The organism is Pseudoalteromonas sp. SCQQ13 (genome assembly GCF_015864415.1).
Lineage (GTDB): Bacteria > Pseudomonadota > Gammaproteobacteria > Enterobacterales > Alteromonadaceae > Pseudoalteromonas > Pseudoalteromonas nigrifaciens.
This window is the reverse complement of record NZ_JADYXG010000004.1, coordinates 105,944-163,614: the sequence shown is the minus strand read 5'-3', so window position 1 is coordinate 163,614 and position 57,671 is coordinate 105,944. Positions and strand designations below refer to the sequence as shown.

The 57,671-nt window shown below is 39.8% G+C and carries 53 protein-coding genes and 1 pseudogene (2 of these 54 running past the window's edge); 25 read left to right on the top strand and 29 right to left on the bottom strand.

Translation table 11 applies throughout. From position 1 onward, the window contains the following. The 4 genes from I6F41_RS05120 to I6F41_RS05105 all read left to right on the top strand — a co-directional run. Window positions 1–1,147, top strand: the 3' portion of a protein-coding gene (locus I6F41_RS05120; RefSeq protein WP_197107855.1) for a glycosyltransferase. Its footprint begins 83 nt before the window's first position; only the last 1,147 of its 1,230 coding nucleotides appear in the window; the start codon falls outside the window, past its left edge; it ends in the stop codon at window positions 1,145–1,147. Window positions 1,148–1,262: 115 nt separating this feature from the next. Continuing rightward, entirely contained in the window at window positions 1,263–2,489 is a 1,227-nt protein-coding gene (locus tag I6F41_RS05115; protein WP_182683698.1) for a threonine/serine ThrE exporter family protein, read from the top strand. Window positions 2,490–2,673: 184 nt separating this feature from the next. Next, on the top strand, window positions 2,674–4,722 hold the full coding sequence (locus I6F41_RS05110; RefSeq protein WP_197107854.1) for a S9 family peptidase: 2,049 nt from the start codon (window positions 2,674–2,676) through the stop codon (window positions 4,720–4,722). A gap of 220 nt (window positions 4,723–4,942) precedes the next feature. Next, entirely contained in the window at window positions 4,943–5,368 is a 426-nt protein-coding gene (locus tag I6F41_RS05105; protein WP_011329866.1) for a hemerythrin domain-containing protein, read from the top strand. A gap of 104 nt (window positions 5,369–5,472) precedes the next feature. Here the strand turns inward: I6F41_RS05105 and I6F41_RS05100 are convergent, their stop codons facing one another. Continuing rightward, window positions 5,473–5,886 (bottom strand): hypothetical protein, encoded by a 414-nt coding sequence (locus I6F41_RS05100; protein WP_197107853.1) that lies wholly within the window; start codon window positions 5,884–5,886, stop codon window positions 5,473–5,475. Window positions 5,887–6,316: 430 nt separating this feature from the next. Here I6F41_RS05100 and I6F41_RS05095 point away from each other — a divergent pair, with 430 nt between their 5' ends. From I6F41_RS05095 to I6F41_RS18155, 9 genes and pseudogenes are all read left to right on the top strand, one after another. Continuing rightward, entirely contained in the window at window positions 6,317–8,677 is a 2,361-nt protein-coding gene (locus I6F41_RS05095; RefSeq protein WP_197107852.1) for a TonB-dependent receptor, read from the top strand. 24 nt (window positions 8,678–8,701) lie between these two features. Next, window positions 8,702–10,867, top strand: coding sequence for an FAD-dependent oxidoreductase (locus I6F41_RS05090; protein WP_011329863.1), 2,166 nt, complete (start codon window positions 8,702–8,704; stop codon window positions 10,865–10,867). Between the two features lies 1 nt (window position 10,868). Continuing rightward, window positions 10,869–11,687, top strand: a complete 819-nt coding sequence (locus I6F41_RS05085) for a DUF547 domain-containing protein (RefSeq protein ID WP_197107851.1) — start codon at window positions 10,869–10,871, stop codon at window positions 11,685–11,687. After that, on the top strand, window positions 11,674–12,972 hold the full coding sequence (locus I6F41_RS05080; RefSeq protein ID WP_086994651.1) for an ABC transporter substrate-binding protein: 1,299 nt from the start codon (window positions 11,674–11,676) through the stop codon (window positions 12,970–12,972). Before I6F41_RS05085 ends, I6F41_RS05080 begins: the two co-directional genes overlap by 14 nt. Next, window positions 12,969–14,723: an ABC transporter permease gene (locus I6F41_RS05075; protein ID WP_197107849.1), complete on the top strand. Its 1,755-nt coding sequence runs from the start codon at window positions 12,969–12,971 to the stop codon at window positions 14,721–14,723. The genes I6F41_RS05080 and I6F41_RS05075 overlap by 4 nt, the downstream gene beginning before the upstream one ends. A gap of 39 nt (window positions 14,724–14,762) precedes the next feature. After that, window positions 14,763–15,401, top strand: a complete 639-nt coding sequence (locus I6F41_RS05070; RefSeq protein WP_197107846.1) for an ATP-binding cassette domain-containing protein — start codon at window positions 14,763–14,765, stop codon at window positions 15,399–15,401. Between the two features lie 16 nt (window positions 15,402–15,417). Beyond that, window positions 15,418–16,062, top strand: a complete 645-nt coding sequence (locus I6F41_RS05065; protein WP_089369151.1) for a CDP-alcohol phosphatidyltransferase family protein — start codon at window positions 15,418–15,420, stop codon at window positions 16,060–16,062. Continuing rightward, a complete protein-coding gene (locus I6F41_RS05060; RefSeq protein WP_197107844.1) occupies window positions 16,055–16,846 on the top strand; it encodes a sterol desaturase family protein in 792 nt (263 codons plus the stop codon). Before I6F41_RS05065 ends, I6F41_RS05060 begins: the two co-directional genes overlap by 8 nt. Before the next feature lie 126 nt (window positions 16,847–16,972). Then, a pseudogene (locus I6F41_RS18155) lies at window positions 16,973–17,226 on the top strand (IS110 family transposase); the annotation flags it as partial. Window positions 17,227–17,260: 34 nt separating this feature from the next. On the opposite strand, the gene I6F41_RS05055 reads toward I6F41_RS18155, so the two are convergent. From I6F41_RS05055 to exaC, 4 genes are all read right to left on the bottom strand, one after another. Further along, window positions 17,261–17,818, bottom strand: a complete 558-nt coding sequence (locus I6F41_RS05055; protein WP_197107843.1) for a hypothetical protein — start codon at window positions 17,816–17,818, stop codon at window positions 17,261–17,263. Between the two features lie 28 nt (window positions 17,819–17,846). After that, window positions 17,847–18,341, bottom strand: a complete 495-nt coding sequence (locus I6F41_RS05050; protein WP_197107842.1) for a Panacea domain-containing protein — start codon at window positions 18,339–18,341, stop codon at window positions 17,847–17,849. Then, a complete protein-coding gene (locus I6F41_RS05045; RefSeq protein WP_197107841.1) occupies window positions 18,322–19,317 on the bottom strand; it encodes a hypothetical protein in 996 nt (331 codons plus the stop codon). The genes I6F41_RS05050 and I6F41_RS05045 overlap by 20 nt, the downstream gene beginning before the upstream one ends. A gap of 507 nt (window positions 19,318–19,824) precedes the next feature. Beyond that, on the bottom strand, window positions 19,825–21,345 hold the full coding sequence (exaC, locus tag I6F41_RS05040) for an acetaldehyde dehydrogenase ExaC (RefSeq protein WP_011329851.1): 1,521 nt from the start codon (window positions 21,343–21,345) through the stop codon (window positions 19,825–19,827). A 185-nt stretch (window positions 21,346–21,530) separates the two neighbouring features. On the opposite strand from exaC, the gene I6F41_RS05035 reads away from it, so the two are divergent. Further along, window positions 21,531–22,433 carry an AraC family transcriptional regulator gene (locus I6F41_RS05035; protein ID WP_197107899.1) on the top strand — a complete coding sequence of 301 codons (903 nt, stop codon included), beginning with the start codon at window positions 21,531–21,533 and terminating at the stop codon, window positions 22,431–22,433. A 110-nt stretch (window positions 22,434–22,543) separates the two neighbouring features. Here the strand turns inward: I6F41_RS05035 and I6F41_RS05030 are convergent, their stop codons facing one another. Both I6F41_RS05030 and I6F41_RS05025 read right to left on the bottom strand, forming a co-directional pair. Continuing rightward, a complete protein-coding gene (locus tag I6F41_RS05030; RefSeq protein ID WP_041454899.1) occupies window positions 22,544–23,866 on the bottom strand; it encodes a carbohydrate porin in 1,323 nt (440 codons plus the stop codon). A 688-nt stretch (window positions 23,867–24,554) separates the two neighbouring features. After that, on the bottom strand, window positions 24,555–24,950 hold the full coding sequence (locus I6F41_RS05025) for a hypothetical protein (protein ID WP_033012968.1): 396 nt from the start codon (window positions 24,948–24,950) through the stop codon (window positions 24,555–24,557). A gap of 189 nt (window positions 24,951–25,139) precedes the next feature. Here I6F41_RS05025 and I6F41_RS05020 point away from each other — a divergent pair, with 189 nt between their 5' ends. After that, the gene (locus I6F41_RS05020; RefSeq protein ID WP_197107840.1) at window positions 25,140–26,360 is read left to right on the top strand and encodes a M24 family metallopeptidase; all 1,221 of its coding nucleotides are present in this window, start codon (window positions 25,140–25,142) and stop codon (window positions 26,358–26,360) included. 81 nt (window positions 26,361–26,441) lie between these two features. Here I6F41_RS05020 and I6F41_RS05015 read toward each other — a convergent pair whose 3' ends face one another. Then, complete coding sequence (locus I6F41_RS05015) at window positions 26,442–27,317, bottom strand: DMT family transporter (RefSeq protein ID WP_010553617.1); 876 nt, start codon at window positions 27,315–27,317, stop codon at window positions 26,442–26,444. A 97-nt stretch (window positions 27,318–27,414) separates the two neighbouring features. On the opposite strand from I6F41_RS05015, the gene I6F41_RS05010 reads away from it, so the two are divergent. Continuing rightward, window positions 27,415–28,314, top strand: coding sequence for a LysR family transcriptional regulator (locus tag I6F41_RS05010; RefSeq protein ID WP_197107839.1), 900 nt, complete (start codon window positions 27,415–27,417; stop codon window positions 28,312–28,314). A gap of 49 nt (window positions 28,315–28,363) precedes the next feature. On the opposite strand, the gene I6F41_RS05005 is transcribed toward I6F41_RS05010, so the two are convergent. From I6F41_RS05005 to I6F41_RS04975, 7 genes are all read right to left on the bottom strand, one after another. Beyond that, window positions 28,364–28,744 (bottom strand): STAS/SEC14 domain-containing protein, encoded by a 381-nt coding sequence (locus I6F41_RS05005; protein ID WP_197107838.1) that lies wholly within the window; start codon window positions 28,742–28,744, stop codon window positions 28,364–28,366. Between the two features lie 117 nt (window positions 28,745–28,861). Beyond that, entirely contained in the window at window positions 28,862–29,554 is a 693-nt protein-coding gene (locus tag I6F41_RS05000; RefSeq protein ID WP_011329844.1) for a cupin domain-containing protein, read from the bottom strand. A gap of 175 nt (window positions 29,555–29,729) precedes the next feature. Next, entirely contained in the window at window positions 29,730–31,202 is a 1,473-nt protein-coding gene (locus I6F41_RS04995) for a carbon starvation CstA family protein (RefSeq protein WP_011329843.1), read from the bottom strand. 302 nt (window positions 31,203–31,504) lie between these two features. Then, complete coding sequence (locus I6F41_RS04990) at window positions 31,505–32,419, bottom strand: carbohydrate kinase family protein (protein ID WP_011329842.1); 915 nt, start codon at window positions 32,417–32,419, stop codon at window positions 31,505–31,507. Between the two features lie 2 nt (window positions 32,420–32,421). Continuing rightward, window positions 32,422–33,945, bottom strand: a complete 1,524-nt coding sequence (locus tag I6F41_RS04985; RefSeq protein WP_197107837.1) for a mannitol dehydrogenase family protein — start codon at window positions 33,943–33,945, stop codon at window positions 32,422–32,424. A gap of 60 nt (window positions 33,946–34,005) precedes the next feature. Next, window positions 34,006–35,727, bottom strand: a complete 1,722-nt coding sequence (locus I6F41_RS04980) for a purine-cytosine permease family protein (RefSeq protein ID WP_010553603.1) — start codon at window positions 35,725–35,727, stop codon at window positions 34,006–34,008. A gap of 179 nt (window positions 35,728–35,906) precedes the next feature. Continuing rightward, window positions 35,907–36,587 carry an HAD family hydrolase gene (locus tag I6F41_RS04975; protein WP_197107835.1) on the bottom strand — a complete coding sequence of 227 codons (681 nt, stop codon included), beginning with the start codon at window positions 36,585–36,587 and terminating at the stop codon, window positions 35,907–35,909. A gap of 353 nt (window positions 36,588–36,940) precedes the next feature. Here I6F41_RS04975 and I6F41_RS04970 point away from each other — a divergent pair, with 353 nt between their 5' ends. Continuing rightward, window positions 36,941–38,476, top strand: a complete 1,536-nt coding sequence (locus I6F41_RS04970; protein WP_197107833.1) for a catalase — start codon at window positions 36,941–36,943, stop codon at window positions 38,474–38,476. 111 nt (window positions 38,477–38,587) lie between these two features. After that, on the top strand, window positions 38,588–39,121 hold the full coding sequence (locus I6F41_RS04965) for an ankyrin repeat domain-containing protein (protein WP_089369141.1): 534 nt from the start codon (window positions 38,588–38,590) through the stop codon (window positions 39,119–39,121). A gap of 40 nt (window positions 39,122–39,161) precedes the next feature. Here the strand turns inward: I6F41_RS04965 and yddG are convergent, their stop codons facing one another. Further along, the gene (gene yddG, locus I6F41_RS04960) at window positions 39,162–40,082 is read right to left on the bottom strand and encodes an aromatic amino acid DMT transporter YddG (protein WP_197107831.1); all 921 of its coding nucleotides are present in this window, start codon (window positions 40,080–40,082) and stop codon (window positions 39,162–39,164) included. A gap of 277 nt (window positions 40,083–40,359) precedes the next feature. Between yddG and I6F41_RS04955 the strand changes: the two genes are divergently transcribed. Continuing rightward, on the top strand, window positions 40,360–40,842 hold the full coding sequence (locus I6F41_RS04955; protein WP_197107829.1) for a putative 4-hydroxy-4-methyl-2-oxoglutarate aldolase: 483 nt from the start codon (window positions 40,360–40,362) through the stop codon (window positions 40,840–40,842). Window positions 40,843–40,953: 111 nt separating this feature from the next. Here the strand turns inward: I6F41_RS04955 and I6F41_RS04950 are convergent, their stop codons facing one another. The 6 genes from I6F41_RS04950 to I6F41_RS04925 all read right to left on the bottom strand — a co-directional run bounded on the left by I6F41_RS04950 (window position 40,954) and on the right by I6F41_RS04925 (window position 45,219). Continuing rightward, complete coding sequence (locus tag I6F41_RS04950; protein WP_231613396.1) at window positions 40,954–41,118, bottom strand: hypothetical protein; 165 nt, start codon at window positions 41,116–41,118, stop codon at window positions 40,954–40,956. 282 nt (window positions 41,119–41,400) lie between these two features. Next, window positions 41,401–41,922 (bottom strand): hypothetical protein, encoded by a 522-nt coding sequence (locus tag I6F41_RS04945; RefSeq protein ID WP_197107827.1) that lies wholly within the window; start codon window positions 41,920–41,922, stop codon window positions 41,401–41,403. A 62-nt stretch (window positions 41,923–41,984) separates the two neighbouring features. Continuing rightward, entirely contained in the window at window positions 41,985–43,547 is a 1,563-nt protein-coding gene (locus I6F41_RS04940) for an EAL domain-containing protein (RefSeq protein WP_231613394.1), read from the bottom strand. Between the two features lie 81 nt (window positions 43,548–43,628). Continuing rightward, entirely contained in the window at window positions 43,629–44,252 is a 624-nt protein-coding gene (locus I6F41_RS04935; RefSeq protein WP_179807730.1) for an SGNH/GDSL hydrolase family protein, read from the bottom strand. Further along, window positions 44,252–44,746 carry a DsrE family protein gene (locus I6F41_RS04930; protein ID WP_372811411.1) on the bottom strand — a complete coding sequence of 165 codons (495 nt, stop codon included), beginning with the start codon at window positions 44,744–44,746 and terminating at the stop codon, window positions 44,252–44,254. Before I6F41_RS04930 ends, I6F41_RS04935 begins: the two co-directional genes overlap by 1 nt. A 110-nt stretch (window positions 44,747–44,856) precedes the next feature. After that, complete coding sequence (locus I6F41_RS04925) at window positions 44,857–45,219, bottom strand: DUF1294 domain-containing protein (RefSeq protein ID WP_011329824.1); 363 nt, start codon at window positions 45,217–45,219, stop codon at window positions 44,857–44,859. A 61-nt stretch (window positions 45,220–45,280) separates the two neighbouring features. On the opposite strand from I6F41_RS04925, the gene I6F41_RS04920 reads away from it, so the two are divergent. Further along, a complete protein-coding gene (locus tag I6F41_RS04920) occupies window positions 45,281–45,808 on the top strand; it encodes a hypothetical protein (protein ID WP_197107825.1) in 528 nt (175 codons plus the stop codon). A gap of 73 nt (window positions 45,809–45,881) precedes the next feature. Here I6F41_RS04920 and I6F41_RS04915 read toward each other — a convergent pair whose 3' ends face one another. Continuing rightward, on the bottom strand, window positions 45,882–46,424 hold the full coding sequence (locus tag I6F41_RS04915; protein WP_011329822.1) for a carboxymuconolactone decarboxylase family protein: 543 nt from the start codon (window positions 46,422–46,424) through the stop codon (window positions 45,882–45,884). Between the two features lie 110 nt (window positions 46,425–46,534). On the opposite strand from I6F41_RS04915, the gene I6F41_RS04910 reads away from it, so the two are divergent. Next, window positions 46,535–47,119, top strand: coding sequence for a TetR/AcrR family transcriptional regulator (locus I6F41_RS04910; protein ID WP_011329821.1), 585 nt, complete (start codon window positions 46,535–46,537; stop codon window positions 47,117–47,119). Window positions 47,120–47,202: 83 nt separating this feature from the next. Here the strand turns inward: I6F41_RS04910 and I6F41_RS04905 are convergent, their stop codons facing one another. From I6F41_RS04905 to I6F41_RS04885, 5 genes are all read right to left on the bottom strand, one after another. Continuing rightward, on the bottom strand, window positions 47,203–49,323 hold the full coding sequence (locus tag I6F41_RS04905; protein ID WP_197107823.1) for a methyl-accepting chemotaxis protein: 2,121 nt from the start codon (window positions 49,321–49,323) through the stop codon (window positions 47,203–47,205). Between the two features lie 96 nt (window positions 49,324–49,419). After that, entirely contained in the window at window positions 49,420–50,646 is a 1,227-nt protein-coding gene (gene arsJ / locus I6F41_RS04900; protein ID WP_197107821.1) for an organoarsenical effux MFS transporter ArsJ, read from the bottom strand. Window positions 50,647–50,658: 12 nt separating this feature from the next. After that, window positions 50,659–51,672: an ArsJ-associated glyceraldehyde-3-phosphate dehydrogenase gene (locus tag I6F41_RS04895; protein ID WP_197107819.1), complete on the bottom strand. Its 1,014-nt coding sequence runs from the start codon at window positions 51,670–51,672 to the stop codon at window positions 50,659–50,661. 156 nt (window positions 51,673–51,828) lie between these two features. After that, window positions 51,829–52,173, bottom strand: a complete 345-nt coding sequence (locus I6F41_RS04890; protein WP_197107817.1) for a metalloregulator ArsR/SmtB family transcription factor — start codon at window positions 52,171–52,173, stop codon at window positions 51,829–51,831. Between the two features lie 156 nt (window positions 52,174–52,329). Next, entirely contained in the window at window positions 52,330–52,758 is a 429-nt protein-coding gene (locus tag I6F41_RS04885) for an organic hydroperoxide resistance protein (RefSeq protein WP_011329816.1), read from the bottom strand. Between the two features lie 128 nt (window positions 52,759–52,886). Here I6F41_RS04885 and I6F41_RS04880 point away from each other — a divergent pair, with 128 nt between their 5' ends. Both I6F41_RS04880 and astB read left to right on the top strand, forming a co-directional pair. Beyond that, entirely contained in the window at window positions 52,887–53,321 is a 435-nt protein-coding gene (locus I6F41_RS04880; protein WP_011329815.1) for a MarR family winged helix-turn-helix transcriptional regulator, read from the top strand. A 402-nt stretch (window positions 53,322–53,723) separates the two neighbouring features. Further along, window positions 53,724–55,070: an N-succinylarginine dihydrolase gene (gene astB / locus I6F41_RS04875; protein ID WP_086996791.1), complete on the top strand. Its 1,347-nt coding sequence runs from the start codon at window positions 53,724–53,726 to the stop codon at window positions 55,068–55,070. A gap of 289 nt (window positions 55,071–55,359) precedes the next feature. On the opposite strand, the gene I6F41_RS04870 is transcribed toward astB, so the two are convergent. Next, complete coding sequence (locus I6F41_RS04870) at window positions 55,360–56,226, bottom strand: mechanosensitive ion channel family protein (protein ID WP_011329813.1); 867 nt, start codon at window positions 56,224–56,226, stop codon at window positions 55,360–55,362. 226 nt (window positions 56,227–56,452) lie between these two features. Between I6F41_RS04870 and I6F41_RS04865 the strand changes: the two genes are divergently transcribed. Both I6F41_RS04865 and I6F41_RS04860 read left to right on the top strand, forming a co-directional pair. Next, entirely contained in the window at window positions 56,453–57,451 is a 999-nt protein-coding gene (locus I6F41_RS04865; RefSeq protein ID WP_197107815.1) for a DUF4382 domain-containing protein, read from the top strand. A 55-nt stretch (window positions 57,452–57,506) separates the two neighbouring features. Next, a protein-coding gene (locus I6F41_RS04860; RefSeq protein WP_197107813.1) for an SDR family oxidoreductase crosses the window boundary here: on the top strand, window positions 57,507–57,671 show its 5' portion. 516 nt of this gene lie beyond the right edge of the window; only the first 165 of its 681 coding nucleotides appear in the window; its start codon is at window positions 57,507–57,509; its stop codon lies off the right edge, out of view.

The following is a 57,671-nucleotide window of genomic DNA, read 5'->3' as shown; positions in this document are numbered from 1 at the left end:
TGCCTTTAGAGCCCAAAACTGGCAAGTAGAGTTTGCAACGCCGGCACTGCGCACCGAGCACATGGTCAACCTTGACGACTTTGGTATTAGTAGCCAGAGCATTGCGCTTAACTGCGAAAGTTTTGACGATTACGTTAAAGCATATGCTCCCGATATCGTTATGTTTGATCGCTTTATGATGGAAGAACAGTTTGGTTGGCGCGTTGATAAGCATTGCCCGAATGCGCTGAAAATTTTAGATACTGAAGATCTACAATGTTTGCGTAATGCCCGCCACGAAGCCCATAAAGGCGAGCGAGAATTTACCACTAACGACTTGCATTCAGACATAGCAAAACGCGAAATTGCAGCCATCTTACGTTGCGATTTAAGCCTTATTATTTCTAGCTATGAAATGAGTTTACTTAATGATGTATTTAAAATAGAGCCTAGCTTATTACACCATTTACCTTTTATGGTCGATTTAAACACATTGCCCACCAGCACTAAAACCTTTGAGCAGCGCCAACACTTTATGACCATAGGTAATTTTAGGCACGCGCCAAACTGGGATGCAGTGCTTTATTTACAACAAATTTGGCCTCTTATTCGCAAGCAACTGCCTAAAGCTGAGCTGCATATTTATGGATCGTACCCGCCGCCAAAAGCAACTGCACTTAACAACCCTAAATCGGGGTTTTTAATTAAAGGCTGGGCCGATAATGCGTTTGAGGTAATGCAAAGCGCACGAGTATGTTTAGCACCACTGCGTTTTGGCGCAGGTATTAAAGGTAAATTACTTGAAGCCATGATTATGCAAACCCCAAGTGTTACCACTAATATTGGCAGTGAAGGTATGCATAATGAGTTACCTTGGCCTGGAAAAATAGCAAACACCGCCGAAGATTTTGCAAATGCAGCCGTTGAAATGTACAACAATCAAAGTGAATTTGAACAAGCACAACAAGATGGCAATACACTACTTAATACGCTGTATGACAAAGCCCAGTTAAGCGCTGCGTTAATTCAAAAAGTCGATTCAATAAGTAGCGATTTAAATACCCATCGCGAAAAAAACTTTACAGGCCAAATGCTCAAACATCATACAATGCGCAGCACACAATACATGTCGCAATGGATAGCTGAAAAAAATAAAAAATTAGATTAAAAATGACTAGACACACACCAATTAGTGTTTAAAATCGCGCCCATTAAACGTGGGCAAATTTCGCAATTTTGTCTATATTTTTAGCTTAGTTATTTAACCGTTGGCTTAAAAGCATTTGAAAAACGCAACCTTTACAGAAAAACGCAAATTTATCGTTAAATTAGGTAAAATGCTGCACAAATATGGTACGCCCGCATACCGCTTAGAAGCGCATTTAATGGAAGTTGCGACCTACTTAGACCTTAAATCGTCGTTTGTTATGTCGCCTACCTCTGTTACCTTTGTTATTTGGACCGACGGCCACGAAGACGAGTATACCCATGTTGCACGGGTAGATCCTGGCGATCACGACCTAGGCTCACTTGCCGACACCGACGACTTAGTTAATCAAATGCTTGATGGCAAGTTAACCTTGCACGAAGTGGACGAACAGCTAGACATTATTTTTGTTGCTCCTAACTCTTACAATAAACTCACTACGGGCATTGCGTTTGCCACATCTGGTGGTGCGTTTGCTATGTTAATGGGCACCAGTTGGTTTGATGTAGCTTGGTCTGCGTTACTCTCATCTCTTGTATACTTGTTTGTGCTGTGGTCGGGGCGCTCAAAACGTGTCGCCCACATGCTTGAGCCTTTGGTAGCAATTGTATCGTCAATCATTGCTTGTGCTATTAGTGTTTATTTTGCCCCAGAGATCAATATACGTTTAGTGGTACTGTCGTCCATCATTGTATTTATTCCAGGTTTAGCATTAGCCCTAGGATTAGCAGAACTTGCAGCAAGGCACTTAGTGTCGGGTACAGCACGGGTGATGGACTCATTCATGTTGCTGTTTAAACTCTACTTTGGTGGTTTTATTGGCATAGGTATTGGTTTTGCATTATTTGGACAGGCCGACTTTGTGCAACCTGCGCCACTGCCAGCGTGGACGCCTTGGCTGGCTATATTTTTACTGTGTAGCAGCCTAATAGTCATATTTAGAACCAAGCTTAAACATGCCGTGTGGTCTATCGCATCTGGCTTTATTGCTTATGGCACCAGTATTGGCTCGGCTATGTATCTCGATTACACCTTAGGGACCTTTGTTGGCGCATTAGCCGTTGGCATATTTAGCAACTTATTTAATCGCGTGGCCAACGCCCCCGCTTCTATTGTTGCTATGCAAGGCTTAATTGTATTAGTACCGGGTAGCAAAACCTATATTGGCTTAAATTCGCTTATTGAAGGTCAAGACTTTGTTTATGCAGAACATATAGGCCAGCAAACGTTTTTAATTTTTATGTCGCTAGTAGCTGGGTTAATTTTTGCCAACGTAGCACTGCCACCTAAAAAGAGTTTGTAACGCGCTTTTCTCACCTATCCATTAATTAAAATATACGCCAACATTTGTGATAAAAGTTGGCGTCATTACTTTTATCACCGCTTTATCCATTAACCTTTATAAACAGTGTGTTAATCGCATTTTTTAGCCTATTACATCAGCCTTGCTATACTGCCAAGTTAACGTGTATATAAAGGAAAGTTTAATGTTAAAACTTAGCTTAGTGCTTGCAATGGGATTATCTAGCTCATTGGTAAGTGCTTCAACAGTATTAACGGTTGAAGATATCCCAAAAATTCAATCAGTTATTCAAACCAGTATTAGTCCAGATGGCGATAATGTCGCTTTTACTCGTTCGGTGCCGCGTGAGCTGTATGTTGATGAAAATGGCACTAACTACCGTGAGCTGTATGTGGTTAACGACAAAGGTGTAGAGCGCCCTTTTATTACCGGTTCGGTTAGTATTAGCAGCATTCAATGGTCTAACAACAGTAAAACCATCTACTTTTTAGCAAAATTAAAAGATGACAAATTTACCGCGCTTTATCAAATTCCGGTTGATGGCGGCCAAGCACATAAAGTACTGTCATTAAAAGATACCTCTATTTCAAGCTACGCACTAAGCCCTGACAATAAACACCTCGCTATTTTGGCAATGCCAGCAGCTGATAAATCTGATAAAGAGCTTAAAAAATTAGGCTTTATGGCAGAGGTATACGAACAAGGTTTAAAAAACAAACAGCTGTTTATTGCTGATTTAAAAAAAACCGATAAGCCACTTTCACCTGCCGCGCTCAATGTAGCTAACTATGTTAGTGATGTTAACTGGGCTGCCGATGGCAAAAAGCTACTGGTTAAAACTCAGCCTACTGCGTTAATTGATGATAAGTACACAAAATCACAATGGCACTTGTTTGATATAGCAAGTAATCAAGTAACTATGTCGTTTGCCACAGAGGGTAAACTTGGTACAGCAGAGCTTTCTCATGATGGTCGTTATATCGCAATTTTAGGCGCACAAGATAAACACGATCCTGCTACTGGTCGCTTATTTTTAGCCGATACAAAAAGCGGTAAAGTAGATGAGTGGTTACCCAACTTTAGCGGCCACGTAGCCGATATTGAATGGCAGAATAAACGCAATACCTTAAACTTTATTGCCAATGTAGGCACCCAAAGCTTTGTCGGCAGCATTAAAACCGGCAGCAATAAATACAAAAAAATAGTTAAAGAAGGTCAATTTATTGCCTCAAGCCTAAGTATCTCTGCTTCAGATAAAACCTTAGCGCTGCGCGCCAATACCGCAAAACATCCTAACGAAGTGTTTATTGTTCGTAGCAAAAAAGCAGAGCGTTTAACCGATTCAAACACGTGGCTAAACGACAAGCACTTTGCCAAGCAACAAACAATTAATTTAAAAGCCCGTGACGGCGTAGAAATTGATGGTGTACTTGTGTATCCGCTTGATTATAAAAAAGGGACACGTTACCCATTAATCATGTCGGTACATGGCGGCCCTGAAAGCCATGACAAAGACGGTTGGTTAACTAACTACTCACGTCCTGGTCAAATGGGAGCAGCTCGTGGTTACGCTGTATTTTATCCAAATTATCGTGGCTCAACGGGTAAAGGGGTTGATTACTCTAAACTTGGCCAAAATGACTACGCAGGCAAAGAGTTTGATGACTTAGTAGATTTTAAAAACCACCTTGTTGATATGGGTTTAGTAGACACTAAACGTGTTGGTATTACTGGTGGCTCATACGGCGGTTATGCTTCTGCGTGGGGCGCAACAAAATTAACTGAGCACTTTGCTGCCAGCGTAATGTTTGTTGGCGTATCTAATCAACTATCTAAGTTTGGTACTACCGATATATCTAACGAAATGAACCTAGTACATGCTCGTTCATACCCTTGGGATAAATGGCAATGGTACTTAGAGCGCAGCCCTATTTATTGGGCTGGACAATCTAAAACACCGTTATTAATTATGCACGGTAAAGACGATCCTCGTGTACACCCAGCGCAATCAATGGAGCTATACCGCTACATGAAAGTGCAAGGTAAAGACGTGCGTTTAGTTTACTACCCTGGCGAAGGCCACGGTAACCGTAAAGTAGCAGCCCAGTACGACTACAGCTTACGTTTAATGCGTTGGATGGATAACTACCTGATCGATGGCAATAAAGACATGCCTGCGTTTGAAATTGACCACGCAGCTAAACTTAAAGCAATAAAAGACGCAAATAAATAGCTAGCTAAATACGGTTATGAATAAGTAAGTTATTTTATTACAGGGCTAGTAGCAATATTAGCCCTTTTTGTTGTTAGTTTTATACTGTGCATAGTAATTTTTACACACCTCTCAAATAATCTCTTTGTAATAAAAACAAAACCCCTTGTATTACAGTGTATTAAAAATGGCCTTATATTTGCTTCATATTATTTAAACAATAAGTAAAGTAGGAAATAAAATGAATATTTTTGAAGCACTACGCGCCGATCATGACATACAGCGTAAGTTAGTAGATGCGCTTATTCAAACTCATGGTGATACAGATGAGCGTCAAAAATTAATGCTTGAACTAAAAACACAGCTAAAACAACACGCAAAGTTTGAAGAGCGATATTTTTATAACCCACTGATGTTTGAAGATCTAACCCATGAAAAAGCCCGCCATAGTGTGGCAGAACATCATGATATTGATGAATTAATTGAACAACTTGAAGAAACCGATAGGAGTTCACCAGCGTGGTTGGTTGCTGCTAAAAAACTCCATCATTTAGTGCATCATCACTTAGATGAGGAAGAGCACGAAGTATTTCAACTAGCCGGCAAAGCACTAACCGAAGGGCAAAAAGAAAGCTTAGCTGAGCACTACAACGATGCAATGCACTAACTGCATGCAGTAACTACTTTATACACTATAACTTTAACTTTGATACACTCCCTTGTGTACTATTTGGTTATAAGCCAAGCGGCTTATAACCAATTTTTTATGTATTACTTTATAGTAAATTTTACGTCTTGGTCGCGCAGTAAATACAACGCAAAACACGCTGCCCACATTGGCCATGCAGTAAAGAATAATAAGTGATTAAAGCCATCTATGTACTGGTTGTACGATGAAAGTGTAGACAAGCCATGCATTACAAAAATGATTCCGTAAGTAAGTCGCTTTTTAATACCCGCCAAAAATGCTAATACTAAAACTAACTGCAGCGCACCTAACACATACGCCACTATATCTGTTGACCCACTAATGCCATAAAACTTTTCAAAAATACCGGCGCTATGTGCCGGGTTCACAAATTTATCCAGCGTCCACATTATCATTACAATAAAAACACCCACACGCAGAGAGAATAAAGACCACTGCAAACGGTTTTGTAGATCGGCACTGATTGGGTTTGTCATAAAACTTCCTTTAATAAAAAATATTAATAAACTATTAAATTACCAAGACCGTATAACTTGGTTTTTATTTCAAAAAAGTATAATTATTTTTAATTACCCTTACCTACTTAGCTTATTAACAGTTAAAGCACGGCTTATTTTAAGTATTTAAACGCTGTACATAAAAGCTAATAAATATAATAGGTTAACTGCTGGCAAGTAGACTACAATTTAAAAATATGTTTAAAAGCAATTATTTATAATCTGTGTAATATCGCCACCCTATTACTATTTTATTTACAAATGAAACAGCAATGTTTTATTGGCACGCTTTAAACGCAGCTGTTTTGTTATGCCCTAAAAAATAAAAAAAATCGAAACTTTACTGAAAGTTATTTTTACACCTTTCGGTCTTTATCATCATCAACTATTAACAAAAAAGAGAAAGCCCTTGAAATACCAATACTTAGCCCTATCGTTAGCAAGCGTATTAAATACCCCACTGCTGGCGCAAGCTGCCCAAAGCTCAACAGTAACAACCAATAACACCATAGAGCACATTGAAGTAGCTGGCCAAGTTATTAAATCTCAAGGCCTTTCAGTTAAAGATGCCAGCATAGATGGTCCATTTGGCGACAACTTAGCACTAAAAGACATAGCACGTTCGGTAACGCCTATTTCGAGCGAGCTAATAGAGCAGCTTAACATTACCACGTTACAAGATGTGCTTGCAGTAAGCCCTAATACCTATTCAGCAAGTGGTTTTGGCGCGCCAAGTTTACCCACTATACGCGGCCAATTAGGTGAGCTTTTTCAAGATGGTACACGTCGTCAAGCGGGCAACAATGGCTTTGGTGTACCGTTATCGTTCAACGCTATAGAACAAATAGATGTAGTAAAAGGTGCGCCACCGGTATTATTTGGCTCAAGCCAACGCAATGGCGGGTTTGTAAACTTACACTCTAAAAAAGCCGCTACAGACGAAAGTAAAGGTAAAGCAAGTTTATCGGCAGGACGATGGGATCAATATCGTGTACTGGTTGACTACAGCGCCCCCATAGTAAAAGACAAAGTAGGTTTTAGAGTTAGTGCAGAGCATATTGATAACGGCAGTTATTACGACTACTCAGGCACAAAAAGCGACAGCTTATTTGCAGCCCTGCGTGTATTTCCTGATGATAAAAGCAGCTGGGATCTTAATTTTGAATTATACCAAGTTGAATTTACCGATAACGCCGGTATTAACCGCCCTACTCAGGCGTTAATAGATGACGGACTGTATATTACCGGCCAAGGTGTGCAAGCAAATGGTAGCACTGTACCTTTAGCGGGTTCGATTATTTCGCCAACCGGGCAAGTTAAAATAGATCGCAGTACCGTACTGACCGATCCTGATAATCAAAACGAAGCCACTACTTACTTACTACACAGTATTTATAAACGTGAGCTTTCTAGTAATGCGTCAATTAAAAACATTTCCTACTTTCAGCATTTACAACGTGATGAAATTGCACAAAACAGCTTTGTTGAAATTATAGAGGGTGCCGATACCGCGCAAAACCGTACCGAGCTTACCTACCTTTGGAATAGTAACCAGCAAACTATTTTTGCCTTTGATGTACGTTATAACCGCGTATTAGGTTACAGCCAATTTACCACCGAAGCCGACTTACCCATAGATTTAACTGGCCCACTTTCAAATAGACGCATACCGCTAAGTGCAGAGCAACAAGCACGCTTTATTGAACTTCGCCCAGGTGTATATGTATCGCCGGGTGGTCAGTACGATATTAATAACGACGGCAGTGGCGACTTTAACTTATCAGACACCACAGACTCACGCTCATGGCAAACAGGGGTGGCTATTCAGCAAGATTCAGATTGGACAGATAAGTTTCATACCAGTGTTGGCTACCGCGTTGACTTTTATGACGTAGAAGCAAACGACCCAATAGCACCTGTAGGGAAAATTGCCGCCAGCGACAGCATTAACGACACTTTGCATTCAGGGCAAGTAAGTTTTAATTACCGACTCAGCGATGATTACACCACTTATGGCGCAGCAAGTTACAACGAAGCCACATCAAATAGCATGGCTGGCGGCACTACACTTGGTGGCGACAATACCATTAGTGCACAAAATTTTGCCACCGAAAATACCCTAGTTGAGTTTGGTTTAAAATATGCACCAACCAATAGCGATTGGTACGCCGATGGCGCAATATTTAGCCAACGCCGTAGTTTACGTAACCGCGATGGCAGTAATACTGGTATTCGCACCACAGGTTTTGAAAGCCAAGTATTTTACGATGCCTACCCGTACTGGTTAAGCGCAGGTTATAGCTACATTGACGCCCGCTACGATAATTCTGCAAGTAGTCAAGATTCTGCCCAAGTAGCCGATGCATTTGACAATTCTCGTCCTGATATTATTGCAGGCACCAGTGTGGGCGCTCCTAGTTTTACCGCATTTGCGCCTTCAAGTAGCCAAGTTCAAGGCATTCCAGAGCAATCTTTTAGCTTTAACGGAAATTATTCAATTAATTCGAAATGGCAAACGGGTTTTTCAGGTCTATATACAAAGAGTTACCCATTAGACTTTTTGGCAACCGTACATATTCGCGATCAGTACACATTAAACGTAAATACTAGCTATGCTTTTACGCCTAGCACCAAGTTACGCTTAGATGTAAACAACGTTACCAATCAAAAAAATTGGCGCCCTGTATTTGAAGGCGGTTATTTTGGTGCAACCTTGGCTTTTCCTGAATTACCAATAAACGCCAAGCTGACGCTTACGCATAATTTTTAAAGACAAGTTTGAAAGAGAGAGAACATGATTAAAAAAATACTTTTGTTATTGATTGCAGCGGTCGCCATCGGCCTGTTCTTTCATTTTGATTTGCACCAACTACTTACGCTTGAGGGCTTAAAAGGCTCGATGGATCAGTTTAGCCAATATAAAGCGCAATCTCCGCTATTAATAATTGGCGGATTCTTTTTATTGTATGTGGTGGTTACTGCATTGTCTTTACCGGGCGCGGCTATTTTAACACTGGCAGCGGGTGCTTTATTTGGCTTAGTTGAAGGCTTATTGGTTGCATCGTTTGCATCAACCATAGGTGCTACATTGGCCTTTTTAGTATCACGTTACTTATTGCGCGACACCATTAAAAAGCGCTTTCCTGAGCGTTTAGCAGCCATTGATGCAGGCGTTGAAAAAGAAGGCGGCTTTTACTTATTTACGTTGCGTTTAGTGCCGGTGTTTCCGTTCTTTTTAATCAACTTGTTAATGGGCGTAACAGCCATCAAGTCATGGACTTTTTACTGGGTAAGCCAAGTGGGTATGCTAGCCGGTACATTTGTATTTGTTAATGCAGGTACGCAGCTTGCTCAAATAGAGAGTTTATCGGGCATTTTATCGTTGGACTTAATTTTATCATTCGCTTTATTGGGCGTATTCCCATTTATTGCTAAAGGAATCTTAAACGTGTTTAAAAAACGTCGTGTATACAAAAACTATACTAAACCTAAAAGCTTCGACCGTAACATGATTGTTATTGGCGCGGGTGCTGGTGGTTTGGTAACAAGCTATATTGCCGCTGCTGTTAAAGCAAAAGTAACCCTTATTGAAGCGGGTGAAATGGGCGGCGACTGTTTAAACTACGGTTGCGTTCCAAGTAAAGCGATAATTAAAAGCGCTAAAATTGCAGAGCAAATTCGCCACGGTGAACACTACGGCCTAGAAAACATGACACCGCAGTTTTCGTTTAAAAAAGTAATGGCGCGTGTTCATAAAGTAATTGCCGATATAGCACCGCACGACAGCATAGAGCGCTACACTAATTTAGGCGTAGACGTAGTAAAAGGCTACGGCAAATTAATCGACCCGTGGACGGTAGAAATTAAACTTAACGATGGCGGCACGCAAACATTAACTGCGCGTACTATTGTTATTGCCACTGGCGCACGCCCATTTGTACCGCCACTGCCCGGTATAGAAGAAACCGGTTATGTAACAAGCGATACTTTATGGGATAAATTTGCAGCGCTAGATGAGGCACCTAAAAAGCTTGTAGTACTTGGTGGTGGCCCAATTGGTAGCGAATTAGCACAAAGCTTTGCCCGTTTAGGTTCAAGCGTTACGCAAATTGAAATGGCGGAGCGCATCATGATCAAAGAAGACGTTGAAGTGTCTACCTTTGCTCATGAAGCATTGAGCGAAAGCGGCGTAAACATTTTAACCTCGCATCAGGCATTACGCTGTGAAGCGCGCGATGGTAAAAAGTTCATTATTGTTAAACGCCTTAACGAAGGCAATAATGAAGAAATTGCTATTGAATACGACGAACTGCTATGCGCTGTTGGCCGCAGTGCCCGCCTTAAAGGTTACGGCCTTGAAGCGCTAGGCATAGAAACAAACCGTACAATAGTCACTAACGAATACCTAGAAACGCTATACCCTAATATTTTTGCCGCAGGCGATATTGTTGGCCCTTATCAATTTACGCACGTAGCGGCTCATCAGGGTTGGTACGCAGCAGTAAACGGCTTATTTGGTAACCTTAAAAAGTTTAAAGTAGATTACCGCGTTATTCCATGGACCACCTTTATTGACCCAGAAGTGGCACGTGTGGGCTTAAACGAGCAAGATGCAATTGATAAAGGTATCGATTTTGAAATCACTCGTTTTGAGTTTGAAGAGCTAGACCGCGCAATTACCGATAGCGCCACAAAAGGCTTTATAAAAGTCATTACCCCTAAAGGCAAAGACAAAATACTCGGTGTAACTGTGGTCTCTGAACACGCGGGTGATTTAATTGCTGAATTTGTACTGGCCATGAAACACGGTTTAGGCCTTAATAAAATACTGGGTACTATACACAGTTATCCTACTTGGGCTGAAGGCAACAAATACGCTGCAGGTGAGTGGAAACGCGCGCATGCGCCTGAAAAAGTACTTAACATGCTCGAAAAATATCATACGTGGCGTCGAGGCTAATATGTTTAACACAACATTAAAGCCTTTATTATTAAGTGCAGCGTTACTTGCAACGTCGCTTGCAAGCCAAGCGCAAAGCACGACGAATAACCTGCACGATAGCTGGAATGCCTTGCTAAATAAGCATGTTGTAGCAATTAACCATAATCACAGCACAGAGGTTGATTACGCTGCCATAAAACGTGAGCATGCACAGCTAAAAACGTATTTAGCTTCGTTAAGTGCTGTAACACAAAACGAGTTTGACGCGTGGGAAAAGCCTAAGCAACTCGCTTTTTTAATTAATGCGTATAATGCGTGGACTGTTGAACTTATATTAACTAAATACCCTGATATTAAGTCAATTAAAGACTTAGGCAGCTTTTTTAGCTCACCATGGAGCAAAGAGTTTGTGCCACTACTTGGTAAAACTCGCAGCCTTGATGACATAGAGCATGGTTTAATTCGTGGCAGCGGTAAATATAACGACCCACGTATTCATTTTGCTGTAAATTGTGCAAGTATTGGTTGCCCTGCGCTGCGCGGGGAGGCATTCACAGCTACTGAACTAGAGAGCCAATTGCAACAGCAAACGGTGCGTTTTTTATCTGATACAACACGTAATTTTGCGCAGGAAAATACGCTAAATATCTCCTCTATATTTAAATGGTACGGCGATGACTTTGAAAAAGGTTTTAGAGGTGCAGACACGCTACAGCAGTTTTTACTGCAATATAGCGATGCACTTAAACTAGTACCCGCTCAGCAAAAAGCGCTTAAAAATAATGACATGAAAGTAAAATTTTTAGACTACAACTGGGATTTAAATGCACGCCAGTAAGTTTTGGCAAACAGCTACGCGATACAGTGTTTACTGTGTCGCGTTTTGCGTTTGCTTAATAACAAGTTTAAGCACTTTTGCTAATAATAACGCTCAAAATATGAGTAAAGATTTAGTCACTCGCTGGAAAAGTATTGAAACGCTTGGTAATAACCAAAGCGTGTACTTTTATGCCTGGGGCGGCGACGCGCAAATAAATGCCTATATTCAATGGGCTGCCCAGCAAGTTAAAACTAAATATAATATTAACTTAGTGCATGTAAAGCTCAGCGACACCAGCGAAGCAGTAAGCCGTGTGTTGGCCGAAAAATCAGCACAAAATAATGACCAAGGCAGTGTTGATCTGGTATGGATAAACGGCGCTAACTTTGCCACCATGAGCGAGCACGCATTGTTGTTAAAACAGTGGGCGAATAAACTGCCACACTTTGCATACACAGATCCCGCTAATAACCCAGCTGTTAATTTTGACTTTGGTATACCCACAAATGGTATGGAAGCACCGTGGGGGCAAGCATCGCTCACCTTTTATTACGACAGCATTGCAATAAATGAACAAACAAACAACAAACTCCCTACTACATTAAACGAATTATTAAACTGGAGCGCACAAAACCCGGGGCGTTTTAGCTACCCAAAGCCGCCTGATTTTTTAGGGATGAGCTTTTTAAAATACGCCTTAGTAATACTGCATCAGCAAAGTAGTGAAAGCATTAAAGCGCAGTTAAACCAAGCGGCTACCGCTAACAACACAGCACAAGTGTTAACCCCACTGTGGGACTTTTTAAATAAGCTACACCCTACGCTTTGGCGTGGTGGCACTCACTTTATGCAAAGTGGCGCGCAAATGCGCCGTTTAGTAGACGATACCGAGCTAAGTATTGCCTTTACCTTTTCAGCACCCGAAGTGCCCGCAGCCGTTAAACGCTTCGATTTACCAAAAAGCATTCGCAGCTATGCAATGGCTGATGGCAGTTTAAGTAATACTCACTTTGTGGCAATTCCTTATAATGCAAGCCACCCGCAAAGTGCGCAATTAGTCGCTAACTTTTTATTAAGCCCAGAGGCGCAAGCCCAAAAGCAAAAAGCACATATATGGGGCGATAAAAGCGTACTTATTCAATCAAGGCTAACGCCAGAACAACAAGCTTTGTTTAAAACAGCTAAACCGCATCCAAGTGCACTGCCTTTTAACAGTATTAAGCGCACATTGAGCGAGCCACACCCAAGCTGGGTAAATGCCATAATGCAAGGCTGGCAAACTCGCTATGGGGTAAGCCAATGAGTGTTGTTAGCAATAAAGTGGCGACAAGCCATGGGCCTCACGCCCGTAAAAGCCATGATATGTTTAGTAAAATAGTAAAATTAAGCCCACGCTTTTTACTCGTTTTACTTATTTTACCCGTACTTGGCGGCTTAATTAGTGTGTTACTACCCGCCTTTGGTTATGCCCCTGCACTTGATCAAACAACATTTGGCTTGCAAGGCTTTACCATGCTTTGGCAAACACCCGGCCTAGTAAATATGGCTATGCTAAGTATTGGCACCGGTTTAATAAGTACCTTACTTGCTTTTATTATTACTTTGATGATTTTAGCCGCTTTTTTTAACAGCCCTTGGCTTAACCGCATTCAGCGTTTACTGAGCCCTATTTTAGTTATACCTCACGCTGCAGCGGCTATTGCGGTAGGTTTTTTAATTGCCCCTTCAGGCATGATTTCACGAATTATATCGCCTTGGTTAAGCGGGTGGGAACTTGCACCAAACGGCCTATTTCCGCATGACTCGTTCGGCATTAGTATAATTTTAGGGTTAACGCTTAAAGAACTGCCATTTTTGTTATTAATGGCACTAGGCGTACTGGCGCAGCCTGAACTTGGCAAAAAATTACGCCAGCAACATAAAGTTGCGCTTAATTTGGGTTACTGCCCCATGACCGCCTTTTTTAAAGTAATACTCCCTAGCCTTTACCCACTGCTGCGTTTACCTATTTTAGCTGTGCTCGCTTATGCCAGCGCCAGTGTAGAAATGCCACTTATTTTAGGCCCAAATACACCGCCAACATTAGCGGTAGCTATTATGCATTGGTTTAACGATGTCGATTTAAACTTACGTATTAAAGCCTCAGCCGGTGCTTTGCTACAACTGGCACTCACGGGTGGGTTACTTGCGCTTTGGCTTAGCGGCGAAAAAGCGATAAAGGTATTATTTAGCGATTCACTCACTAACGGGGTGCGCGAATACGGCGGATTTTATTGGCAAAAGCTAACGGTAATGCTCACCGTTTTAGTGATCGGTTTTATTTTACTGTCGCTAATTGCCCTTATTTTGTGGTCGGTTGCGGGCTTTTGGCGCTTTCCCGATGCACTCCCTGAGCAATTTACACTACTGCATTTTAACAGTGCATTAATGCAAATGAGCAACCCGCTTTTTAATACCCTAGCTATTGGTTTAGTAACAACGGTATTTGCCATTACGGTTACTTTATTGTGTTTAGAGTCGGAGCAGTTAAGCGACAAACCCATCTCTCGCTTTACCAGTTTAATTATTTACTTACCACTATTAGTACCCAGTATTGCCTTTTTGTTTGGCCTAGTATGGATACAACAATGGGTAAATAACCAAGCCGCATTTTTTAATGTGGTGTTTACCCATTTACTGTTTGTTTTGCCTTACGTATTTTTGTCACTCGCGAGCAGTTATAGGCGGTTAGACTCTCGCTTTGCGCGCGTTGCAGCAAGTTTGGGCGCAGCGCCTTGCAAAGTGTTTTTTAAGGTGAAATTACCGCAGTTATTTGCACCTATTTTAATTGCAGCCGCATTGGGATTAGCGATCAGTTTTGGTCAATACTTACCAACACTTTTAGCCGGTGGCGGGCGTATAGCCACCATAACAACCGAAGCCGTTACCCTGGCAAATGGCGCAAGTAGGCGCACCAGTGCCGTATACGCTATTATGCAAATGGCACTCCCGCTTATTGGATTTATACTGGCATGGGTTTTACCTAAGTACTTTTTTAAAAGTGCACGAGTGTAAAGTACCTATATTAAACAGTATTGAGTTAAAGGTTTTTTAATGCAGTCATCTTTACAGATTAAAAATTGTCAGCTTTATCGCCAAAATGAGCGACTACTTAGCTTAAACGAGCAAGTTAATGGCGGTGAAATTCTAACAATTATGGGCCCATCGGGCAGTGGTAAATCAAGCTTATTAAATTGGCTTACAGGTACTTTACCCAGTGGCTTTAAAGCCACTGGAGAGGTGTGGCTTAACGGTAAAAATATAAATGATTTACCCACGCATTTACGCCATATTGGCGTACTGTATCAAGACGCTTTATTGTTTTCGCACTTAAGTGTGGCGGGTAATATTGCTTTTGCTATGCCCAAAGGGGACAAAAAACAACGCATTGAAAAAATAGCACACGCACTTGAGCAAGTCGGTTTAAAAGGAATGGCCAATCGCCATCCCGATAGTTTGTCGGGCGGTCAACAAGCACGTGTTGCGCTATTACGACTGTTATTAAGTGAGCCAAAAGCTATTTTACTCGATGAGCCTTTTAGTAAGCTCGACACGCAACTGCGCGTTGATACCCGTGAACTGGTGTTTAGCCAAATACGCCAACATAAACTGCCTGCCATTATGGTAACGCACGATCATAGCGATTACGGCGCTGCAAACGGTAAACTTTTCACCTTAAATACTGTACTTTAAGCGCACAAGGCACCCTATGTTAGATAAATTTATCACCCCTGTAATAAAACCACTGTTAAAGCCTGTGGTAATGCTGATACATAAACGCGGCATAACACCCGATCAGCTAACGGTATTTGGCTTTTTAATTGGCTTGCTCGCAGTGCCATTACTTGCTTTTGAAATGTGGTACGGCGCATTAGCTGCCATTGTTTTAAATCGCATTTTAGATGGGCTTGACGGCGCACTAGCACGTCATGCTAATTTAAGCTCAAGCGCCGGCGGCTTTTTAGATATTACACTCGACTTTTTATTTTACGCGGCCATTCCGCTTGGCTTTATTTTGGCAAACCCCGAACAAAACGCCATTGCAGGCGCAATATTACTCGCTGCATTTATTGGCACGGGTTCAAGCTTTTTAGCCTTTGCCATAGCCGCTGAAAAGTTTAAACTCGAAAAGCCGCAATTTAAATACAAAAGCTTTTATTACTTAAATGGCTTAACCGAAGGCACAGAAACAATAGCGCTATTTATAGCCTTTTGTATTTGGCCGCAGCACTTTGCCCTCCTCGCAGGCATATTTGCTTTTGCCTGTGCCATTACCATATTTACCCGTATACATGGCGGCTACCACACACTTAAACAGCAAGAAGCCAATGAGGTTATAAATAATAATGACTAACGAAGTTTGGTGGCGACTCGGTTGCTTTTTTAGCATTTTAGTCATAATGATGCTGCTTGAATGGCGACAGCCCGCAAGGCAATCGCCCATTAAAAGCAGCACTCGCTGGTTTGCAAATTTTGGCTTAGTGTTTGCCTCATCTATCATTGCGCGCTTAGCCGTACCACTTGGTTTAACCGCAGTAGCACTTTACAATCATGAGCACAGCATTGGCTTATTTAACCAACTAGCCATACCTAGCATAGTAACCATAGTGCTAAGCCTTGTACTGCTCGATATACTCATTTATTGGCAGCATAGATTGTTTCATAAAGTGCCACTATTATGGCGTTTGCACCGCGTACACCACGCCGATGCGCATGTAGATACCAGTACCGGCCTGCGCTTTCACCCCATCGAAATTGTGCTTAGCATAGTTATAAAACTCATTGCAGTTACTGCACTTGGCGTACCCGCCATTGCCGTACTTATATTTGAAATCGCGTTAAATGGACTCGCCTTGTTTAACCATGCAAACATACGCCTACCAAACGCCATTGAAAAGCCACTACGCCTGATATTAATGACGCAAATACTGCACCGCATTCACCACAGTAAAGTAGTGAGTGAAACAAACTCAAACTATGGTTTTAGCGTTATTTGGTGGGACAAACTTTTTGGCAGCTATAAAAGTGAGGCCAAAAAAGTCGACGCAGAAATAGATATAGGCTTGGTTGAATACCCAAGTGCTAAGCAAAATGCCTCGCTGTGGGGGTTACTCATCATGCCGTTTAAAAACAAGTAAAAACAACTATATTGCACATCACACAATACCAATCTACTTAAAGCCTTTTGATGTAGATTGGTATAAATAAAATACTCTATGAATACGCCAAGTGAAAACTTTAAGGGGCTCTGTTTAATTTCTAAATTTTTAAGACAAAAATTTGTAGAATGGGCTGGTTTTACTATTCGTTATTCATTTTGGGAAAAGCTTATTATCGGCAGCAAGAAACCTACAGAAACCCCCATAGTACCATCATCAAATCATTAGCATTTAAGTGGATAAAAATACTATTTAGGTGCTGGAAAACACATACGCCCTACGATGAATCAACTTACTTAATCGCATTGAAAAGTAAGGAATCACCGCTGTTAAAATTTGCGGTGGTAAGTGAGCTTTAGTGCTTGCTGTCCACCTCAGGGCGTGTTGTTAGCCTTACTCGTCATCCGAGTCTTGTTTGGCTGGTTCTGGCTCTTGTGGTTTTAAGTCCGAAATACCATCGAGACTTCTTTTTTCCCATTCTGAGGTATCTAATTGCTTATTCTCATTACTCATAGTGCTATTCTCCGTTATTGTTAATGAACTGTATGCCGAATATATACCTATTAAACACAAGAATAATACGCCAAATAGAAAAGAGTTAAATGATCTCTTGTCGTATTTTTCTAATTTTATTTTGCTTGTTTTGTTGCTAAGTTCGTTTTCTAAGTGTTTAGAGTTTAATTGGTAAATTGTTAATGAAGTACCAATACAAATACCAAAACCTATAAATGCAGCAATATATATAAAAAGAATGTAATGGTGAGTTACACCAACTGTTGTCAAAATAGTAACTAATAAACCTATAGCGGCGGATGAAAGGGTTACTAATGTTTTATCCCTTTCCATCTTAGTCTGAATCCATGCTGATAGTAGCGTTGAATAAAAGGCAATATTCTTACCTTCCAACTCTCTTAGCTTTCTTTTATTCATATCGTCATCAGATTCAGCCATGATTATCCTTGTAAGGCTAACGCCGCGTTCACCGGCTTGTCCGGTGTAACGCTTTGTTAGCCAATACTTCCTTCTGCGCCATTTTTGGAAGATCTAATACAGCGTATCGATTACTTTCTTTTACAGGGAAAGTCGAATAGACATGATCAATGAAATCGTTGAAATACAGAGAGTCAGTTTCACGAACAATTTCTTCGATAACCTGAACCTCATCAGAATCTATGGAGTTATAGTTTTTTATATCGCCTACAAATTCAATTTGTTCTTTTAAGCTTCCATACGGGTTTCGTGTAACAACCACATTAAAGTCGGAACTATCTCTTGCGAGATTCACAACATCATCCACATATGGACCATAGTGATTGAAAAGCCACTCTATATTCGAGATAGTGCGACCATGTTTTTGGCTCATCTTCCAGTCAGCGAGGTATACCAGCTTAGTAAATCTGGCCTTTGATAAGTCAGCCTTATGGGTTATTTTTGAGTATAGAAACGCCATAAGGTCATGCAACTTTTTGCTCATCAGCCTCTCCTTCGCTTCTGCCGCCATCTTGTGCTGGCAAAGGTCTCATATCTCGTGACGATGCATCTGATATGAATTCAACCAATCTGTGGTTCTCTCTTTTTACCAACTCTCTTAGTTTAGAATCATCAAAATCGTTCTGATCTTGGCTTTCAAAAATTACTACACCTATATAGTGGCCGTGAGCATCCTCAATAGCAAACCCACCAATAGTACAACTCTTCATTCTCAATCGGGAGCTAATATCTCTTGAGAATCCGTAATTATCATCAAGATATTGATAGTAGTTTGTATTCTTTCTGTTAAAAATGGGGATAGATTTATCGAAATACTCACCCTCAGCCCACGCTTTTCCAATTACACCTTGGTTCCTTGAAAAGAATGGTCGACCAGGCTGGTTGAATTCATGATTTTTTGCAAATCTATCGAGAATAACAAGATTCTTCTTCTCACTATCTAAGTAATAAATAGATATTCTATGCTTAACAGTGAATGTCATTTCATTAAAAATCTGACATGTCCAAAGGTGTGCCATTCTCTTGAATGAGCTAATTAATTCTTCTGCCAACAAGTAATTATTTTCCACCTCAGCTCTTAATCTATTTTCTCGGTTTGACACCTCTATTCTCAGCTTATCATTTTCTAGTTTAAGATCTGCTATTTCTTCAGAATTAGAGTCATTCATAGCTTTAAGCGCTCGAAGATCTTTAGCCTGACCAACAGCGCCCCACAATGTTAACAACAGGAAAAAAATTGCCCCTGTAATAGGATTCCATACGAAAAACTTGAATGCTAACAAGAACTCCTTGAAATGAGATACATTTCCTAAATTATTACCGTCCCACCAATCAGCAACGAATGTTAGGAAAACTGCCACCCCTAGTGGCCCTAGAGCATTCAATATAACAAAGCCGTGATCTTCTATTGCGCCAACCACTTTGCTAATAGGCCTTGAACTACTACTAAATCCTGCCAACTATTTACTCCTTAATTAGATAGACCATTTGGCTAACAGCTTATTGAACACCACTATGGGGGTTTATAACACCCCAAAACGGCGTATATTACATTGCTCAATAATTCCATCAAACAACTCTAATGTAAACAAGTAATTACGTGTGTTATAAAATTGCCTTTGTTAAAATGCCCCAAAACGACTTTTAATAATGTTGTCCGACAAAGCCGCAACTATTGCAAATTTATACAGTTATTAATTATAAAATTTAGCTTGTATGAAACACCCTTTTTTAACACGGAAAAAAGAACACATATAATGAAAAGTGTGCAAAAACACGATTGATGCTTACCTTCAATGGGTATGGGTTACAACTTTTATGTAATTTCATGGTACGCACTATCCTAGTGCTAGGAGCGATAACGCGGTTGAGTCGTTTTAAATTAATTAAACCAATGTACAAAAAAGCGCTGCAAATATGCAGCGCTTATTACTTAACGGTTGTTTATTTTAACTTTGTACTTAAAATTAAAAGAAGCCGAGCGGATCTTCGCTGTAGCTTACTAATAGGTTTTTAGTTTGTTGGTAGTGACCCAGTGCGAGTTTGTGGTTTTCGCGACCAATACCTGATTTTTTATAGCCGCCAAACGCGGCATGAGCCGGATACATGTGGTAACAGTTAGTCCATACACGGCCTGCCTCAATTTTACGCCCCATACGATACGCTTGGTTCATGTTGCGGCTCCATACACCGGCGCCTAAACCAAATTCAGAGCTATTGGCAAGTGCCAACGCTTCGGCTTCGTCTTTAAAGGTCGACATTGAAATAACCGGGCCAAAAATCTCTTCTTGGAATACCCGCATGTCGTTGGTGCCTTTTAATAGCGTAGGCTGAATGTAATATCCGCCGTTAAGATCATCACTTAACTGCTCTACGTTACCACCGGTAAGTACTTCGGCGCCTTCTTTTTTACCAATTTCGATGTAGCTTAATATTTTATCAAATTGCGCTTTAGACGCCTGCGCACCTACCATGGTTTCGGTATCTAGCGGGTTACCGCGTTTAATTTGTGCTGTACGCTGTAAAATGCGTTCAATAAATTGCTCGTAAATATCTTCTTGAATAAATAGTCGCGATGGGCAAGTACATACTTCACCTTGGTTAAAGTAGGCCAGTATTGCGCCCTCTATTGCTTTAGATAAAAAAGCGTCGTCTTTGTCCATTACATCGCTAAAGAAAATATTGGGTGACTTACCACCTAGCTCTACCGTTGACGGAATAATATTTTCGGCGGCGCATTTTAAAATATGTGAACCCACTGGGGTAGACCCCGTAAAGGCGATTTTAGCAATGCGGGTGTTGGTAGCCAAAGCTTCACCTGCTTCTTTACCAAAGCCATTAACTACGTTGAGTACGCCCGCTGGCAGTAAGTCGCCAATCACTTCCATTAACACTAAAATAGAGGCAGGGGTTTGCTCTGCCGGTTTTAGTATTACACAGTTGCCCGCAGCTAAGGCTGGGGCTAGCTTCCACGCTGCCATTAGTATTGGGAAGTTCCACGGAATTATTTGCCCAACTACACCTAACGGTTCATTAAAATGATAGGCAACGGTAGTTTCATCAATTTCACTAATACCGCCCTCTTGTGAGCGCAGACAACCTGCAAAATAACGAAAGTGATCGGCGGCTAATGGAATATCGGCCGCGAGTGTTTCGCGAATTGCCTTGCCGTTGTCCCACGTTTCGGCAACCGCAAGTAACTCTAAATTTTGTTCAATACGGTCGGCTATTTTTAGTAATACGTTACTACGATCGGTAACCGATGTAGTGCCCCACTGCGCTTTTACTGCATGGGCTTTGTCGAGCGCAAGCTCAATGTCGTCTTTGTCGGAGCGCGCTACTTTGCAAAACACTTTGCCGTTTACAGGGCTAATATTTTCAAAGTACTGGCCGTTTACTGGCTTTACCCATTCTCCACCAATGTAGTTTTCGTATTGCGCTTTAAAGGTAATTAGTGCATCTTTTTCGCCTGGATTTGCATAAATCATAGTGACACTCTCTTGTTGTTATTAGCTAAAAGTCGAGCTATTAAATAAGTCTTTTTGCTTTATATTTAATCAAGTGCTGTTTTATAATTAATCAGCATTGATTGACATTAGACTATCAAACACTTAAAAGCATGTATTGCTGTCCACAAAAGTTGTCTATGAGTCCAGATTTAAAAGGGATTAAAATGCATACTCCGCAATTAAATAAGCAACGTCAGCAATTAAAGGTGCTAATTGAAAATAAAGTGACCTTTGCTGCCGATAATAGCGAGCTAAGTATTTACGATACTTATCAAAATGCGCAAAAAGTAGCTTTGCATTCAAAAGAATTACTTTTTTGCGCCATGCTTAGTGGTAAAAAGGTAATGCATGTAGAGAGCTGCCAATATCATAAGGCATTTTTACCTCACGAATCCTTTGTGTTAGCACCAGAGCAAGGGGTGTTAATTGACTTTGAACAAGCATCTTTAAGCGCGCCTACCACCTGCCTTGCCATAGAAATAAGTACAGATAAAATAACGCAGGTGGCTAATGCACTCAATATTGAGCAACGCTTTGCCAGCGATGACTTATTTGCCTATACACCACAGCTGGTACATAGCCAGCACAATAGCCAAACCCAACAACTTTTAGCGCGTATAGTGCATTTATTTAGTGAGCCCGACGAGCAGCGAGGTTATTTAATCGACTTATCGTTAAACGAGCTTATTACCCGTTTGCTACAGCAGCAAAGTCGAGATTTATTACTAAAACATGGCAATAATCCGCAGCTTAAAACACCGGTAAATAATGCTTTGCAATACATAGAAGAGCACTTAAATGAGGCATTGGATATAGAGAGGCTGTGTAAAATTGCCTGCATGAGTCGCAGCAAGTTTTATCAACAATTTAAGTTGGCGTTTGGTACTAGCCCAGCACTGTGGCAGCAGCAACTTAGGCTTAAAAAAGCCTATAGTAAATTGTTACAGGGGCGCACGGTTAGCCAAGCGTGTTATGAGCTGGGTTTTAATTGCCCTAGCCATTTTAGCCGATTATTTAAACAAGCCTATGGCGTACCACCAGCAAGCATTGCCAAGAAAAACCATTAAGTGATGGTTTAGATTAATTTTATAGCGAGGTTAATTAACGTTTCGTAGGCACTAAATGCGCCTACGAAACTTATTTTATTGTATTTTTTATGGCGCATTAATACTGCGTATTAAAACCAAATTTCAACCTGAGCGCCTGCAACTAAGGCACTTTCGTCGCCCTCTTTGCCTGCAACACTTAACCCAGACTCTTGCCCAGCAGCCTTGTTCCAATCAAAGTTACTTAGGTAAAAGCGTAACGATGGACGCGACCAATATTCGGTAGAGTCGGCTGTTGCTTGTAATGCTAGCGCATATTTCATGAGTGTTTGCTCATCATTTTCAATGCCGTTTGTTTTAGTTTGATAAGCGTTATAACCCACTTCACCAAGCACACTCCAATGCGGCGATATTGAATAATGCGGGCGCACACCAACACTTTTTAGGGTGTGATAATCAGATGATTTTTCGTACATTACCATGTAATCTAGTTTAAATTTTTCGGTAATATCAACTAAGCCATTATTAAAAATACGAAAGCCACTTGAGCTGCTATCTGCCGCATAATCAAAGCTTCCGCCATCAGTACCGGCAGCGCCTGGGTTTTGCGCCATGGCTCCAGTACCGTATTGAATCACTGTTTTTTGATCAACATTGCCTAACTGCTTTTGCCATTGCACTGTAAACGTTCTGCCATCGGTAAGCCCTGCTTCATCAATTGCATCATTTACAAATAAGTTTTGCAGTGCAAATACCACTTTACCCGCATCGCCTACATCCATTTCATAGCGTACGTCGGCCATAAAGTTTTGATAGTTAGTATCTGCAGTGGCTTTGTTACCTGTAAGTTCGCCCTCGCCACCATAAGTGATGGCAGCAAGATGCAGCTTATCGGTTTCATTTACCGTAATGTCGGACACACCCACGCCGTTACCCGAGCTTTGCATATGTTTGTAATCTAATATATGTACGCTACCAACTGCCTTATCGTAATAATATCTGCGGCCAATCCATAGCGTACCATTATCGAGTAAGTTGTCTGTTTCTACATAAAGCTGCCTTGAGCGTCTAGACCACTCCTCCGTTGCGGTTGGATCTCTTGAATCCCCGGCAAAGTCCATCATAAATACGGCTTTAAAATTAACCCCATTTAGCTGCTGTTTTTTAGTCAGCTGAAACTCGCTGTAATCTCTGCATTCGTTACCTAAGCGATAATAAACCCCATCATTTTTAGGGTAGTTTAGTGAATAACAAGAGCCATTATTTTTACTGCCACTCCCTATAATGGTGTTTGTACCTGAGCGAAAATACCCATTAAATTCAAACCCATTATCCAATTCTTGCTTAGCTTTAGCGTCATCCTGCGCTTGCATTTCATTATTAATTAACTGTTTAACGTATGCAATATCTTCATCCGATAAACCAGCGGGGCGCTCTGCTGCGTGAACACTCATTGTAGCTGCGCATAATATTGAAAGTAGTGATAAAGAGGGTTTAATTCGTTTGTTATATTTCATGTTTACCATAGTCGTTGTGGGGTTACATTAAATGTATTTGCAGCGCTATTTAATTAAATGCAGCCGTAATTTAGCTAAGCAGTGCTGGTTGCTAGCTACAAATACGAAATTAGTTACTTTTAAAGGTAGAGTTTTTAGTTAACTTTGTGTCAGTAAAAATTAAAGGCATATAGCTGTTAACTTTAAGCTAACTGTTTTGGCGCTAATAATGATCAGCTACGATAACTCGTAGTAAATGAGCTGTGATCAGTAATAACCAATTTGAAAAGGATTTTATCCAACCACTGGAGGTTATTCAATATAGCAAACAACGATAGTATAAGATTTTACAGGGGTCACAAACCATTGATTAACAAGGGCAAACATAAAGTAAACATAACAAAAACACAGAGGAAACAATGAGCCCACTTACTTACATTTCAGCGTGAAAAACCACCGCGCAATAATTAAACCAATGACGAGTTTTTTGATCATCTGCGCAACTGTAAAATTAATCTGGTAGCTGTAAAACGAGTGTTAGGATGAGATAAAAGAAGAGTAAACAGAGTATAAAACGCATGGTAAGCTCCCTCAAAAGCGCTGCACTTAAACGCTATTAAGGGATAACGAGGGGATTTAAATCAAGCTAAATTAAACTAAAATAACTAAAAGCACATAAACTAATACCGGCTAATAACCATACTAACCCGTAGCTTTGCCAAAGTATTGCGTTATTATAAACCTGCTGCGGGTTATTTTTGTCAACTAACAGTGTGCAGGTTTTACCTTGTTTAAAACGGGTAAACATTTTTTCACGATATTCCACTAATACACTGTGCACCTGCCCATCAAAACGAAAACTCACTAGCATAGTTGGCTGATGCAACATTTCGGGTGCTGTTATTTGATTATTTGCCACGGCAGTTATTTGTTCTACAACACAAACCCGCCAGTGGCGTTTACTTACTTTACATTTTAACCAGCGTACAAATGGCAAAGTGCCAATTATTATAAATAAAACCCCCAACCACAACAGAGCCATACAACCACCTTTGTTTTTATTTTTATAGTTTACTAAACAACATACGCAGCAATCAAACTGCCTAGCACTTAGATTAATATAGCGCATTGGCTTTATTAAATACATGCTCAGATTACAAAGTTTTACCGCAAGCAACTTGCAGTTAACCTGCCGCACAAGCACAATAGCCGCATAAAAGAGGAGATCATTATGACCACAATTGGTATTGGCACCCAAACCAAAGAACAAGCACTCGCTAGCTTAAGCAATATGACCAGCGATTTAACCCCTATTCAACCGGCAGAATATTTATCTCGTATAGCCAAAGCGCAAACGTATATGCAAAACAATGGCATTGATGCCATTTATTTAAATGCAGGTACTAACCTGGCTTATTTTACCGGTATGCGTTGGTATGCAAGTGAGCGTTTAGTTGGCGCAATTTTGCCTGCTAAAGGTGAAGTGCAATACATAGCTCCTTATTTTGAAATTGGCTCACTCAATGGTTTTAAAGTAATTGACGGGCCAATCCGTGGTTGGCAAGAGCATCAAAACCCATATCAGTTATTTGTTAATATATTAACGGAAATGGGTATTGCGGCTAATGGCACTATTGGTATTGACGAAAGCGCGCAGTTCTTTATTTTTGATGGTATTAATAAAGCGCAAACGGGCTTAAATTTAGTGAATGCTCAACCTGTTACAGCACATTGTAGAATGCATAAATCAGCCAATGAGCTGGCGTTAATGCAACGCGCTATGGATATGACCTTAGTGGTTCACCAAGCTACGGCAAGCATGCTGCACGAGGGTATTAGTACCACTGAAGTTGAAGAGTTTATAAAGCTAGCGCATCAAAAAGTAGGCGCGCCGGGTAACTACTTTTGTATCGTGTTATTTGGGCTTGCAACGTCATTTCCGCATGGGGTAAAAGATCCGCAAATCCTTAAAAAAGGCGACATGGTACTTATTGATACTGGCTGTAAAGTACATGATTACTTATCTGATATTACCCGCACTTATGTGTTTGGTGAAGCAACTGATCGCCAACGTCAATTTTGGAATAATGAAAAAGCAGCACAAATTGCAGCTTTCACTGCAGCAAAAATTGGCGTGCCATGTGAAGACGTAGATACAGCTGCGCGCAGCTACTTAGCTGAGCAAGGTTTAGGCCCTGATTATCAAACACCTGGTTGCCCGCACCGTACAGGCCACGGCATTGGTTTAGATATTCACGAATGGCCTTATTTGGTAGGCGGTAATAAAACGCCACTAGCCGCTGGCATGTGTTTTAGTAACGAGCCAATGCTGGTTATACCGGATGAATTTGGGGTGCGCTTAGAAGATCATTTTTATATGACCGACAGTGGTGCAAAATGGTTTACCGAGCCTAGCCACAGTATTGACGACCCGTTTGGTTTACAAAAGTAATATAAGCGAAAATTAACTTACATTTGTTTATTTGGCTTAAACACTAAGTACTACTGCGCAGTGCACACCACGCGCAGTAGTTTATTTTGTGAGTTGACGTTTAACCAATCGCTGTTTGTTTTTTTGTACGTTAGCCAACCATACTAAGGGTAAAATAATTAACGATGCGCCAATTATTAAGCCAAGTGTAGGCACTTCGCCAAACCAAAATAAACCAACAACGACAGCCGCCACTAAGCCACTATATTCAGCGCTAGCAACTTGGCTCGATTCGATTTTGCTATAAACATACACGCAAATTCCCGCATAAATTAAAATAAACAGTGTAGAGCCAAACGCAGTAATAAGTGCGGCCCAATGCCATGGCTCGTTTTCCCACAGCGCCAAACCTAATCCCACAGGCATACCTACTAAATTGGTAAGTAACAAAGTTTGCATAATACTATGATGTTTAGGTAACTTTCGTATTAGTACATTATTTATTGCCAGTGTAATTGCGACTACAAGTGCAAATATAGCCGCCCAATTAATGTCGGTAGGCTGAATAACAATAAGTACCCCTATAAAGCCAATAACAGCCACAGCTATGCTGCTTTTTGTTAGCTGTTCACGAAATATCATTACTGCTAAAGGCAGCATTAATAAAGGCGCTGCATAAAAAATAGCGTTAGCGGTTGCAAGCGGTAAAGCTTTTAGCGCAAACACCATAAATATAATACCAAATAACCATACATGTCCGCGTACCGCATGCCATTTTAAACCGGCAAATAAATGTTTTTTATTCGCCGACAAACAAAACGGGAGCAAAATTAATACTGCGGTAAGTTGGCGCATAAATACAAACTGAAACGTGGGACTTTCTGCTGGTAAAGTTTTGATTATAGCATCAGAAAAAACCGCAATAATATTACCCACCACAAGTAATGTCATGCCTAAGCCAACCGATATTTTTTGCATTGTTACTCCGTGCCCGCAAATTAAAAACGCTAGCATAGAGCAATTCGTTTAATTATGTATAATGATTAAAATACTTTTAGCATGAGTTTAACTAATAATGAAATTGCCCCCATTACGTGCTGTTCAGTGTTTTGAATCTGTAGCGCGATTAAATAGTTTTTCTAAAGCGGCTGAACACCTTAATGTGACGCAAAGTGCCGTGAGCCATCAGGTTAAATTACTAGAGCAATATTTAAACGAGCCGCTATTTAACCGCAGTGGTCGTAGCTTTTCGTTAACCGACGCGGGCAATCGTTACTATCAAGAAGTGAGTCATTCATTAACCAGTTTAGCCTCTGCCACACAAAAAATACGTTACGGCGAGCCTGAGCATATTCGTTTAGCACTTTATAGCTCGTTAGCTGTAAAGTGGTTAATACCGCGATTAGAAAGCTTTAAACATGACTCGCCAGATATCGACTTAACTTTAAATATGATTGTAGATGAGGCGGATTTTAGCGACCGTGTTGCCGATTGTTTTATTACCACAACGCCACCTAAAGGTGAGTTTGTCAGCTTATTTTTATTTGCAGAAAAGCTTTACCCTGCTTGTGGCAAAGGCATGTGGCAGCAATTAAAAAATCAATCGCTGCCCAATGAATTATGGAAGCACCCGCTGTTGTCGGTGCAGTATGATGAGTCAGAGCAACGTAGCACCAATGACTGGCAGCAATGGTGTAAAAGCGGCGGCTTTGAGCTACCTAAAAACGTAAGAGTTAATCACTTTAGTCACGTTATACTGGCCGCAGAAGCTGCGCGTTATAATTTAGGTATTACGCTTATTGATGCGTTTTTTATTGCCTCACAGCACGATAACCACTTAGTTAAGTTGCCACTGCATGGAGTTGAAACCGGCTGTAAATTTTATTTTGTATATAAAAAATCGCGAGCAAAACAAACCGATATTATTACCCTAAGCCGCTGGCTAAAAGCCCAGTGGGCCGAGGTTAAAAAATAAAAACACATAACTTTACTGCTATTTTATTTATACTTACCACACATTAATACTACTCTTGTAGCCACTCAATGGCTGTGGTGGCGTTTTCAAAGTAGGCTACTTTACCTGCTACAAACCAGCCCGCTACTTTGGCTAAGGTTGCTTGCCACTCTTTATTGCCGTAAACAGCCACTTTTTTAAAGTTTTTACCGTGTTTTAACCCAAGCTTTAAGTCATCCCATGCAGCTCTAATTTCCCAACCTTCTAATTGTGAGCCATCTATCAGCACTTTAACTATAGGGTGATCCACTTTACTTAGGGCTGAGTCGATCATGGGCGTAATAATCTTATAATCTTTGTGAGTTAATGTACCTACCGCTTTTAGCGTTAAAAAAAACTCACTTCCTGAGCGTTCAATGCCAATAGATAAACCGTGCGTTAAACCAACCATAATAAGTACTCTTACAATAAATGTACTTTGAGTATAGGTGATAGCTTAAGGCCCATACTGATACAACTCAAAGCTCAGCTATAACGGGGGTTTTGCTACTTCATTTGAAGTGGTTAATTATGCATTTTTTAATCGAGTGATTTGGTTTGCTACATCAGTTAAATAACCGGTTTTAAGCCAGACTGTTGCGCCTGTACTTCCTGCTTTAGCATTAACAGTGCTATTAATAGGCACTCTTAACCAGCTATTTTTAATAAGGGTATCTGTTTGCTCGTTAAGCAACCCCTCAAGTACTAACAGCTCAGCCCCATCCTTTGCATTTATAACCATGTCGGCGTTAGGTTTAAAGTGCAGTAAGCTTACCTCTTCAAAGTTATCTTTATATAAAGAAATTACGCTAACATTATTAAACTGGGGGTGCGTAACGCCTTGCATTTTTTTAGTGTGTAAACACACATGCTGTCTATCTTGTGGTTGAAACTGCCACAATTTTACAAATATTACGCAGCCCCCCTGAGATCCCGGTTTGTGCTTTGACTGGGGAGGATTGCGAATATAACTACCTACAGGGTAATCGCCGTGCTCATCTTGAAATACGCCATCGAGCACTAAAAACTCTTCACCACCTGTATGTATATGCGGCGAAAATTCACTGCCAGGCGCATAGCGCACTATGCTTGTAGCGCGGGCAACTTCATCACCTACTCTGTCCAAAGGGCGTCTATGTACTCCCGCCATTGGCGAGGCTACCCACTCTAGTTTTTCACTATGTACAACAACGCGCTTACTAAAATCAGCGGCTATTTTCATTTTTTTTCCTAACTCAGTTAAAGCAATTAACAAATAATAACAGTTATATTGGTAGCATTAAATTAAGTCATGTTATTTAGCCGTAAGTGTGATGGAGCTTTTATTATTAGGCATAAAAAAACGAGCAGGTTTAACTGCTCGTTTTTAATTAACACTTATGATTTATAGTCATTTTTTAATTAATAACTTTTACTCTACCTTTGTGCTTAGAGTGCACTATGGCAAGTGTAATAAAGCCAATCACTGCTACCACTGCACCAATTGGTTTGCCCATATCACTTGATAAGTTAAGACCAATTGCCGCTGTCATAATGTATGAAAGCGTCACTGCTGTGGCAATTACTGCAGGAATACTGGCAATCCAATGGAATGCACCGCGGTCAAACAAGTACTTAGTTGCCAGCCATAATACGCTAGTAGAAAGCAGCATGTTTGAGAACGCAAAGTAGCGCCAAATAAGCGAGAAGTCGAGCTTAGTCATAAAGTAAGCAATTGCTAAAATTGGAATCGCTACTAATAAACGGTTACGTAAGCTTTGTGGAATATTAAACGCATCAACTACAGTTAAACGCAGTGAACGGAACGCAGTATCACCTGAAGTGATTGGGAATACAGCTACAGCAATAATAGCCATAACACCACCAAATACACCTAAGTAGCTATTAGCAATATGATTAACTACTAAACCTGGGCCACCTTGATCAAGTAATGCTTTTAAACCTGCATAACCTTCTGGGAATGCTGCAATACCAGCAAGTGCCCAAACACAACCAACAATACCTTCACACATCATGGCGCCGTAATATACCGGGCGTACATATTTTTCGTTTGTTAAACAGCGTGCAATAATAGGTGCTTGTGTTGAGTGAAAACCACTAATAGCGCCACAGGTAATTGTTATAAATAACAATGGCCACGTAGGTAAACCATCCGGGTTGGGCTCTAAAAAGTCATGTGCATGATCGCCACTAAAGTAAGCTAAAAAGTCACCTGCAACAGGTAAGTGTGGTGCGTTAATTAATAACGAAACTGCAATAGCAACTGTCATTACAATCATTAAAGCGCCAAAAATTGGGTAAAACTTAGTAATAATTTTATCAATTGGTAGCAAGGTAGCTAAAAAGTAATACGCTAAAATAGCCAACACCCAAAAGGTGTTATTTGCCAGCATTGTACCTTCAAAAAAATCAAGGTTACTTAATAAGCCCGCAGGGCTCATAATAAATACTACGCCTACAAAAAATAGTAGCATGGCAGTAAATATCAGCATAAAGCCTTTAAATACAATGTTGTAGTAATGTCCGGCTATTTCTGGCAGGCTTTTCCCGTCTTCTTTTATACTCATAACACCTGAGAAGAAGTCGTGAACAGCACCACCTAACACGTTACCTAGTACAATCCAAACTAGTGCAACGGGCCCGTATAAAGCACCAAGAATAGGACCAAAAATAGGACCTACACCGGCGATGTTTAAAAATTGAATTAAAAATGCACGCACAGGATGAATAGCCACGTAATCAACACCTTCGCTAAAGCGCTGTTGTGGTGTTTCAATCGTTGAGTCTAAACCTGCTTGCTTTTCAACAAAGGGACTATAAAATTTATAACCCAGTATTAAAATTGTGATGCAGATAAAAAAGATGATCATAAAGCATGTTTCTCTTTTTGTATTTGTATTAAAGAGCGCACTGTTTGCCGCTCCGGCCTTTCATTCCGTGAATAATCGACGAACATTAACAAAGGATTAATATTCTTACTATAAGACGTTTAGCTAATACTATAGTCGAATAAAATAACTTAGACCTATTTCGTGGCCTTATTGAGCGTTAACTGTGCAGAATGTAAAGATTTAGAGTAATAAAAAAGGCAGTTTTACTGAGTAAATCTGCCTTTTTTATTCTGCCCGATAAGTTATCGATAAAAATTAACAATATCTAATCATCAATTTATTTATGGGTTCATAAACTCATTTATTTGTTGATGCGTTAAAGTAGGTGTTGCTCCGGCACTTTCGGCGACCATAGCACCAACAGCACAAGCAAAGTCAACCGCATGTTGTGCGCAATCACTACTGCACAGCTGATAAATTAACGAGCCTAAAAACGAATCCCCTGCGCCAACTGTATCAACAACACTAATTAAATAGCCTGAGTTATAGTAGTTTTCGCCTTTAATGGTGAGTAATGCGCCATGGCTGCCTTTAGTTACACATAAATATTCGGTATTAGTTTGTGCAGCAATAAAGGCTAAGTTTTGCTCAAGCGAATGGAACTTACAACCCATAGCTTTAGCAATTTCGTATAGCTCTTCGTCGTTTAATTTGATGAAGTCGGCTTTGTTCATTAAATCTACGAGTGTTGCTAATGTGTAGTGAGGCGCACGTAGGTTTACGTCAAATACTTTAAAGTTTGCTACATCAACTAATTGATTTAATGTTGCCAAAGACGTTTCGCTTCGCCCTATTAGGCTGCCAAATACAAATACATCGCTACTTTTAACTTTACTCAGTAACTCATCTGTAAGCGCTATATTATCCCACGCTGTATCTGCCACTATTTCATAACTTGCTGAGCCACCACTATCGAGTGTTACCTCAACCGTGCTGGTTTTTTTGTCACTGTTAATAGCAATATAATCGCAGCTTACGCCTTTGCTCGCAATTTCGCCGAGCAGCTCAGCGCCTAACTCGTCGTTACCAACGGCGCTGATCATGTCGGCTTTTATGCCCAGTGAGTTAATACGCACACACATATTAAGTGGCGCGCCACCTAAGCGTTTACCAGAGTCAAAACAATCCCACAGCACTTCGCCAAAGCAGCTAACACTTACGTTTTCGCCTGATTTATGATTAATTAAAATGCTCATAATTAGTTACTCTTTTGCTCAAGTACAGCCTGCATAATGGCTTTAATTTTACTATTAGGTGCATACAACGCAGCAATCGACTTTTTATATTCAGCAGTAAACGTTTCGTTATGCTCAAGCTTACCAAACAAGCTTGTTAGCTTTAAAAATGCAGTTGGGTTAGCTTGGCTTTGCTGCGCGTATGCATTTAGCTCTTTGTGCATCGCATCTTGAATTTCAAGCTTTTCGCCTTTTTCACTTACACCTTTATCGCTGTATAAACACCAAGTAGCAATGACAAGTGTTGCCAACGATATATCTCGACCTTGTACTAGGTTTTCGTTAATTGTGGCAATTAAAAACTTAGGCAGTTTAGCTGAGCTTTCACTGCAAATACGCGCCAGGCTGTCTTTAATATTAGGATTAGCAAAACGCTCTATTAACGTATCTTTGTAGCTTTGAAGATCAATACCTTCAAGCGGTTCAAGGTTTGGCGTTACTTCTTTATCCATAAAAGCACGTAGGTATGTGGCAAATAATTCATCAGATACCGTTTCGTCAATTGTGCCATAACCATGAATTGAACCTAATAAACCAAGCACAGAATGCCCAGCATTAAGTAAACGTATTTTCATGGTTTCATAAGGCGTCACATCAGTTACAAACTGTGCACCAACAACATCCCAATTTGGGCGAGAGTCACTAAATGTGTCCTCTATTACCCATTGTGTAAACGACTCACAAGTAATTGGCCACTCGTCGCTAACACCATAGGCATCAACCACGTAATCAATATCACTCTTTTTAGATACCGGTGTTATGCGGTCAACCATCGCATTTGGAAACGATACGTTTTGCTCAATCCACTCACTTAGGTTTTTGTCTTGCTCTGTGGCAAAGGCTAAAAGCATTTTGCGTGTTACGTTACCGTTATGCTGAATGTTATCGCACGACTGTACTGTAAACGCGCCCAAACCTTGCTCTTTACGCAGTTTTAGCGCAGCAGTAATGTAACCAAACGCCGTAATTGGGTCGTTCGGGTTATTAATGTCGTTAATAATATCTGGATTGCTGTAATCAAACTCGCCCGTTGCCGGGTTAAAGTTATAACCGCCTTCGGTAATAGTAAGCGACACAATTTTAGTATCGCTGTGTGCGAGTTTATTAATTACCGCTTGTTTGTCCTCTGGAGCAAACAAAAAGTCGATCATTGAGCCAATTACTTTGTTATCTATTTTACCGTCTGGGTGTCTAACAGTTAGCGTGTAAAGGTAATCTTGCTGCTTTAAAATATCACGCAGACCACGGTTACCCTCTAACAGGCCAACACCACATATGCCCCACTGCTCAGAGCCTGGGGTTTTTAAAAGCTCGTTAACATATACCGCTTGGTGAGCACGATGAAAGCCGCCTACACCAATATGAACAATCCCCGCTTTAACGGCGCTACGGTCGTAACTTGGTGTGTCAACATGGCTTGGTAATTGAGCCAAGCTCTGTTGGTTTAGCCCTGTAACAAGAGCGTTTGTGTGTTGATGTTGCGTCATGGTGCGACCTTACTAAACAAAAATAAAATATAAATTACGATACTGTATTACGATAAGTAATTACGATGCTGTATTGAGTACTTTATGGCGTTTTAACGACCAGTACGCAGTAACAAAATAAATAACAGTACAAATAAAACAGGCAATTTCGAACTGCGACTTATTAGCGCTGTACATCACCATAGTGTCACTGAAAAACATCACTTGGCTGGCAAATATAAAAATAATCACCAATGAAATAGTCGATATGCCATTAAGAACTTTGGTAAATACAGAGCTGTCAATTACTGGCTTTGGAATGTCTTTAGCCTCAGCTGCTTGATATTCTTTAATATCACGTTGCTCTTGCTCTTCTGCTGCAATCTCTTGCGTGTAATCTTCACCGGCACCGTATTTTTTAGCTAAAAGTGTGTAAATAACGATGGTGAAAATCCAGGTAGGAATAAACAAGTAGTAAAACGACATTACATCAATTGCGTTTAAGCCAAAACCGAACACAAGTGCAAGTGCCCATGAGGCAATAGCAGGGATGCTGCGGGTAATATTTTTATATTTAGCCCAGTAACGTGTTAGGCCAATTTTAGGAAATAACACATGTTCAGCAAACACAATGCCGCCCACTGGCACAACTAATAAACCGGCGTAGGTAAGTAGTGGTAGCATTTGTGAAAATACAAACGGGAAGCACGCAATAATTACGGTTACCACACCTACTATGGCGGTGGTGCGCTCACGTGACTGATTAACAAATATAGATTGTGCTGCAAGGCCAGCGCGGTATAGGTTTGCGTTAGCTGTAGTCCAACCGGCAATAATTACAATAACAAAGCCAGTCCAACCTAATGCATGGTATGCAACATCACCCGGATCAAGTGATGAAATGGTTGTTTTAAGTAATACCGCAACACCTGCGCCCATAATACCGGCAGAGATCCACGCTAAGTAATGACCAAAAAACATACCCACACCAGAGAACAAGCCATAGCTTTTGCGTTTAGCAAATCTAAAAATAGCCATGTCGATTAAACCAAAGTGAGTAATTGAGTTAGCAGCCCATGCAAAGCCAATCACTTCTAATAGGCCAATGCCTTTTTCACCATCGGCATTGGTGCCCGTCCAGATGGAGGAGTCGCCTATGGTCATAAAGTCGCTAAAGCTAGTTAAAGAGGTAGAACCCAATACGTGGTTTGAAAGCTCAGGGAATAACGCGAACGAGCCTGCAATAAATATAACAAATAGCCAGGGCGCACACAGTTTTGAAAAGTCAGCAACGGTTGAAAAGCCATACATAGCAACAAATACAACAATTGAGCCAACGGCTAAAACAATGGCGACAAACCAAAAGCTGTTTGGATACCAATCAAGCTGCGCGGGTATGTCGAACAAAAACCGCACGGCGGTGGAGGATACCGTGATCATGGCCGCCGATATAACACTAAAAATAACTACATTAGCCCAGTTATAGAGCTTGGTCATTGAGTTACCAGCAATTTTGTTTAAGTAGTTATATAAACTTAAGCGGGTTTGTACTGCAATGGGTGCCGTAATTAGCCACCAAGAACACATTGCTAACAGGTTACCTATTAATAACCCCAATAGAATGTCGATGGTTGATGCGCCTAATGCAACAAAGGTTGCGCCAATAACAAATTCAGTGGCAGCAACATGTTCACCAGCGTATAGCCCTGCAAAATGTTTCCAGCCGTGAAGCTTATTATTAGCAACCGGAAGTTGCTCTTCGTTTACATCTTTAAATGTGTGTGTGTGTGGACTCGTTGCCATGGTATTTCCTAGTTGTTAACAGCAAAGTACTTAATACCTAAAGACTTTGCTTCTTATAATTTAGTTTTATAAACGCGTAACCACTTGTTTTAGTTTTTATAATTAATATCAGTACTAACAACGCTTATATTTTGCCACTTATAAACCCTATAAATGTGTGTTGGTATAAGTAGTTATGTTTAAATGTTTTTACTTTTAAGTGCTGGATAAGCTGTAAAAAACTGCTGCCAATGGGTTAAGTGAGCAACATTTGGATACGCTTTATGAACATAGTTAATGGCCGCTTGCATGTGCTGCCCGCCACTATAATGCAGTACTTGCATATTGGCATTTATAGCTGCGCATACGCCAGCTTCGCTGTCCTCAATTACCAAGCAATGCTCTGGTTTTACGCCCATTTGCTTAGCTGCATGTAAAAATAAGTCGGGGGCGGGTTTACCACGCTTTACTTCACTGCTGGTAAATATCGTATTGCTAAAACAGTTACTTAAATTAACTATATCTAATGCTTTAGCTGTACGTGCTGGACTGCTACTTGTGGCAATACATTTGGGCACAGCTAAGTTATTAAGTACTTCGTTTATGCCATCGGTTGTACTGAGCGCTGAACCAAACTCGTTTAAGAGCGCTTCTCGGTAATCATCTTCAAAGCTATTTGGCAAAGTGACATTAAAGGCGTTTTGGATTTTTTGACTTACGGTTTTAAAATTACACCCCAAAAAGTGTTGCTGTACATATCCGCGGTCAATGTTAACCGTTAAATACGCAAGCATATCAATCAACACTTGAGCGCTGAGTATTTCACTGTCGATGACTACCCCATCGCAATCAAATATTACTAAATCAATTTTAGCGTTCATTGGGTTACCTTAAACATTTACTTTTTGTGCAAAACACCAGGTGAGCATAAGCCCGACTAGCGAGCATATTCCCTTTATTGTTTTTGAATGTCAACAAAAAGTGAACGAATTTACTTGTCGCTACTACAAACATAAATAAACAAAACTAAAAGCCGCTGTATTTAATCAAGTTTACAAAAAATATATAAACCTAAAATTGGATCTAAAAGTATATTTTAAGCCCCTCTTGCAATCTTATTTATGAATTATTCCAATCTATTTAATCAACTTTACCGAACAAAGGAATATTCATACACTCCTCAACAGTTAAACAGCCAGCAGCACTGCCGGCAATTTTAAATAATAAGGTCGACATGAATATTTTATTAAACGCAATAAACAAGAATACAAAACTAACATTAAGCGCGTTAACACTTGCGATGGCATTACCAGCAAGCGCGGCTACATTAACTAAAGACAACGGCGCAGCTGTTGGCGACAACCAAAATTCAATAACTGCAGGCGAGCGCGGCAGTGTGTTATTAGAAGACGTACAACTAATTCAAAAACTACAACGCTTTGCACGTGAACGTATCCCTGAGCGTGTGGTACATGCGCGTGGTACGGGTGCTCATGGTGTATTTGTGGCATCAAAAAGTTTAGATGATTTAACCATGGCAGCACCTTTTACCGAGGTCGGTAAAGAAACTGACGTTTTTGTACGTTTTTCATCGGTAATTCACTCAAAAGGTAGCCCAGAAACACTGCGCGACCCACGTGGCTTTGCGATTAAATTTTACACCGATCAAGGTAACTGGGATTTAGTGGGCCTTAACTTACCGGTATTTTTTATTCGTGATGCAATAAAATTTCCAGATATGATCCATTCATTAAAACCATCACCAGTAGATAACATTCAAGATCCTAACCGTGTTTTTGACTTTTTCTCGCACGAACCAGGCTCTACTCACATGTTAACGTGGGTTTATAGCGACTACGGCACACCAGCAAGCTTACGTAAAATGGATGGTTGGGGTGTTCACTCTTATAAAATGATCAATAAATCGGGCGATGTTAAGTACGTTAAATTTCATTGGGTAAGTAAACAAGGCATTGAGAATTTAAATGCAAAAGAAGTCGCTGAAGTTCAAAGCCAAGACTTTCAACATTTAACGCGTGATTTATACAGCGAAGTAAATAAAGGTAACTTCCCAGAATGGGATCTATACATTAAAACGCTTGATCCGTCGCAGCTTGACGACTTTGATTACAACCCATTAGATGCAACAAAAATGTGGTTAGGTGTAAAAGAAGTGAAGGCAGGTACATTAACGCTTAATCGCATGCCAACTAACTTTTTTCAGTCAACAGAACAAGTAGCAATGGCACCGTCTAACATTATTGCGGGTATTGAACCCTCAGAAGATAAGTTATTACAAGGGCGTGTATTTTCATACGCAGATACGCAAATGTATCGCCTTGGTGCTAACCATCAACAGTTGCCAATTAACCGTGCAAAAGTGGAGGTAGTTAACTACAACCAAGACGGCGCAATGAACTATGGTAATACTCAAAGCAACGTAAACTATCAACCAAGCCAAGAAAACGTAGCTGAAAACCCAATTGCCCGTAGAAGCCAAACGCAACTGCAAGGTTACGTACAACAAGCCGCCATTAAAAAGCAGCAAAACTTCGCGCAAGCAGGTGTTTTATACCGAGGTTTTAGTAAGCAAGAGCGTACTAATCTGATCAATAACCTAGCGGGCGATTTAGTAAAAATAAAAGACAGTAACGTTAAGCACAAAATGCTTAGCCACTTTTACAAAGCTGATAGTGAGTACGGTACACGTTTAACTAAAGCCGTTAATGGCGATATTAAAATAGTTAAGCAGCTTGCAGCTAACCTGTAATTAGCAAGTTACAAAACATTAACCTCAACTATACAAGCTGTTATATAAGTAACCACAACCATGAGGAAGGAGGCAACCAATCCCCTTCCTCTTTTTAAAAGGTATAAAGTAATGCGTAATTTATTAATTATAGTAGTGCTACTAATAAGTTTTACCAGTAGTGTTTACGCTCAAAATACAACGGATACACAAACACCTAGTACACAACTTGAAAACCAACACTCAGCGCAAACACAATACGAGAGTTTATTTGCTTATTACTTTGCTGCTGCACGTACCAACGATACCGCTGTAATTAAGCAATTTGTAAGTGCCGGCATTCCTATCGACAGCTACAACAATAAAGGTTACACCGCATTAATGATTGCCACTTACCATGGTAATAAAAACACGGTTAACACACTTTTGCACTTAGGCGCTAATGCTTGCATGGAAGACAACCGAGGCAACACAGCGCTAATGGCCGCTATTTTTAGAGGTGAATTTAGTATAGCCAAAACACTGGTATCACTTGATTGCGACAACGCACATCAAAACAAAGCAGGCCAAACAGCCGAGCAATTTGCACACACATTTGGCCAGCAAAAAGTGCTCAATTTACTCACGCAGGTTAAAACTCTAAATAAAGTTCAAAAGCCCTTATAAAAGAGCTTTAGGTGTAACTAAACTTTAGCGGACTGCTTATTTAAGTCGTTACTTCTACATTATATTTTTGGGGTTTATCTCGCGTTACAAAGTAGCAAATTAGCGAGCCAACTGTTACCAGCACCACTCCTTGCCAAAACGAAGCACTTAACGTAATAGACAAATACAACGCCGAAATAATAGTAGAAAACACCGGTGTAAAGTACGAAAGCGTTCCTAGCAGCATTAAGTTACCGCCAATAATCGCTTGATTCCACAGTGCATAACCACTGCCAACAACTACACCCGCAAGTAACAATGTCATGCTTGAGCTGATTGAAAACGTTAATGGCGCTTCATTACTAAAACCATATTGCGCCCACAAACTCATTGCCGTAACAGTAAAAAATAACGTAATAGCATTTTTACCATTACTTATTTTTTGCGTTACTACGCAATAAATAGCCCATATAAACGCGGCAGCTAATGCCATTAAATAAGTAGCAGGATTATCAGCAAAGTTAGTAACTAACGTATCGACTGACATTTCTTGATCGCCCGTAATACACCAAGCAACCCCTAAAAAAGCAATGATCATACTTGGGTAAACCCAGTAACTTACTTTTTTACGCCCAATAATAATAGAGAGCAATATAGTCAGCGTGGGCCATAAATAATTAATTACCGCCATTTCCATAGCCTGATGGCGGCTATTTGCCATACCGATAGAAAGTGCCAAGCAAATTTCGTACGACACAAATAATAAAGTACCTACTACCAAGTAGCGTTTCGAAAATCCACTAAACTTAGGCACTCCCATAACCAAAATTAAAAATATCGCACTGACAGAGTACATTGCCGCAGCACCACCAATGGGGCTAAACAACTCAGAAATATCCCGTAGTAATGCCACTAAGCAGCTCCACAGTAATATTGCAGCGACTCCATAAAGTGTATATTTATTTTTGCTTATAAAATCCATATTAAACCTAAAGTACTACTTAATAATTTGAAGCTAAACTAACAGTAATTTTTTGTTTTAACAATAACATGCCGTTAATCTGCAGTGCATAACTAGCATTATCAAAGCTAAATATTATCACTATAGTTATAAGCAATAAGCGTAAACAGCCATTCAGTGTTTAAATTTAGCAAAGCAGCACAAACGCTAGGTAAATTAAAGTTACTGACTCTTTTGTCTCGTATTACCACTTTTACAGTGGTGTGGTTAAATAACTCACTAAACAGAGAAAGCAAATATGAACAAGTTCACGACTCCCGATCTATACGACGAACACCGTGATAGCGTACAAGTAGCCGACTGTGGATTACAGCACTTTGGCAACAAAACCACCTTTAGTGGTCAAGTCGTTACTGTAACGTGCCCCGATGACAATTCGTTTGCCGCTGAAATACTTCATCAAAATGGCGTAGGTAAAGTGCTGGTTATTAACGGCTTTGCTAGTAAACGCTTTGCATTTATTGGCGATATTATGGCAGAGCGTGCTTTAAAAAATGGCTGGGAAGGTATAGTTATAAATGGTTGTTGCCGAGATATTGAGATTCTTGCTACCTTAAATTTACCTATTATGGCGCTTGGCTCAACACCACGCTGTACGTTAAAGCGAGGTTATGGTGAAAATAATCAAGCTATTGCCATGTTAAGTGTCTGCATTGAGCCTAATGATTGGCTTTACGCCGATGTGAACGGACTAATTGTTAGTAAACATAAACTTAGTTAGTTGCTAAATCACAACTAAAATGGATTAGCTGCCGCTTTTTAATAAAACCTGACACTAAAAAGCCCAGCATTGCTGGGCTTGTGTCATATTAATAGGTAACTATTTTATTAGTTAAAAGTTACCGTCATATTGTGAACGTTGCTCAACGTTTGGCAGTGCATCATCCATATTTATAGTGTTAAACAAAGCCTGGAGGGTTCTTAAAATATCCTTATAACTATACGAGTAAGCCGATGATTTTAAATTTGTTTTTATAAAAGCTGATTGCTGTAACATAAAACTCTTCCTTAGAATCCTTATGTAACACTACCTAATTTTTGAACAACTTACAACACGGTTTTTACATTTGTTCACAGTTGTTAACCACCTGTTTTCAGCTAACTATCAGTGTACTTTGCAGCCTTAAGTATCTATTAATTTAACCCAGAACAACCATTAGTTATTGTCTAAAACACTATAATTAACGAAACAAAAATTCATATTAGTAGAGGCTAGGGCTAGCTAGCACAAGTAAATTAAAACTTAGAGTAAAGCTATAAAAAAGAGCAATCAATAAATTTAGTTTATAGTCTCTTTTAACTTATTTAACGCATCAACTGAAAAGCCTCTATCGTAAAAATAAAGTATTTTACCGCTGTTATTTATAAGGACTACACGGGTATTGTTAGGATTTTGATTACCAGTAAATTTTTGTACTTTTTCGCCGTCTTTATAAATAGTGATTACCCCAGCCCAAAGCTCTTTTGGAATTCCTTTGCGCATACCACTGTCTATAAATGCACTAAACATGCGAGGTGCCATACCAGCAATAGTGGGTAGTTCGTAGGTAGGAATAACTACGCCACTCATATCTAAGCCAATTAACCAGCGATCAATGTCAAACTGACTATCTTGCTTATAACCTATAAGCAAAAGTGTTTTATCTGCAGTAAGACTGCTTGGAATCGTCACTTTATTTTGCGTTAAACTTTCGCCGTCAATCGTTGGAAATTGTTTACCAATTACTTGCTGATTTGGGTACTGAGTAGAACATGCCGCTAAAAATATAAATAAAAAAGCAGTGAGTATTGATTTAGCCATAGTAAATCCTAATTATAATTTTTAAAGTAACACCTGTGCTTTTATATACGCTAAGCGTTACTTTATCGATTAGCTATATACTCTTTAAATTCTAAAATAGGCATAGGCCGGCCATACTTCCAGCCTTGCCCGTAATGTACCCCTGCTTCTTTTAAAATGACTTCTTGCTCTGTTGTTTCTATGCCCTCTGCCACACAGGTATAACCAAATTTATGTACCAACTCCATAATATTAGGGATCATAGAGGCTTTTAAGCCTTCCGTAGCTATGTCTTGTACAAATGAACGGTCTATTTTAAGCTGATGGAAACTCAAATTATGTAAGTTTTTTAAGTTTGAATAACCAGTGCCAAAATCATCAAGTGACAAGCGAAAACCCGACTCGATTAATGTTTTAAAATAGCCATGAGCAATAGTTGAATCTAAATACTCGTCTTCGGTTATTTCTAAACAAATTACAAATTTAGATTGCATTAATCCGGTTATTTTCGGTAATGACAACACATTCCCTTGCTCTACATCACAAGGAAAAATATTTAATGACACCTTAAATCCACTTGGTAACTGCTCTGCACTTTCTAACTCATTAAGTACAGTGTTAATCATTATTTTGGTAAAAGACCAAGTTAAATTAATTTGTCTAAGTATAGGAATAAATTGATCCGGTGTAAGCACCCCGTAATCATCTTTAAAGCGCGCAAGTACCTCGCAACCAATTATTTTTCCGCTTTGTAAATTAACTATTGGCTGATAAACCCAATAAAAATTACCGCTCTTTAATCCCCTACGTATCCTGCTTACAATTGAGCGGCGCGTAGTTAGGTGCTCATCAACTAATAAGCCACACGAAATACTCACCAGGCAAATTAAAATAAACGAAATAATAAATAGTTGACGATTATCGGTAAAAAATACATCCCATGGCAAATACAAGGCAACACAATAATTTCTATTATTATTACTGCACGTTATATTCGTTTCGTAATGTAAATAGTCATTACTTTTTATATTATTATGAAGCCCTGTTTGCCCAGCTAAATGAAATAAGTTTTCAGATTCTTTATAAAAAACCTGCCAATTAGGCGTTACAATAATTTTAGGATCGAATACTTCTGATTTTAGTATGAGGTTATAATTGCCTTGGCGAATAATTAGTACTTTTAGTGGGCGCTCGGTAAAGAGTAATAAGTAAAGTTCAGGCTCAAAGCGTATGCCTATTTGTGAGGGTTTATTTTTATTTACAATATAATCTGGTTGGTTATCTGGTAAAGGATTTTCAAGCATACCAGTACCTGTAGTACAGATTAATATATTATTTTTAAAGTAGCCTATATCAATAGCAAACTTGGCATCAAATAGCATCCGCCGCATAGCAAGTAAATTCGCTTCGTTACAAGTAGTAAAATTTAGGTTATTTAATTTAGTTAAAACACGAACGCTTTCCTCTACACCATCGTCTACTTGGGAGAGTAAATATTGTGAGTCTGAATGTGTTTGCGCTACTAATTTTTGACCCGCAAAGTACAATAAAATAAAGCAACCTAATGCAAATATAAATCCACCTGATAGCAGTACTACTATTATTTTTTTAGGATGCTGTTTCATTGTAAATTGAGGTATCCCCATTTATGCAAAGTCCTTTAATAATTACATAAGTAACTGAAAATTCAAGTTTCTGATAATATATTTACAATAAATATTTAAAAATTAAAACTCACGAATAATCGCCTCTAATGCATCACTAATTTTTTGATGCTGTTTTTCGTCCAAATGCACACCATCCTCATTTGAAACACTCACAATCCTTGCCAAATCATAAAATGAGCATTGTTTTATGCTAGCAACATTTGCAAATGCTGCTGCTAATTGCACTACTTTTTGCTCTGCCCCTTTGTATACGCCTGCGTAACTTCCTACTTCTCGTACATGAGCGGGACTAAGTATTAAAATTTTTGGAGAGCCTGGCGCATTGCTTTGCTCATAAAAATTCAATATTGAATCTATTAATGCTGTTAACCCAGCGGCAATATCGTGCACATTTAAACTAAACCGATTTTTCAGATCGTTAGTACCTAAATCTATAATAATTAAATCTATTTTAAGTTCATTTAAGTAAGACTGTAAATAAGTTACGCCCGATAACTCACCTGCAAACGGTGGGTTGTTTACTAAAGCACGGTTAGGCTGCCCAGCTTCTATTATTGTAAAATTAGCCCCTAACTTTACAGCAAGCTTTGCTGGCCAGCGCACTGTAGCACTAAATCGTTTTCCTGTTTGCGGATTTAAACCCCAAGTATTGGAATCCCCAAAGCATAATATGTTTTTTATCATTAAAAAGGGTTTAGCGTATAGCCCTGCTGTTGTAACTGCGCATGTGCTGTCATTGCCGATAACGACATTTTTACGCCTTTTATTAACTGCTCAGGAGCTACTTTATAGTGCGTGGCCGACTGCCCACATACATAAACCACCGTATTATTAGCAAGTAATTGCTCAATTAAGCTTTGATTTTTGTTATCGACTTCAAAGCGGTTTTTATATGTATTATTATCAAGCACATCTACGCTTGCACTGCCATGTATTACGAGTGCCAGCTCTATATTTTCTGGTTTAATACCATGTGCTATATGCATATTGATAAACCGCGCTAAAGAATTCATACCATTATTTTGCTCACCCTTTTGCGCGCCTTTACCAACATCAAAGGCAATTTTAAAATGTGTGTTTTGCGTTATAGGTGCATGTGAGGGTACATTATAAAAAAAGCCAAAGTCTTTTATTGCGGGCTCTAAGTCATTCGCAAATACTGGCAGGCTTACAAACATTAGGCCAAGACCTAAAATAAAAGATTTCATTAATATTATTCCTTTTTATTTTTAATATTTTAATTAATAGTCATTTTTTGAACTACTTTAAGCTATCTACGAGTAATGTTTTACCCTAGTTGCCAATAATAGTAGCCGCCAAATAACGCACTGCAGTTAATAATGATGGTGAGCCAAAGTACGGCTATAAAAATACGCTTTTGTGATTTATGCCTAAACCATTGCTGAGCGATTAACGCCCCCGGCCAGCCACATAATAGTGCTAATAGATGTAAAGTTCGCTCTGGCACTCTCACCACGGGCTGCTTTTTACTCATGGCCAAACGTTTGTCCCATTTATAAACTAAAATGGTAATTGTACTCATAAGTACGTACACACTTGCGGCAATAGTAGGCCAATAGCTAAACAGCCCTCCTACGGTTAATACACACAAAAAACCAATCGAAAAAAGTAATAATGCTTTTTTAATCAAGTAACTCTCACCTATACTGTATCTAGGCCATACCCAGATTCACTTATACTAGGCAGTAATTATGTCATATTTAAAAACACTGATACTAACCTTTTGCATTGTATTTACAACCATTCTAAATGCACAGCCTGCTGATTTAGCTAAAGAGCTCAGCGCATTTAAGCCATATTTAGGCACATGGCAGGCTAATTTTACAGTCCCTGAAGGCGCAAAGCCAAAGCAAGACATTAGTAAATGGCAGCGGGCTTTAAACGGTAAAGCTATTCGTACTATGCACTCAATTAACGAAGGGGAGTATGGCGGCGAGTCGATGATATTTTACGATAATAAAAAAGACTCTTTAGTATTTTATTATTTCACTACGGCGGGGTTTTACACTAAAGGCACAATGAAGATACTTAGCCCTACTCAGTTTGTAGCCTATGAAGAAGTAACGGGAAATAAAGAAGGCATAACTAAAGTTAAGTCTACCAGCGAAATTAAAGGTGATGAATTTATTGTATCAACCTCGTACTTAAAAAAAGGCGAGTGGACTAAACCTGCAACCCGAACCTATACACGCAGTAACCAGCAGGTTAAGTTTCAATAAAGCGTTTATAACAACATTTAATTGAAAAAGGCAGCCAAGGCTGCCTTTTTCATAACTACTTAGAATTTATAAACTACTTTATGAATTTTTTAAATGGTTCATCAACTGGCGTATCTGCAAGGTGGTTAGTGTAGTTACTCATTACTTTTTGCGATAAGCCTACAATAATTTCAAGCAGTTGTTGCTTGCCATAACCCGCTGCAAAAAACTTTTCAATCTGCTCATCACTTATCACACCGCGGTCACGTGCCATTGCAAGTGTGGTTTCACGAAGTGCTTCAAGCTTAGGATCAGCAAGTGGTGTTTTATTTACTAGCGAATCAACAATACCTTGATCAACTTTCATTGACGCTGCAATTGCACTGTGGGCTGGCACACAATAATGACAGTTATGTTCAACGTTAATTGATTGCCATACAACCGTTAATTCTTCAGCATTAAATGACGTGTTTTGAAACAGCTCATGCAGTACTTGATAACCTTTAAGTAAAGTAGGTGCTTCTGCCATTACTGCATGTAGGTTCGGTACCATACCAAACGCAGCTACTGAATCGGCCATAAGAGATTTTGATTCTTCAGGTGCATTTTCTGCTGTATATAAAGTAAATTCTGTCATGTTTAGCTCCAATAAATAATTAGTTAGTTAACTTCGAGACACATACTATTTGATTTTGAGCGGTTGTTCAAGTTAAAATTGAGCATGTGTTCAAATAATTGAGAAATGAGATGGCGAATAAGATTAAGTTTGAGCGTGAGACAGTTGTCCGCCTTGCAAGTCAGCTATTTTGGGAAAAGGGTTTTCATGCAACATCGACGCGTGATTTACAAGAAGCTATTAATATGCGACCTGGCAGTATCTACTCTGCTTTTGGCTCTAAGGAAGGGCTTTATATTGAGTCTTTACGAGACTACACAGTACAAATGGAGAGCCAGATTAAAGAGTGCCTATCCACATCAGATACTATTTTGGGTGGGCTGCGCGCTTTTGTTGAAAATGTAATAACAAAAAAAGAAAGTGCGCCTAGTGCTATTTGTATGCTGGTAAAGGCCAACTGTGAATTTGCAGATAAAGACAGCAATTTATATCAACTAAGCTTAGATTTAATTGATAAATTTGAAAACTACCTTTCGGTTCTTTTTGAACAAGCAATAGCAAAAAATGAGTTAAGTAATAATATATCTGCGCAAGAGTATGCACGCTTTTTTGAAGTGCAGTTTACTGGTTTACGTGGTTATTTTAATCGCCCGGGTGTTGAGTCACTGGCTCAGCCAATGATAGATCAAATGTTTAAGATCATAAAAAGCTTATAAACGTCTCATTTTAGTTATTTGAACAAAAACGGCAGTAATTTAAATTACTGCCGTTTTTATTTTGCCTCAGTGCTAAATAACTATTACGTTTTTAACTTATTAAGTTCTGAGTCTTGTTGCGCAACTAATTTATTAAGTACTTCACTGCTGTCGCCTGCTTGTGAAGATAAATCAGATAGCTGCGAAGCCGCGTCTGATATCAGCGTTAAATTACGGTTTATTTCTTCGCTCACTAAGCTTTGCTCTTCAGCTGCGGTAGCAATATGCGTAATTTGATTGGTAATTTCGTCCACTTTAATTACCACGCTGTGCAGTGCATCAAACGCTACTGAAGTTTCATCAACTGCACTTTGTGCCCGTACTACGCCTTTTTCGATAACCGTTGAAGCATTACCTACTTCAAGCAACAAGCTATCAATTAATCGACTAATATCATCGGTTGATGAGCGCGTTTTTGATGCCAGTGCACGCACTTCGTCTGCAACAACCGCAAAGCCTCGACCATGCTCACCCGCTCGTGCAGCTTCAATTGCAGCATTTAGCGCAAGTAAGTTAGTTTGCTCTGAAATAGTACGAATAACATCTAAAATTTGCGTTATGTCGTTACTGCGCGATGCCACTTTTTGTACCGCTTGGTTAGCTTCTTTAATTTCCTCAGACATGGTTTTAACTTGGCTCATGGCTGATGACAAACTCGTTTCACTGCTTACCACTAAGCTATTAATTTCACCCGCTTGTTGCGCCGATTGTTCTGATGCGCGAGCAACTTCAAGTGCAGTTGCGCTCATTTCATTCATTGCAGTAACTACGCTTTCAATTTCGTGAAACTGCGCTTGTACATTATGTTTAGTGTCAATAGCAATATGCTGGGCAATTTCACCTTGCTGCTTAGTTTGATCAGACACATCTTTTAGCTGTGCAATTAACACTCTAAGCTTAGTTAAAAATCGATTAAAGCCATCGGCTAATGCAATTAGCTCTGCATGCGACTCTACATGCAGCGTATGGGTTAAGTCGCCCTCCGAGCTAGCAAGGTTATCAACGCGTTGCTGAATTTGCTGCAGTGGAGCAACAATACTGCCAATAACTAGCTTCATAATAATAAAAGCAACAACTGCAATTGCTAAACCGGTTATTAAAATAATAACCCCTAGTGACTGCGCAGTTTGCTGCATGTTTTGCGAAAGAGCTTGCGGCCCAGCCAGTGCAAGCTCTGCTGGCACTTCTATAATTAACGACCACTGCCTATTAGCAAGCTTAATATTAATTGGGTAATTAACTAAATACTGATCGTTAGCTTTAAAAATACCACTGTGATCTTTTAGCTTTTCTAAATTATTAATCGTTACTGCGTTAACAGCTTCTTTAAAAGGACGCCCTAATTTAGATTTATAATGGCTGCTACCAACCACTAACCCCAAATCACTCAGCAAGGTTACTTTTGCTTTGCCATTATAAATTTGCTTAGAAAGCTGCTCTGTCATGGTTTGAAATGTAGGTAGTGTTAAGTCAGCGCCAGTAATACCAATAAACTGCCCTGATTTTAAAATAGGCACTGTTAAAGACGTTAGCATAACCGAATCGCCAGAGGGAATTTCGTATAGGTAGGGTTCCATAATACACGGCTTAAGTGTGTCTTTAGCACATAAATACCAATGTGCCTCTCGAATACCAAACTCGTTAAGTGTTGTAATGTATTTATCTGCGGCGTTAGCTACTTTTTGCTGTTCAATAACACCGTTTTCGTCGCGGGTAATATATACTTCAAGTGTGCCAGCACCATCAACAGAATGTTTATAACCTTGCTGAAAGTAGGCGTCTTGGCCGTCAAAAGCGTTGGCTTCAAACTGTGAGTAAACCGATGATAAAAGAGTGTTTTTTTCAATAATAGCGTGGTTAATACTTACCACTGTATCTCGGTTTAAGCTATTTTGCTGTGCTGCGTCGCCAAGTAATGCTGCCAATGTATAGGGAATTCGGTAGGCTTCGTTAATAAATCCAGCTATTCTTTCACCGTAAACAGCCGCGTTTGCATTAAGTTTTTCTTCTACTTCAGCAACTATATATTCTTCAGACTTGGCCGCTAAATCTTTATTACTTAATGATAACTGCCACCATAAAATACTCGAAAGTACTAATACAGTTATAAATATACTGCCCACTGAGAGCCACAATAACTTTTTTGCTAACGCTATTTCCCGCATTCATCACACCCTTTAATTAATTAACGTATATAGTTTAGTTGATCTATAAAATGAAGCTATTAATTTAGTGTAAAAACAGCAATCTCATACAAAAGTTTAGCCTTCATGTTTAGCCAAAAAAGCGGTGGCTATTGCAGCCATAATGAGTAAAAAAACACTAACCCATAAACACGCCACTAGCCCATAAAGCTGAAATACCCAACCAGAAAGCACAGTACCCAGTAAGCGCCCCATGGCATTGGCCATGTAATAAAAGCCTACATCGAGCGACACACCATCACTGCTAGCAAAGCTCACTATTAAATAACTATGTAGCGATGAGTTAACAGCAAACACCCCACCAAAAATAAATAAGCCCACTATAAGCGTATAATTTACCGCACTATTAAATTGCATTAGCAGCGCTAAAACGCCAGTTACAACGCACAATAGCGCAACCCATTTATATGCTTTATTAACTGTATTAAAACCAGAGGTAATAACTTGCCCAGTAATTCGCGGTGCTTGCGATTGCACTAACCCATACGCTATTACCCACAGTGCCATAAAGCCACTCACCCAAGTATGGTTCCAGTTAAATTGCGTGGCTAAATACACAGGCAGAGCCACTACAAACCACACGTCTCGCGAGGCAAATAAACACAATCGTGCTGTGCTAAGTAAATTAATAGCGCGAGATTTAGAGAATAACGTTTTAAATTTAGGTTTGTTTTTGGCCTTACCTATATCGCCTTTTAAAAAGACTAAACTTATAACCCAGGCAACACTCAATAAAACGATTAAAGTAAACAACGCACCAACAAAACCAAATAAAGTAAGCAGTACCCCACCTAAAAAGAAGCCCACTCCTTTTAATGCATTTTTAGAGCCAGTAAGTATGGCAACCCATTTATATAATTTACTTTGCCCGCTGCTGTTTTGCGGCACCAAATATTTAATCGCGCTTTTGGCGCTCATTTTATTAAGATCTTTGGCAATCCCACTTAACGCTTGTGCTGCCATTACATAAGCAACCGTTAACCAATCTGTTGGCACGCAAAGCATAGCAAGCGCAAGTATTTGCAGCCCTAAGCCTATATTCATGGTTTTATTTAAGCCAAGTTGCGCTCCTAACCATCCCCCCACTAAGTTAGTGATCACGCCAAATATTTCGTAAAACAAAAACAACATAGCAATCGCTAATGCGCCATAACCTAACTGATGAAAATACAGCACCACTAACATTCGCAGTGCGCCATCGGTTAAAGTAAAAGCCCAATAATTGCCGGTAATGATAAAATACTGTTTTAGTGAGCTTGGTAAGTTAGCTAGTTGCACAAACATTAAATTAGCCTATTAACTTGATTGATCACTTAAACCAACTTTTAGCATTAGCTCTGCAGTACGATTTGCATAGCCCCACTCGTTATCGTACCAAGCGTATAATTTAAGCTGAGTGTTGTTAATTACCATAGTTGAAAGCGCATCTATTATGCTGCTGCGCGGATCGGTTGCGTAATCAATCGATACCAGTGGTTTTTCCTCGTAACCTAAAATACCTTTAAGCTCGTTATTAGCCGCACTTTTAAACCAGCCATTTACTTCATCTTCACTAACGCTGCGCTGCAGTTCAAACACACAATCGGTAATTGAGGCATTAGTAAGTGGTACACGTACAGCATGGCCGTTTAATTTACCTTTAAGCTCAGGAAAAATATGCGTAATGGCTGTTGCGCTGCCTGTTGTTGTTGGTATTAAACTTGTGCCACAAGAACGTGCTCGGCGTAGGTCTTTATGTGGTGCGTCAATAATGGTTTGCGTGTTGGTAATACTATGAATAGTGGTTATGGAGCCGTGTTTAATTCCAACTTTTTGTTGCAGTACCTTCACAATAGGCGCTAAGCAGTTGGTGGTACAGGAGGCCGCAGTAACTATTTTGTGCTCACTTGGCTTATAAAGATGATCGTTCACCCCTATTACTATATTTAAAATGCCCTCTTCTTTTACCGGTGCGGTCACCACCACGCGTTTAACACCTTGGGCTAAATACGCATTTAGTAACTGGGTCGTTTTCATTTTACCGCTAGCTTCTATTACTACATCGCAACCAGACCAATCGTTGTCGTTAATGGTTTTATGGTTGCTTACAGTTATATTGTGTTTGCCAACCTCAATAATATTATTAGTAGCAGTAACAGAATGATGTAGACGCCCATGCACTGAGTCAAACTCCAATAAATGGGCATGGGTTTTAGCATCGCCCGCTATATCATTTACTTTTATAAACTCTATATTTGGCCAGTCAACCGCTGCGCGCAGCGTTAAACGCCCCATACGGCCAAAACCGTTAATGCCTACTTTAATGGTCATAATAAAATACCTTTTGTTATATTAATTACTTAATCTGAACTCTGGTTAAGAGATTTACTAACGTATTGAGTCATAGTTATATTTATTTTCTCTAGCCAGAGGTTTTCAGTGAAAATAGCTGCTTGAGATAAGTTTATTGTCCGGAGTTCAGGTTACTTAGGAACAGCGCTCAGGGCGATTACCCATAGCATTTAAGCGTTCTAAATCACTTTTATAAAATGATGCTGTTGCAACACGTGTTTGCGTAATTACTATTTGTGCCCAATCTGGTAGCGCCTTATTAATACTGTAGTACACCCATTGGTTTTGTTTTCGATCTGTGAGCAACCCGCATTGGCGAAGCTGTGCTAAATGACGTGACACTTTAGGTTGGCTTAAATTAAGTGCCGCAACTAATTCGCAAACACATAACTCTTGCTGATCAGCTATAAGCAGTATGGCCTTTAAACGTGTATCGTCCGCTAGGCATTTATAAAATTGCAGGGGGTTGAATTGTTCCATAGCGTCCTCGTATCTTTAATATGTACACAATAAAACAAAAACTGAATATATGAAATATTGAATATACGATTTTCCGTATATTTATTTTTATGACCTCAAAAACAAAAAAGCACACAAGGTTATTGTGTGCTTTTTAAATATTAGCGAGTTTTGTTATTAAATAACCGACAGTTCAACTTCAATATTGCCGCGTGTTGCGTTTGAATATGGGCATACTAAGTGCGCTTTATCTACAAGCTCCTGTGCTTGCGCTTTATCCATATCACCCAGCGACACTGCTAGCTTAACTGCAATACCAAAACCACCATCAATAGCACCAATCGACACTTCAGAGTTAATGTGTGTGTCACTTGGCAGAGTAATTTTCTCGCTGCCTGCTACAAATTTAAGCGCGCCAATAAAGCATGCCGCGTAACCTGCTGCAAATAATTGTTCAGGGTTAGTCCCTTTACCATCATCGCCGCCTAAGCCTTTAGGAGTTGATAAATCTACATTTAAACGACCATCATCAGATTTAGCTGTGCCTTCACGGCCACCGGTTGCAGTTGCTTTTGCTGTATAGGCAACGTTTTGTAATACATTCATAATGAACTCCACAATTTAAAAAATCAATTTATTTAGTTTGTGTGCAAAATAATAGAACAACTAAATATAGATTGCAAATATTTTGCGTGCAAATTAAAATACGCTTTATTCAGCAAAGAGGTTAAAGCATGTCGTTTGAGCAATTAAAATTAAAAAATCAGTTATGTCATCGTTTGTATATGGCATCTAATAGTATTGCTCGCGCTTATAGGGAGCCTTTAGCTGAACTTAATTTAACTTACCCGCAGTATGTAGTAATGATGGCATTGTGGGAGCAGGACCAAATAACCATTGCCGAGCTTATAAATAACACCGCGATTGATGGCGGTGCAATGACCCAAATACTAAAAAAAATGACCGACAAGTCATTACTTGCCGTAGTAAAAGACGAGCACGACAAGCGCAAGCGTTTAGTGCAACTCACTCAACAGGGGCAATCACTAAAGCTAAAAGCGGCTGATATACCTAGCAAAGTGCTGTGTAAATTTAATAACGTAAATACAGAGCAAGCAAAACAACTAATGCAGTTACTCGACTTAGTCGTTAACGATTTATCTAATTAATTACATAAACCGTTTAAAATAGCGCGTGTATCAAATAAGTGCATACAGCCCAAAAAACCCACCATATAAGTGCAATAAGCTAGCAACTTTTTTATATAAAAACACTAATTCATTGATTCGTATTCATAAAATATTCAATTAAACGTTGGCATACTTCTTCCTATCACTTTATGTGTTTAAAAAACTTCAAAGGAAAAGCTATGTTTAATTTATATCACACACTTTATTCACTATGGCGTTTAGATGTTAGTTTTTGGCAAGTAAACGAGCCAAATAATCCGCGTACTACCGCTGATAAAGAGCGTATTCTCAGCCGTTAAGCTTTTCTTGTTGGTGTCGCTTTGCAAGTAAACCCAATGCATTGTATTGTTAGTTCTATTAAACAATTTATTTGGAATGTGTATGCCTGCCTTAGAAGTTAATTTTGATGGTTTAGTTGGCCCTACCCACAATTATGCGGGGTTATCGTATGGTAACGTTGCTTCGTTAAATAACGCCGCTAGCTTTTCAAATCCCCAAGAGGCGGTGCTTCAAGGCCTTGAAAAAATGAAAGCCATGCACGACAAAGGCTTAACTCAAGGTGTATTTGCCCCCCATGCACGTCCCGACTTAAATATACTGCGCCGCCTGGGATTTAGCGGTAACGACGCGCAAGTTATTAATAAAGCTTTTAACGCCGATCCTATTTTATTACGCGCATGTTATTCAGCCTCAGCAATGTGGACAGCAAACGCCGCAACTGTGTCGCCATCGCCCGATACAACCGATGGCAAAGTGCACTTTACCGCTGCAAATTTAAATAATAAGTTTCATCGCTCGTTAGAGCCTGCCACCACAACGCGGTTGTTAAAAGCAATGTTTAATAACCAAAACCACTTTGCGCATCATACCCATTTACCCGATCAAGGCTTTTTTGGTGATGAAGGTGCAGCAAACCACACCCGTTTTTGCGACAGCCATGGCGAGCAAGGCCTAGAAATGTTTGTATTTGGGGCCAGTGCATTTAACAGCCATTTACCAAAACCGGTTAAGTTTCCTGCAAGGCAAACACTCGAAGCCTCTGAAGCTATTTGCCGCTTACATAATTTAAAAGATACCAGCCAAATTTTACTGCAGCAAAACCCTGATGTGATTGACCAAGGGGTTTTTCATAACGACGTTATTGCAGTAGGTAATGCCAACGTACTGCTGTGCCATCAGCAAGCATTTTTAAATCAGCAGCAAGCATTGCAAGATATTCGCGAAGCCTATGTTGGTAATAAACAATTTTATATTATTGAAGTACCTACAAGTAAAGTAAGTATTCAAGATGCAGTTAGTAGCTATTTATTTAATAGCCAACTAGTAAGCCTAAGTGATGGCTCTATGTTATTAGTAGCGCCAAAAGAGTGCCAACGTAATAGCGCGGTTAACGACTACATTGAAGAAATGATCATGGCCGATAATCCTATAAACCAAGTACGCTTTTTTGATTTACGCCAAAGTATGCAAAATGGCGGCGGCCCAGCTTGCTTGCGTTTACGGGTTGCTTTGAACGAGCAAGAACTCGCTGCAGTAAACCCAGACGTTATTTTAACCGATACTAAATACACACAATTGTGTAACTGGGCACAACGTAACTACCGCGACCAATTAGGTGCTAAAGACTTTGCCGATCCAGCACTGCTGAGCGAAAGTTACCAAGCACTTGATGAGCTAACCCAACTACTTAATTTAGGCTCAGTGTACGACTTTCAATTAGAAGGTTAATTACTTACTTAAGCTAAATAACCTGAGCTCCGGATAATAAACTTATCTCAAGCAGCTATTTTCAGCACTAACTGCGTTGAATTTACTTGCAATAGGCCAGCTATTGACGCGTAAATTCGCCTTGTTTTCACTGAAAACCTCTGGCTAGAGAAAATAAAATTAAATATAAATACGATTCAATACGTTAGTAAATCTCTTAACCAGAGTTCAGGTTAAATAATTACAAACGATACAACAAAAAATAGCGAGCCTTAGCTCGCTATTTTTATGTGTGCTGATACTGCTAATATTAATCTACTTTTGCAGTGTCTTTATTAATTGTAACGCTTGTTGCTAGCGACTCAGGTAAGTGCAAAGTGCGCTGCGGGAATGGAATTGTTAGCCCTGCTTGCTCAATAGACTCTTTAACGCGCTTATTAAGATCCCACACTGTTTGCCAGTAATCACCATTTACAGTCCATGCGCGTAATTGTAGGTTTACCGAACTTTCGGCTATAGATACCACCATTACTTTTGGCGCTGGCTCTGCTAGTAAACGCCCTTCTGAGCTGGCTATTTGTTTAAGTACATTTAAGCCATCATCTATTGAGTCGGCATACGAAATACCCACTACAATATCCATGCGTCTTTTACCGTTACGGGTAAAGTTTTTAATATTACCACCCCACACTTTGCCGTTAGGAGAGGCTATATAAAGGCCGTCGGTGGTTTTAAAAATAGTAGTGAATAAGTTAATTTCGCTCACCGTACCCGATGTACCACTGGCATCAATAAAGTCACCTACTTTAAAAGGTCTCAGTATTAATAACATAATACCTGCAGCTATATTACTTAACGTACTTTTTAACGCCAAACCAATTGCTAAACCTGCAGCGGCCATTAGTGCCACTAAACTGGCGGTATTGACCCCAAAAATATCTAAAATAAATAACGAGCCAATTATATAAACCAAGTAACTCGAAAGGCGAGAGATAATAGGCAGCAAAGTTTTATCTAATTTATTAAGCGGCGATTTAGAGCCATTAACTGCTCTTTTAACAGCGCGGGCAATTACGCCACTGGCAATTAAAATCACCAAAGCTAAAATCACTTTGTATCCTAAAGTGATGATTGTTTCTGAATGGCTTTGCCAAAATGCTAAAAGTTTATCTTTCATGTTTGTTCCGATAAATGTGGCTGAAACTCAGCAAAATTATGGTTAAATTTAATAAAAACGACTTCAAAAGAAGTGGCGCGAGTATATAGTAAAAAACAATTAAATCGATAAAATTAAAAACCATTTAAAACAGCATGTTAAAAGTTCTAACTCTTCATATTTTTAATTCAATTTAGGTTAAGGGTTAAATACATACACTTAACAAATCAAATAAAAGGAACCAAGCATGAACTTTAAATCAACAATATTAAGTAGCGCTATTATTTTTGCCTTAGCAGGCTGCGGCTCATCAAATGACGAAGCTGAAACAACCCCACCGCAAGCAAGTGATAAAACCACTTTTAGCTTAGGCATTTCCGACGCACCAGTCACTGGTTTAAAACAAGTTAACGTGGTGTTTGATTCAATAACAATTAAAGCCCAAGCAGGTGAAGAAGTTAGCTTTGCAACTCGCTCTAAAAACGATTCCACCTTAGCGCAAATGGTCAATTTACTAGACTATACGGGCGACGATATTTTTCAATTACTTGACGATCAAGAAGTCCCCGCTGGGGATTATTCGTGGATCCGCGCACAAGTGATAAACGGCGACACGAACAACCTTAGCTTAACATCTCACGTAGTTTATGAAGACGGCAGCATTGCACCGCTTATCGTAAAAAGAAAAGGTAACGATGGCGTGGGTGAAATTCAGCTAGATGGCTTTACACTCAATCAAACCGACAACGAGTTTGTATTAGAGTTTGACTTAAAAAAATCGTTAGTTGATCCACAAAATAATGACGAAATATTTTTAAAACCTCGCGGCGTGCGTTTACAAAATCTCTCTGAATCACAAGATATTGAAGGCACTGTAAGCCAAACACTTATAAACAATTGCGAGACTGACAACATTGGTCTTGCCGCTGATGATTCATCATTTGGCCATGCTGTTTACCTTTACTCTGCGCAGGCACAAACCCCTACAGATATGCATGAAATAGATGACCAAACGCCTGATAACGCTCCGCTGGCGACTGCCAATGTTGTATTTGATGCGGACGATAATGAATACGAATTTGAACTCGCATTCATAACACCAGGCGACTACCAACTTGGTTATACGTGTAGCGCACACATAGACGATGCAGAGCAAGTAGATGCTGACTTTAATGTTTATCAACTGAAACAAATTAGTCTAACGCAAACTGAAGATTTATCAGTCAGTTTTGACATAGCACAATAACTGCATGGCGCACATTGAGCTGCGCCTTTATTCATTTGTTAACAAGGAAAAAACCATGGCAAAAGAGAAAATAGTACTCATCACCGGCGCTTCTAGTGGCATTGGTGAAGCAACGGCAAAAACCTTAGTAAACAACGGTCATAAAGTTATATTAACCGCCCGTAGAGAAGAGCAACTTAACCAACTTGTTGCCGAGCTAGGATCAGATAACGCACTGGCT

Bases quoted from the DNA above. Each gene is read 5' to 3' on its own strand.
- I6F41_RS04865 (WP_197107815.1), top strand. From the start codon at position 56,453: ATGAACTTTAAATCAACAATATTAAGTAGCGCTATTATTTTTGCCTTA.
- exaC (WP_011329851.1), bottom strand. From the start codon at position 21,345: ATGATTTATGCAAATCCAGGCGAAAAAGATGCACTAATTACCTTTAAA.
- I6F41_RS04955 (WP_197107829.1), top strand. From the start codon at position 40,360: ATGAACAAGTTCACGACTCCCGATCTATACGACGAACACCGTGATAGC.
- I6F41_RS04970 (WP_197107833.1), top strand. From the start codon at position 36,941: ATGAATATTTTATTAAACGCAATAAACAAGAATACAAAACTAACATTA.
- I6F41_RS05075 (WP_197107849.1), top strand. From the start codon at position 12,969: ATGAGTGTTGTTAGCAATAAAGTGGCGACAAGCCATGGGCCTCACGCC.
- I6F41_RS05070 (WP_197107846.1), top strand. From the start codon at position 14,763: ATGCAGTCATCTTTACAGATTAAAAATTGTCAGCTTTATCGCCAAAAT.
- I6F41_RS05035 (WP_197107899.1), top strand. From the start codon at position 21,531: ATGCATACTCCGCAATTAAATAAGCAACGTCAGCAATTAAAGGTGCTA.
- I6F41_RS04870 (WP_011329813.1), bottom strand. From the start codon at position 56,226: ATGAAAGATAAACTTTTAGCATTTTGGCAAAGCCATTCAGAAACAATC.
- I6F41_RS05100 (WP_197107853.1), bottom strand. From the start codon at position 5,886: ATGACAAACCCAATCAGTGCCGATCTACAAAACCGTTTGCAGTGGTCT.
- I6F41_RS04975 (WP_197107835.1), bottom strand. From the start codon at position 36,587: ATGAACGCTAAAATTGATTTAGTAATATTTGATTGCGATGGGGTAGTC.
- I6F41_RS05055 (WP_197107843.1), bottom strand. From the start codon at position 17,818: ATGGCTGAATCTGATGACGATATGAATAAAAGAAAGCTAAGAGAGTTG.
- I6F41_RS04995 (WP_011329843.1), bottom strand. From the start codon at position 31,202: ATGATCATCTTTTTTATCTGCATCACAATTTTAATACTGGGTTATAAA.
- I6F41_RS05060 (WP_197107844.1), top strand. From the start codon at position 16,055: ATGACTAACGAAGTTTGGTGGCGACTCGGTTGCTTTTTTAGCATTTTA.
- I6F41_RS05025 (WP_033012968.1), bottom strand. From the start codon at position 24,950: ATGGCTCTGTTGTGGTTGGGGGTTTTATTTATAATAATTGGCACTTTG.
- I6F41_RS05000 (WP_011329844.1), bottom strand. From the start codon at position 29,554: ATGAAAATAGCCGCTGATTTTAGTAAGCGCGTTGTTGTACATAGTGAA.
- I6F41_RS04880 (WP_011329815.1), top strand. From the start codon at position 52,887: ATGTCGTTTGAGCAATTAAAATTAAAAAATCAGTTATGTCATCGTTTG.
- I6F41_RS05050 (WP_197107842.1), bottom strand. From the start codon at position 18,341: ATGAGCAAAAAGTTGCATGACCTTATGGCGTTTCTATACTCAAAAATA.
- I6F41_RS05020 (WP_197107840.1), top strand. From the start codon at position 25,140: ATGACCACAATTGGTATTGGCACCCAAACCAAAGAACAAGCACTCGCT.
- I6F41_RS04980 (WP_010553603.1), bottom strand. From the start codon at position 35,727: ATGGCAACGAGTCCACACACACACACATTTAAAGATGTAAACGAAGAG.
- I6F41_RS05105 (WP_011329866.1), top strand. From the start codon at position 4,943: ATGAATATTTTTGAAGCACTACGCGCCGATCATGACATACAGCGTAAG.
- I6F41_RS04885 (WP_011329816.1), bottom strand. From the start codon at position 52,758: ATGAATGTATTACAAAACGTTGCCTATACAGCAAAAGCAACTGCAACC.
- I6F41_RS05030 (WP_041454899.1), bottom strand. From the start codon at position 23,866: ATGAGTGTTCACGCAGCAGAGCGCCCCGCTGGTTTATCGGATGAAGAT.
- astB (WP_086996791.1), top strand. From the start codon at position 53,724: ATGCCTGCCTTAGAAGTTAATTTTGATGGTTTAGTTGGCCCTACCCAC.
- I6F41_RS04920 (WP_197107825.1), top strand. From the start codon at position 45,281: ATGTCATATTTAAAAACACTGATACTAACCTTTTGCATTGTATTTACA.
- I6F41_RS04965 (WP_089369141.1), top strand. From the start codon at position 38,588: ATGCGTAATTTATTAATTATAGTAGTGCTACTAATAAGTTTTACCAGT.
- I6F41_RS05085 (WP_197107851.1), top strand. From the start codon at position 10,869: ATGTTTAACACAACATTAAAGCCTTTATTATTAAGTGCAGCGTTACTT.
- I6F41_RS04935 (WP_179807730.1), bottom strand. From the start codon at position 44,252: ATGATAAAAAACATATTATGCTTTGGGGATTCCAATACTTGGGGTTTA.
- I6F41_RS04940 (WP_231613394.1), bottom strand. From the start codon at position 43,547: ATGGGGATACCTCAATTTACAATGAAACAGCATCCTAAAAAAATAATA.
- I6F41_RS04990 (WP_011329842.1), bottom strand. From the start codon at position 32,419: ATGAGCATTTTAATTAATCATAAATCAGGCGAAAACGTAAGTGTTAGC.
- I6F41_RS04905 (WP_197107823.1), bottom strand. From the start codon at position 49,323: ATGCGGGAAATAGCGTTAGCAAAAAAGTTATTGTGGCTCTCAGTGGGC.
- I6F41_RS05010 (WP_197107839.1), top strand. From the start codon at position 27,415: ATGAAATTGCCCCCATTACGTGCTGTTCAGTGTTTTGAATCTGTAGCG.
- I6F41_RS04915 (WP_011329822.1), bottom strand. From the start codon at position 46,424: ATGACAGAATTTACTTTATATACAGCAGAAAATGCACCTGAAGAATCA.
- I6F41_RS05110 (WP_197107854.1), top strand. From the start codon at position 2,674: ATGTTAAAACTTAGCTTAGTGCTTGCAATGGGATTATCTAGCTCATTG.
- yddG (WP_197107831.1), bottom strand. From the start codon at position 40,082: ATGGATTTTATAAGCAAAAATAAATATACACTTTATGGAGTCGCTGCA.
- I6F41_RS05005 (WP_197107838.1), bottom strand. From the start codon at position 28,744: ATGGTTGGTTTAACGCACGGTTTATCTATTGGCATTGAACGCTCAGGA.
- arsJ (WP_197107821.1), bottom strand. From the start codon at position 50,646: ATGTTTGTGCAACTAGCTAACTTACCAAGCTCACTAAAACAGTATTTT.
- I6F41_RS05065 (WP_089369151.1), top strand. From the start codon at position 15,418: ATGTTAGATAAATTTATCACCCCTGTAATAAAACCACTGTTAAAGCCT.
- I6F41_RS04890 (WP_197107817.1), bottom strand. From the start codon at position 52,173: ATGGAACAATTCAACCCCCTGCAATTTTATAAATGCCTAGCGGACGAT.
- I6F41_RS05080 (WP_086994651.1), top strand. From the start codon at position 11,674: ATGCACGCCAGTAAGTTTTGGCAAACAGCTACGCGATACAGTGTTTAC.
- I6F41_RS05090 (WP_011329863.1), top strand. From the start codon at position 8,702: ATGATTAAAAAAATACTTTTGTTATTGATTGCAGCGGTCGCCATCGGC.
- I6F41_RS04895 (WP_197107819.1), bottom strand. From the start codon at position 51,672: ATGACCATTAAAGTAGGCATTAACGGTTTTGGCCGTATGGGGCGTTTA.
- I6F41_RS04950 (WP_231613396.1), bottom strand. From the start codon at position 41,118: ATGTTACAGCAATCAGCTTTTATAAAAACAAATTTAAAATCATCGGCT.
- I6F41_RS04945 (WP_197107827.1), bottom strand. From the start codon at position 41,922: ATGGCTAAATCAATACTCACTGCTTTTTTATTTATATTTTTAGCGGCA.
- I6F41_RS04930 (WP_372811411.1), bottom strand. From the start codon at position 44,746: ATGTTTGTAAGCCTGCCAGTATTTGCGAATGACTTAGAGCCCGCAATA.
- I6F41_RS04910 (WP_011329821.1), top strand. From the start codon at position 46,535: ATGGCGAATAAGATTAAGTTTGAGCGTGAGACAGTTGTCCGCCTTGCA.
- I6F41_RS05015 (WP_010553617.1), bottom strand. From the start codon at position 27,317: ATGCAAAAAATATCGGTTGGCTTAGGCATGACATTACTTGTGGTGGGT.
- I6F41_RS04985 (WP_197107837.1), bottom strand. From the start codon at position 33,945: ATGACGCAACATCAACACACAAACGCTCTTGTTACAGGGCTAAACCAA.